The sequence below is a fragment of the Luteibacter yeojuensis genome (assembly GCF_000964085.1).
GTDB lineage: Bacteria > Pseudomonadota > Gammaproteobacteria > Xanthomonadales > Rhodanobacteraceae > Luteibacter > Luteibacter yeojuensis_A.
In genome coordinates, this window is the sequence record NZ_JZRB01000014.1 from 168719 (window position 1) to 226389 (window position 57671).

48 protein-coding genes and 3 pseudogenes (2 of these 51 running past the window's edge) are annotated in these 57671 nt (G+C 67.4%); 41 read left to right on the forward strand and 10 right to left on the reverse strand.

What is annotated here, in order from left to right:
• The 5 genes from VI08_RS07340 to lanKC all read left to right on the forward strand — a co-directional run.
• Window positions 1-100, forward strand: the end of a protein-coding gene (locus tag VI08_RS07340) for an ABC transporter permease (RefSeq protein WP_045828889.1). It extends 2225 nt beyond the left edge of the window; the window shows 100 of its 2325 coding nt (coding positions 2226-2325); its start codon lies beyond the left edge, outside the window; the stop codon is at window positions 98-100.
• A gap of 12 nt (window positions 101-112) precedes the next feature.
• Window positions 113-1480: a sigma-54-dependent transcriptional regulator gene (locus VI08_RS07345; protein WP_052697747.1), complete on the forward strand. Its 1368-nt coding sequence runs from the start codon at window positions 113-115 to the stop codon at window positions 1478-1480.
• A 5-nt stretch (window positions 1481-1485) separates the two neighbouring features.
• Window positions 1486-2796: a sensor histidine kinase gene (locus tag VI08_RS07350; RefSeq protein WP_052697748.1), complete on the forward strand. Its 1311-nt coding sequence runs from the start codon at window positions 1486-1488 to the stop codon at window positions 2794-2796.
• 209 nt (window positions 2797-3005) lie between these two features.
• Window positions 3006-3143, forward strand: coding sequence for a hypothetical protein (locus tag VI08_RS21680; RefSeq protein ID WP_157006436.1), 138 nt, complete (start codon window positions 3006-3008; stop codon window positions 3141-3143).
• Between the two features lie 83 nt (window positions 3144-3226).
• Window positions 3227-5905 carry a class III lanthionine synthetase LanKC gene (gene lanKC, locus VI08_RS07355; RefSeq protein ID WP_084621349.1) on the forward strand — a complete coding sequence of 893 codons (2679 nt, stop codon included), beginning with the start codon at window positions 3227-3229 and terminating at the stop codon, window positions 5903-5905.
• A 4-nt stretch (window positions 5906-5909) separates the two neighbouring features.
• Here lanKC and VI08_RS07360 read toward each other — a convergent pair whose 3' ends face one another.
• Both VI08_RS07360 and VI08_RS07365 read right to left on the reverse strand, forming a co-directional pair.
• Window positions 5910-8204: a TonB-dependent receptor gene (locus VI08_RS07360; protein ID WP_157006439.1), complete on the reverse strand. Its 2295-nt coding sequence runs from the start codon at window positions 8202-8204 to the stop codon at window positions 5910-5912.
• Window positions 8205-8250: 46 nt separating this feature from the next.
• A complete protein-coding gene (locus VI08_RS07365; RefSeq protein ID WP_052697749.1) occupies window positions 8251-8583 on the reverse strand; it encodes a DUF2946 family protein in 333 nt (110 codons plus the stop codon).
• A 196-nt stretch (window positions 8584-8779) separates the two neighbouring features.
• Between VI08_RS07365 and modA the strand changes: the two genes are divergently transcribed.
• The 6 genes from modA (at window position 8780) to VI08_RS07395 (ending at window position 13568) form a co-directional block, all read left to right on the forward strand.
• Window positions 8780-9526 (forward strand): molybdate ABC transporter substrate-binding protein, encoded by a 747-nt coding sequence (gene modA / locus VI08_RS07370; RefSeq protein ID WP_045828893.1) that lies wholly within the window; start codon window positions 8780-8782, stop codon window positions 9524-9526.
• A gap of 7 nt (window positions 9527-9533) precedes the next feature.
• Window positions 9534-10208, forward strand: coding sequence for a molybdate ABC transporter permease subunit (gene modB / locus VI08_RS07375; RefSeq protein ID WP_045828894.1), 675 nt, complete (start codon window positions 9534-9536; stop codon window positions 10206-10208).
• Window positions 10205-10870, forward strand: coding sequence for an ATP-binding cassette domain-containing protein (locus tag VI08_RS07380; RefSeq protein ID WP_045828895.1), 666 nt, complete (start codon window positions 10205-10207; stop codon window positions 10868-10870). The genes modB and VI08_RS07380 overlap by 4 nt, the downstream gene beginning before the upstream one ends.
• Before the next feature lie 123 nt (window positions 10871-10993).
• Window positions 10994-11875 carry a lysylphosphatidylglycerol synthase domain-containing protein gene (locus VI08_RS07385; RefSeq protein WP_052697750.1) on the forward strand — a complete coding sequence of 294 codons (882 nt, stop codon included), beginning with the start codon at window positions 10994-10996 and terminating at the stop codon, window positions 11873-11875.
• A complete protein-coding gene (locus VI08_RS07390; RefSeq protein WP_232309488.1) occupies window positions 11872-13062 on the forward strand; it encodes a serine hydrolase domain-containing protein in 1191 nt (396 codons plus the stop codon). Before VI08_RS07385 ends, VI08_RS07390 begins: the two co-directional genes overlap by 4 nt.
• Before the next feature lie 29 nt (window positions 13063-13091).
• Window positions 13092-13568: a T6SS immunity protein Tdi1 domain-containing protein gene (locus tag VI08_RS07395; RefSeq protein ID WP_045828897.1), complete on the forward strand. Its 477-nt coding sequence runs from the start codon at window positions 13092-13094 to the stop codon at window positions 13566-13568.
• Window positions 13569-13787: 219 nt separating this feature from the next.
• Here VI08_RS07395 and VI08_RS07400 read toward each other — a convergent pair whose 3' ends face one another.
• The 5 genes from VI08_RS07400 to VI08_RS07420 form a co-directional block, all read right to left on the reverse strand.
• Window positions 13788-15053: an RNA polymerase sigma factor gene (locus VI08_RS07400; protein WP_084621363.1), complete on the reverse strand. Its 1266-nt coding sequence runs from the start codon at window positions 15051-15053 to the stop codon at window positions 13788-13790.
• Between the two features lie 51 nt (window positions 15054-15104).
• Window positions 15105-15875 carry a YciI family protein gene (locus VI08_RS07405; RefSeq protein WP_052697751.1) on the reverse strand — a complete coding sequence of 257 codons (771 nt, stop codon included), beginning with the start codon at window positions 15873-15875 and terminating at the stop codon, window positions 15105-15107.
• Window positions 15876-15890: 15 nt separating this feature from the next.
• Window positions 15891-16367, reverse strand: coding sequence for a VOC family protein (locus tag VI08_RS07410; protein ID WP_052697752.1), 477 nt, complete (start codon window positions 16365-16367; stop codon window positions 15891-15893).
• Window positions 16368-16406: 39 nt separating this feature from the next.
• On the reverse strand, window positions 16407-16832 hold the full coding sequence (locus VI08_RS07415) for a YciI family protein (protein WP_045828899.1): 426 nt from the start codon (window positions 16830-16832) through the stop codon (window positions 16407-16409).
• Window positions 16833-16926: 94 nt separating this feature from the next.
• The gene (locus tag VI08_RS07420; protein ID WP_045828900.1) at window positions 16927-17961 is read right to left on the reverse strand and encodes an HWE histidine kinase domain-containing protein; all 1035 of its coding nucleotides are present in this window, start codon (window positions 17959-17961) and stop codon (window positions 16927-16929) included.
• Window positions 17962-18250: 289 nt separating this feature from the next.
• Between VI08_RS07420 and VI08_RS07425 the strand changes: the two genes are divergently transcribed.
• From VI08_RS07425 to VI08_RS07440, 5 genes and pseudogenes are all read left to right on the forward strand, one after another.
• The gene (locus VI08_RS07425; protein WP_045828901.1) at window positions 18251-24289 is read left to right on the forward strand and encodes an alpha-2-macroglobulin family protein; all 6039 of its coding nucleotides are present in this window, start codon (window positions 18251-18253) and stop codon (window positions 24287-24289) included.
• 1 nt (window position 24290) lies between these two features.
• A complete protein-coding gene (pbpC, locus tag VI08_RS07430) occupies window positions 24291-26660 on the forward strand; it encodes a penicillin-binding protein 1C (protein ID WP_045828902.1) in 2370 nt (789 codons plus the stop codon).
• 134 nt (window positions 26661-26794) lie between these two features.
• Window positions 26795-27523 (forward strand): annotated as a pseudogene (locus tag VI08_RS22495) (PAS domain-containing protein); the annotation flags it as partial.
• A 102-nt stretch (window positions 27524-27625) separates the two neighbouring features.
• A pseudogene (locus tag VI08_RS22500) lies at window positions 27626-28075 on the forward strand (methyl-accepting chemotaxis protein); the annotation flags it as partial.
• 46 nt (window positions 28076-28121) lie between these two features.
• A complete protein-coding gene (locus tag VI08_RS07440; RefSeq protein WP_045828904.1) occupies window positions 28122-28544 on the forward strand; it encodes a VOC family protein in 423 nt (140 codons plus the stop codon).
• Here VI08_RS07440 and VI08_RS07445 read toward each other — a convergent pair.
• On the reverse strand, window positions 28541-29302 hold the full coding sequence (locus tag VI08_RS07445) for a helix-turn-helix domain-containing protein (protein ID WP_045828905.1): 762 nt from the start codon (window positions 29300-29302) through the stop codon (window positions 28541-28543). The genes VI08_RS07440 and VI08_RS07445 overlap by 4 nt on opposite strands.
• A gap of 205 nt (window positions 29303-29507) precedes the next feature.
• Here VI08_RS07445 and VI08_RS07450 point away from each other — a divergent pair, with 205 nt between their 5' ends.
• The 20 genes and pseudogenes from VI08_RS07450 to VI08_RS07545 all read left to right on the forward strand — a co-directional run bounded on the left by VI08_RS07450 (window position 29508) and on the right by VI08_RS07545 (window position 50921).
• Window positions 29508-30272 (forward strand): SDR family NAD(P)-dependent oxidoreductase, encoded by a 765-nt coding sequence (locus VI08_RS07450; protein WP_045828906.1) that lies wholly within the window; start codon window positions 29508-29510, stop codon window positions 30270-30272.
• A 103-nt stretch (window positions 30273-30375) separates the two neighbouring features.
• Window positions 30376-31770 (forward strand): sugar porter family MFS transporter, encoded by a 1395-nt coding sequence (locus VI08_RS07455; protein ID WP_045828907.1) that lies wholly within the window; start codon window positions 30376-30378, stop codon window positions 31768-31770.
• Window positions 31771-31897: 127 nt separating this feature from the next.
• On the forward strand, window positions 31898-32533 hold the full coding sequence (locus VI08_RS20790; RefSeq protein WP_052697753.1) for a TMEM175 family protein: 636 nt from the start codon (window positions 31898-31900) through the stop codon (window positions 32531-32533).
• A 225-nt stretch (window positions 32534-32758) separates the two neighbouring features.
• On the forward strand, window positions 32759-33301 hold the full coding sequence (locus VI08_RS07465) for a fimbrial protein (protein ID WP_052697754.1): 543 nt from the start codon (window positions 32759-32761) through the stop codon (window positions 33299-33301).
• Between the two features lie 54 nt (window positions 33302-33355).
• The gene (locus tag VI08_RS07470) at window positions 33356-34078 is read left to right on the forward strand and encodes a fimbrial biogenesis chaperone (RefSeq protein ID WP_052697755.1); all 723 of its coding nucleotides are present in this window, start codon (window positions 33356-33358) and stop codon (window positions 34076-34078) included.
• Window positions 34079-34102: 24 nt separating this feature from the next.
• Entirely contained in the window at window positions 34103-36739 is a 2637-nt protein-coding gene (locus VI08_RS07475; RefSeq protein ID WP_084621354.1) for a fimbria/pilus outer membrane usher protein, read from the forward strand.
• A gap of 115 nt (window positions 36740-36854) precedes the next feature.
• Window positions 36855-37823 (forward strand): P-type conjugative transfer ATPase TrbB, encoded by a 969-nt coding sequence (trbB, locus tag VI08_RS07480; RefSeq protein ID WP_045828909.1) that lies wholly within the window; start codon window positions 36855-36857, stop codon window positions 37821-37823.
• Between the two features lie 21 nt (window positions 37824-37844).
• Window positions 37845-38222 carry a TrbC/VirB2 family protein gene (locus VI08_RS07485; RefSeq protein ID WP_045828910.1) on the forward strand — a complete coding sequence of 126 codons (378 nt, stop codon included), beginning with the start codon at window positions 37845-37847 and terminating at the stop codon, window positions 38220-38222.
• A complete protein-coding gene (locus VI08_RS07490) occupies window positions 38222-38533 on the forward strand; it encodes a conjugal transfer protein TrbD (protein ID WP_045828911.1) in 312 nt (103 codons plus the stop codon). Before VI08_RS07485 ends, VI08_RS07490 begins: the two co-directional genes overlap by 1 nt.
• Window positions 38530-41067 (forward strand): VirB4 family type IV secretion/conjugal transfer ATPase, encoded by a 2538-nt coding sequence (locus VI08_RS07495; protein WP_045828912.1) that lies wholly within the window; start codon window positions 38530-38532, stop codon window positions 41065-41067. The genes VI08_RS07490 and VI08_RS07495 overlap by 4 nt, the downstream gene beginning before the upstream one ends.
• Window positions 41064-41780 (forward strand): VirB8/TrbF family protein, encoded by a 717-nt coding sequence (locus tag VI08_RS07500; protein ID WP_045828913.1) that lies wholly within the window; start codon window positions 41064-41066, stop codon window positions 41778-41780. The genes VI08_RS07495 and VI08_RS07500 overlap by 4 nt, the downstream gene beginning before the upstream one ends.
• 5 nt (window positions 41781-41785) lie before the next feature.
• Entirely contained in the window at window positions 41786-42691 is a 906-nt protein-coding gene (trbG, locus tag VI08_RS07505) for a P-type conjugative transfer protein TrbG (protein ID WP_198148871.1), read from the forward strand.
• A 2-nt stretch (window positions 42692-42693) separates the two neighbouring features.
• On the forward strand, window positions 42694-43095 hold the full coding sequence (locus VI08_RS07510) for a hypothetical protein (RefSeq protein WP_198148872.1): 402 nt from the start codon (window positions 42694-42696) through the stop codon (window positions 43093-43095).
• Between the two features lie 5 nt (window positions 43096-43100).
• Window positions 43101-44327: a TrbI/VirB10 family protein gene (locus VI08_RS07515; protein WP_232309489.1), complete on the forward strand. Its 1227-nt coding sequence runs from the start codon at window positions 43101-43103 to the stop codon at window positions 44325-44327.
• Between the two features lie 85 nt (window positions 44328-44412).
• Complete coding sequence (locus VI08_RS07520; RefSeq protein WP_045828915.1) at window positions 44413-45207, forward strand: hypothetical protein; 795 nt, start codon at window positions 44413-44415, stop codon at window positions 45205-45207.
• 84 nt (window positions 45208-45291) lie between these two features.
• Entirely contained in the window at window positions 45292-47871 is a 2580-nt protein-coding gene (trbL, locus tag VI08_RS07525) for a P-type conjugative transfer protein TrbL (RefSeq protein WP_045828916.1), read from the forward strand.
• 5 nt (window positions 47872-47876) lie between these two features.
• A pseudogene (locus tag VI08_RS07530) lies at window positions 47877-48329 on the forward strand (conjugal transfer protein TrbN); the annotation flags it as partial.
• A 16-nt stretch (window positions 48330-48345) separates the two neighbouring features.
• Entirely contained in the window at window positions 48346-49326 is a 981-nt protein-coding gene (locus VI08_RS07535; protein WP_157006448.1) for a fimbrial protein, read from the forward strand.
• Between the two features lie 52 nt (window positions 49327-49378).
• Window positions 49379-49924 (forward strand): DUF2058 domain-containing protein, encoded by a 546-nt coding sequence (locus tag VI08_RS07540; RefSeq protein WP_045828918.1) that lies wholly within the window; start codon window positions 49379-49381, stop codon window positions 49922-49924.
• A gap of 10 nt (window positions 49925-49934) precedes the next feature.
• On the forward strand, window positions 49935-50921 hold the full coding sequence (locus tag VI08_RS07545; RefSeq protein ID WP_045828919.1) for an NAD-dependent epimerase/dehydratase family protein: 987 nt from the start codon (window positions 49935-49937) through the stop codon (window positions 50919-50921).
• Here the strand turns inward: VI08_RS07545 and VI08_RS07550 are convergent.
• On the reverse strand, window positions 50911-51537 hold the full coding sequence (locus VI08_RS07550) for a methylated-DNA--[protein]-cysteine S-methyltransferase (protein WP_052697758.1): 627 nt from the start codon (window positions 51535-51537) through the stop codon (window positions 50911-50913). The two genes, VI08_RS07545 and VI08_RS07550, sit on opposite strands and share 11 nt — an antisense overlap.
• A gap of 51 nt (window positions 51538-51588) precedes the next feature.
• A complete protein-coding gene (locus VI08_RS07555) occupies window positions 51589-52941 on the reverse strand; it encodes an MFS transporter (protein ID WP_045828920.1) in 1353 nt (450 codons plus the stop codon).
• A gap of 151 nt (window positions 52942-53092) precedes the next feature.
• Here VI08_RS07555 and cyoA point away from each other — a divergent pair, with 151 nt between their 5' ends.
• The 5 genes from cyoA to VI08_RS07580 all read left to right on the forward strand — a co-directional run.
• Entirely contained in the window at window positions 53093-54157 is a 1065-nt protein-coding gene (gene cyoA, locus VI08_RS07560) for a ubiquinol oxidase subunit II (protein ID WP_198148873.1), read from the forward strand.
• Window positions 54158-54223: 66 nt separating this feature from the next.
• On the forward strand, window positions 54224-56197 hold the full coding sequence (cyoB, locus tag VI08_RS07565; protein WP_198148878.1) for a cytochrome o ubiquinol oxidase subunit I: 1974 nt from the start codon (window positions 54224-54226) through the stop codon (window positions 56195-56197).
• A gap of 55 nt (window positions 56198-56252) precedes the next feature.
• Window positions 56253-56828: a cytochrome o ubiquinol oxidase subunit III gene (cyoC, locus tag VI08_RS07570; protein ID WP_428992135.1), complete on the forward strand. Its 576-nt coding sequence runs from the start codon at window positions 56253-56255 to the stop codon at window positions 56826-56828.
• Window positions 56825-57229, forward strand: a complete 405-nt coding sequence (gene cyoD, locus VI08_RS07575) for a cytochrome o ubiquinol oxidase subunit IV (protein ID WP_045828924.1) — start codon at window positions 56825-56827, stop codon at window positions 57227-57229. Before cyoC ends, cyoD begins: the two co-directional genes overlap by 4 nt.
• Window positions 57226-57671 carry the 5' portion of an SURF1 family protein gene (locus VI08_RS07580; RefSeq protein ID WP_084621357.1) on the forward strand. The gene runs 328 nt beyond the window's last position, so the window shows 446 of its 774 coding nt (coding positions 1-446); it begins with the start codon at window positions 57226-57228; its stop codon lies off the right edge, out of view. The genes cyoD and VI08_RS07580 overlap by 4 nt, the downstream gene beginning before the upstream one ends.

The following is a 57671-nucleotide window of genomic DNA, read 5'->3' on the forward strand; positions in this document are numbered from 1 at the left end:
GGCAGGGGCGGGCATGCTCGTGCTGTGCATCCTCGCGGCGCTGCCCGCGCTCCACCGCGCGGCGGCGGCCGAACCCTGGCGCGTCGTGCGCGAGGCCTGACGGAACATGCCCATGGCCTTGCCCGACACCACGCGCCCGCCGGTACTCATCGTCGACGACGATCCCGACGTGCGCCTGTCGCTTGGCATGCTGCTACGGGGCGAAGGCGTTGCCTCGATCGAGGCGGCGTCGCCTGGCCAGGCCTGCGAGATCGCCGCGCGCGAGCCCCTGTCATGCGTGCTGGTCGACATGAATTTCGCCGCGGACACCACATCGGGGCACGAGGGCCTCGAACTCGTTGGCCGCCTTGGCGAACTCGCGCCTGGCGTGCCGTTGGTGGTGATGACGGCATGGGCGAGCATCGACCTCGCCGTGCAGGCCATGCAGCGCGGCGCCGCGGATTTCGTCGAGAAACCCTGGGCACGGCCGCGCCTGTTGCGAAGCGTTTGGACGCAGTTGCAGATGTACGACATGCGCGAGGAAAACCGCCGCCTGCGCGCGGAGAACGCGCTCGCCCGCGGGCAGCCCGCCGCGTTGTGCGTTGCCGTGTCACCCGCGATGCGCCGCGTGCACGCGCTTGTCGAGCGCCTGGCGCATGGTAGTGCCCATGTGCTGCTGGTGGGCGAGAACGGCACGGGCAAGTCACTGCTGGCCCGGGAACTCCATGCACGCTCGGCGCGCGCGGACGGGCCGCTGATCCGCGTCGACATGGGCAGCTTGCCGGAGGCACGCTTCGACGCCACGTTGTTCGGCGGCGAGGGCGGCACGTTGCCGGGCAGTTTCGAGCTGGCCCACCAGGGCAGCCTGGTGCTGGAGGAGGTGTCGACCATACCGCTGCACCAGCAGGCCAAGCTGCTGCGCGTGCTCGAGGAAGGCGAGCTTGAACGCGGTGGCACGGGCCAGCTCCGGCGCGTGGACGTGCGCGTGCTTTCCACCACCAATGCCGATCTTGGCGCCATCGCGCGCACGGGGCGTTTCCGGCTCGACTTGCTGTACAGGCTCGACGCGATGCAGGTGCGCCTGCCACCGCTGCGCGAACGGCGCGATGACATCGCACCGCTCGCGCAGCACTTCCTGCTGGGCCACTGCCGTCGGCTGGGCCGTGACCCCACGCGCTTCACGCCGTCGGCGGTGGCCGCGCTGCGGGCGCATCACTGGCCAGGCAACATCCGCGAGCTCGAGCACGTGGTGGAGCATGCCGTCCTCACCGCGACGGGCAACGACATCGATGCCGATGCGCTTGCCGTGCGGCGTACCGACGCCGCGCTGGTGCTCGACCACCTCACGCTACCCGAGGCGGAGCAGCTACTGGTGCAGCAGGCGATGGAGCGGCACGGCAACCTGCAGCAGGCGGCCGAGGCCCTGGGTATTTCCCGCCAGGCGCTGTACCGCCGGCTTGGCAAGCAGCGGGGCAAAAGCTCCGCGGGTGGCGCGGAGTAGCCGGCATGGCCTACCGTCGGCAGCGCACCGCGTTGGCGCTCTGGCTGGCGGCAGTCATCCTGCCCATGCTCGTGGCAGGCGCGACGCTGGCCGTGGTGCCATCCGGCGGGCGCGCGGCCCGCGCGGCGCTGTTCGCCACGGCGTGCCTTGGCTCGCTCCTGGCCGCCTGGGCCGGGTCACGCCTTGTCATGGCGTCGATCGTTACCGTGGCCGACCTCCTCAGCGCGCTGCGCGAAGGCGACTTCGGCATGCGTGGCCATGCCAGCCGTGGGCGGGATGTGTTCGGGCTCATCGCCGCCGCCAACCACCTCTCGGAAGACCTGCGCGAAAGCCGGCGGCGGCGCGTGGAAGCGGCACGCCTCCTCGGCAAGACGCTGGTGGCGCTGCATAGCCCCATCCTTGTCATCGACGACCAGGGCCTCGTGCGCCTGATCAACCCGGCGGCACGCGCCCTTGCCGGCATCGACCGGGCACCGGCCGTGGGCAGGCCACCGGCGGCGATCGGCCTGGCGCCGCTGGTGGAGGCGAGCGACGGTGTCATCCTCGCGCATGCGTTCCCCGGCGCCAGCGGCCGCTGGGCCGTTCGCCGCGCGTCATGGCATAGCGGCGGCCGTGGGCACACCCTGGTGATGCTGCACGACCTGCACGCCGCCCTGAACGACGAGGAGCACCGTGCCTGGCAGCGGCTCATCCGCGTGCTCAGCCATGAACTGAACAACTCACTGGCCCCCATCGAATCACTCGCCGATACCTTGTCGGTGATGCTTGCGCGGCATGGCATGCGGATGCCCGAAGACGACCTGCGCATCGGCCTCGATGCGATCGCGCGGCGCTCGGCGGCGCTGGCGCGTTTTGTTGGTGGCTATGGCCGGCTGGCCCGCCTGCCCCCCATCGATCCCCACCCGTTCCGGCTCGATGGCCTGCTTACGCGCATCGTGCCGCTCGAGCAGCGCGTGCCGGTGGTGCTCGAACCGGGCCACCCCGTGGTCGTCGATGGCGACGAAGGCCAGCTCGAGCTGGCCTTCACCAACCTGCTGCGTAACGCCGCCGACGCGGTGCTGAGGGCGGCGGGCGGCGTGCGGGTCGCCTGGGTCGTCGAAGGTGGGCAGGTGGTCGTGCACATCGTCGACGACGGCATCGGCCTGCCAAAGACGGATTCGCTGTTCGTGCCGTTCTTCACCACCAAGCCCGAGGGATCAGGCATCGGCCTCAGCCTGGTCCGGCTCGTGGTCGAGGCGCACGGCGGGTCGGTCACGCTCGTCGACCGCACGGACCGCACGGGTGCCATCGCCAGCGTGCGGCTCGCCACGGCCTGATCCCGGCTGCCCGGTATCGATGCAACCGTGTCCGGAAACGGACAGTCGCGGCGACCGGAAACGGGCGGCCCGGCGCGAACGGCACGCCGGCATGCACGTAACGCGCGTTTCGTGGCCCGGCGCCATTGAGCGGCGGGGGCCGCGCGGCCTAGTGTCGCGCCGCGCCCCGGACTTCCCGCGTGGCGCCCGCATCGCCAGGGAGTACAGCCATGCATCCGATCCTCGCCCTACAGTCACTGGAACCCGAGCTGCAGCATGGGGCCATCACCATTGAAACCGAGACCACGCTCAGCACGGCCAGCTACACGGCGTGCATCGAACGGCTCGCCGATCCCGGCGACGCGTAAGGAGCGTAGGGAAGCGAAGGTGGCCACGCCGGCGTCCGGGCCGGCGTGGCCACCGGGTGGGCCAATGACGATGGGGCAGGCGCATGGAGCGTTACAGGGAACTATTGCCTTACACGGCGGTGGATCGTGAGTTCTTCGAGCCGTATGCGCGCCACGTGGTGGTGCGCGACGACTTCGAGGCGGTGGTGCGGCGCCAGCTGCCCCCTGGGTGGACCTTGCAGCGTGCCGGCGTGTGGATGCACGCGCGGCCCCCCTCGGCACGGCTGCCCGTGCAGGGCTGGAAGATCCACGTCTCGTCCGTCGCCGCCACGGCGCGCATCGTGCTCGCGATCGCCACGGCGATCCTCGTGGCCAGCGGCACGGCGTTCAAGTTCGCCGCCGACCTGCAGTTGCTGGCGGCGATCAACGGCAAGCGCTGGCCCCGTGGTGGCTCGGGGAAATTCATCACCGTATACCCGGAGGACCTGCGCGCTTTCCGTCGCCTGCTCGACGACCTCGCGGCCGCGCTGACGGGCTACGCCGGGCCGCACGTGCTCACCGATCGCCGCCACCCTGATTGCCCGGTGGTGTCGTACCGCTACGGCGGCATCGCGGGGGAACACCACGTCGACGCCAGTGGGCGTCGCGAATACCTGCTACGCCGGCCCGACGGCGGCATGCAGCCCGACGACCGCGCGCCGCGCTACACCGTTCCCGAGTGGCTCACCGATCCGTTGGGCGCGGAAGGCGCGGCGGCCGGTGATGCGATGCCGCTGCTGGGTGCCGGCCGTTTCCGGCCGCTGAAAGCCCTGGCGTTCTCGGCGGCGGGCGGCGTCTACATCGCCGACGACCTGTTCGAGGGGCGCCGTGTCGTGATCAAGGAGGCGCGGCCGCATATCGGTGCCGCGGAGCCGGCGACGGCTAGCCTGCGCAAGGAGTTCCGGCTGCTCCGCCGGCTGGCGCCGCTGGACGTGGCGCCACGCCCCATCGCGCATTTCCGCGAATGGGAGCACAGCTTCCTCGCCGAGGAACTACTCGAAGGCGAGACGCTGCGCGGCTGGCTGGCGCGGCGCTACCCGTGGCTGCGTGCCGGGGCCACTCGGATGGACGTGGCCCGGTACTTCGACGAGGTGGGTGGCGTCTTCGCCAGCTTCGCCGCGACCCTCGCACGCGTGCACGCCGCGGGTGTCTCCATCGGCGACCTTTCGTTCCACAACTGCATCGTCGAGGCGTCGGGCCGCGTCCGGCTGATCGACCTCGAGACCGCGGTGGAAGATGGCCTGGACAAGGTGGCCGACGCGTGGACCCCGGGCTTCGCACCCAAGGGCGCGCAACGCGGCACCCATGCCGAAGCCATGGCGGCGGACCGCTATGCGTTCGGCGCGAACCTGTTCGCGGCCTGCCTGCCCGCCAATGCGCTGCAGCCCCTCGATGCCAGCGCCATCCCACGTTTCCTTCGCCAGTACGTCGATGACCTCGGTTACCCGCAGGCGTACGCGGATACGGTATCGGCACTCATGCACGACCGGCCCGAGCGCCGCCCCGACCCGGTCGCGGCCATGGCGGCCTTGCGCGACGCCATCGGCCGCATGCCGCGCGATGGCTGGCCCACGCCGCATCGCGTCGCGCCGCCCGCTGGCGTCGATGGCATGGCAGACCGGCTGTTCGCCTATATCGACACACAAGCACGCTCACCCAGGAAGGACCGCTTCGTGCCTGCCGGTCCCCAGGTCTTTGAAACGCACCCGCATGGCGTGGCCCATGGCGCCGCTGGCATCCTTCATGCGTACCTGCGGGCGGGGCGCACCGTGCCGGCGAACCTGCTGGCATGGCTCACCGCGGGCGTGCAAGCGGGCGGTGGCCGCGGCGCCGGGCTGATGGGTGGTGACGCCGGCATCGCATGGGTATTGCTCGAGGCGGGGGAAACATCGCTGGCCAACGCGTTGCTGGCGGCGGCACCGCTCGATGGTGCGGTCGCGCAGCACGCGGGCCTGCACGATGGCACGGCGGGGTGGGGCCTGGCACGGCTGAAAGCGTGGCATGCGCTGGGTGCCGCGGCCGCGCTGGCCGACGCCACGCTCGCCGGGGACAGCTTGCTGGCGTGCGCCGTGCATGTCGACGGTGCGCTGTGCTGGCCCGATGGCGCACGCCAGCCACTGGGCCTGGCGGCGGGCGCCAGTGGCATCGCGCTTTTCCTCTTGCACCTGCACCTGGCCACCGACGACGAACGCTATCTTGCAGCGGCGCGGGCCGCCCTGGACTTCGACCTGGGCCAGGGCATGCCCAACGCGCATGGCACGCTATCGTGGCCGGCCTGGGTGGGCGGCCCCACGTTGCTGCCGTACCTGCGCCAGGGCACGGCCGGCGTGCTGGCCGTCGCGGCGCGCATGCATGCCTGCACGGGCGACGAGCGCTACCGCGATGCCGTGCTCGCCGCGGATGCCGACCTGTGCCGCAGGCATGCCATCAGCCCAGGCCTCTTCGATGGCCTGGCCGGCCTTGGCGAGACCTTGCTCGACCTCGCCACGTTCTTGCCGGGTGATGCGGCACGTTACCGCGACGAGGCGATGCGCGTGGCGTGCGGCATCGAACCCTTCCTGCTGCCGCGCGGCGAGGCGCTGGCGATGCCGGGCGCGGAGCTGGCCCGGATCAGTTGCGATTTCGCCACGGGCAACGCGGGCGCGGGCGCCTTCCTCGACCGCCTTGCCCACGGGGGGCATGCCTCGTTCATGCTGGACGAAGCGCTGCACGCCGCCGCGCAGGCGCGTTGCGAGGCGGCATGAGGGCTCAGAGGCGGAACTTCGCCTCCGCCAGCCACGTACGGGACGGGTAGGGGTAATACACGTAGTAGCGGCGGTTGGTGAGGTTGTCGACGCCGGCGCTGAGTTCCACGTGGGCATTGACCGCCCACGACAGCTTCGCATCGAACGTAAGGAAGTCGCTCGCGCCGCCAAACGTATCGGGGTTGATATCGCTGTGGTCGAGCGTGTTGTACTGGCGGCCCGAGTAGCGGCCCGCCAGTGTCAGCGCCAGCGCGTCGCTGGCGTGCAGCGTGGCCACCACGTTCGCCCGCCAGCGGGGGATGCGATAGAACTGCTTGCCTTCCGAGGCCGGGTTGCGATGGTTCCGCACGGTGGTGGCCTGCGTGTAGGCGGCATTGGCGGAGAGATCGAGCCACGGCACGAACACCCCGGCACCGTCGTAGCTTGCCTCCGCGCCGCGCGTGCGGACGAGGTCGACGTTCTGCACGTTGGTCACATTGGGGAACACCGTGGTATCGGTCTGGCTGAACAAGGTATCGCGCGTGTCGCTTCGGAACAGGCTGAAGCGGGCCACGCCATGGGGGCCGTACCATTCCGCCGAGAGCTCGCGCGAGAGGTCGTTTTCCGGCTTCAGGTTCGGGTCGTTGTTGACCAGGCTGATGCCGTTGAACGTGCCCTGGAAAAGCTCGTTCACGGTGGGGAAGCGATACGCGCGCGCACCGGAAAGCCTCAGCGTCAGCGCGTCGGTGGCCATGTAGGCGAGCGACAGCTTGGGCGAGGTGTGTGTTTCCTTGCGCTCGGGGTAACCGGTGACGGCGGTTGCCGTAGCGCGCGTGCCGTTGAAGGCGCGCCACTGTTCGTAGCGCGCGCCGGCGGTAAGCCGCCAGCGCTCGTCGAGCTGCCACGCATCCTGCAGGTACACGGCCTGTGTCTGCGTGCTGCCCCCGTTCGCCGCGGTGAGCGCGCCCGCGTCGCCGCGCCGCCACTGGGCGAGCGCATACGACGCATTGTCGAGGCGGTAGCCGTCGATGTGGTAGCCGAAGCTCACCGTATGCGTGTTGGGGCCGGCGTTGTCGGGCGTGTAGCTGGCACGCAGGTCGAGCGTGCGCCAGCGGCTGCCGTCACCCGCCGCCAGCATGCCGGGGCCATCGTAGGTCACGGCGCTGGCCGTGCGGTCGCGGTTCTGGTCCATGTCGAAATACGAGGCATCGCCGGCGATGTTCCAGCCGGTGTCGCGGTGCGTGCCCAGCGACAGCCCGTAGAGGTAGTTGCGGCTTTGCCGGGTGCCGGGAGCGAAGTAGTTGGCGGGGAGCGTGTAGCGCCGGCCGTCGATCGTGACCGGGCCCGACCACACCGGGTTGCCCGCGGCATCGCGCAGGAAGGTCTCGGTACGGTGCGACATGTCCTGCTTCCAGTAGCCCACGGTGGCGGCGCCGGTGAGGTCGGGCGTGACGTCATACGTGAGGCGGACATGGGCTTCGTCCTGGCTTGTCGCCTCCTGGCCTTCCGAATTGATGCCGAGCACTTCGCGCGGCAGGCCATTGGCGCCCGTGTCGCCGATGGCACCGGTGACGGGGCGCGCCGTGCCCGGCGTGGCCGAGCGGTTCTGCACCGCGTAGACCAGCGGCTGCCCGTTCGATTGCAGGTGCGAGACACCGACGAGGAAGGCGAACTTGCCGCTGCGGTCACCGATGGTCGCGGTCTGCTTGCTGCCACCGTAATCGCGGTCGACGCCGTAGGTGTGCACGTGCTGGGTGAAGGCCTGGACATCGCCGGTGACTTCCAGCGTATCGGGCATGCGCGTGGTCATCACCACGGTGGCGCCGATGCTGTTGCCGGGGTACAGGGCCGAGTAGGCGCCGTAGATGACATCGATGCGCGCCAGGTTATCGGGGAACGCCATGGACCAGCGCGGTGGGTTCGCCCAGTTGTTGCCCAGCAGGTTGGAAAGCAGCAGGCCGTCGAGGTAGACGAGGCCGCGCGCGCTTTGCTGGTTGCTGGTGCCGCGCACCGAGAACGTCGCGTTCTCGTCGCCGGCGAAGCGCTTGCGGATGCCGAACGCGGGCAGGTACTTCAGCGCATCCTCGGTGTTCACGAGGTTGATGCGCCTGAGCTTCGCCGGCGTGATGGTTTCCACGGCGGCGGGCATGTCGGGGTCCACGGGCGTGCCGTGGCTCATGGAGGAAACGCGCACTTCCTGCAGGTTCACAGGCGGCGGCAGGGCGGGGGTGTCGCTGGCGTGCGCGGTGCACGCGCCGGCGCCGAGGGCGCAGGCGATGGCACGCGCAAGCACGCGTCCCTCGTTGGCAAGGAAAGGCATGGCGGCAGGGTCCGTGGTCGGTGGCGTACGGCGGGATCGATGGCGATCAGGCGTGCGCGGCGACCGGCGGACCTCGGGGGCGGGTGTGGAAAAACGCGGGTGGCGCGAAGGCATGTGCCGGGGCCGCGCGGGCACCGCCTTCGATGGCCAGGCGCGGCACCTCGCCCACGTGGACGCCGCCGGCCATGCCGGGGCTGTGGGTGAAGAGCGTGCAGTACCCGCAGGCGGCGTCGCCGTCGTCGTGGCCGGCGTGGCCGCCGTCGTGGTGGTGGGGCGTGGCCGCCGGTTCGCACCAGGCGCCCAGGTCGGGGAAGGTGAAGGCGCTGACGCGCGATACCGTGGGGGCGAACGCGGTGAGCCAGACAGCGACGAGCGCCATCCATCCCAACCAACGCTGGCTAGCCGCTCCACGACGCACCTGGCGCCCCCTTCATGGCAAAACCCCGGACCCGGGTCCAGACATAGTGTCACGGACGGCGATGAAAGGAATGCGACACGGTGTCGCCCCCGCGCGCGCCCGGCCTGGACCAGGGTTGTTATAGTCCGCCGCATGCCACCGCACGAAGGGGACCCCCATGCGCTTTCGCCCGCTTGTCGCATTGCTGCTCCTGGCCGGCACGGGGGGCGCACAGGCCGCCGACCTCGTGGTTTCCGCCGCCGCCAGCCTTACCGATGCCTTCCAGGCGGTGGGCAAGGCGTACGAGGCGAAGCACCCCGGCACCCATGTCGTGCTGAATTTCGCCGCGTCGGATGTCCTGCTGCGCCAGATCGCCAGCGGCGCGCCGGCCGACGTCTTCGCCTCCGCCGATGAAACCGCGATGGACAAGGCCGTGGCAGCCAAAGCCATCGACCCCGCCACGCGGCAGGATTTCGCGGCCAACCGCCTCGTGCTCATCGTGCCCCACGACAGCACGGCCGCCATCAACGGCCCGGCCGACCTCAAGGCCGCCACGGTGAAGCGCGTGGCCTACGGCGACCCGGCATCCGTGCCGGTCGGCCGCTACACCAGGGCCGCGCTGGAGCAGCAAGGCCTGTGGGATGCCGTCGAGGCGAAGGGCGTGCTTGCCCAGAACGTGCGGCAAAGCCTCGACTACGTGGCCCGCGGCGAAGTGGATGCCGGCTTCGTCTTCGCCACGGATGCCACGATCATGAAGGACAAGGTGCGGGTGGCCGCCACGGTGCCGACACCGAAGCCGATCACGTACCCCATCGCCGTCGTCGCCGGTTCGAAGCAGCCGAAGGATGCGGCCGCGTTCCAGGCCTTCGTCCAGTCGGCCGAGGGCCGCGGCATCCTCGCCGGGTTCGGCTTCGAGGCGCCCTGAGCCACGCGTGGCGTCGCTCTGGGTTCCGCTGGCGTTGACCCTTAAGGTCGCCCTGTGGGCGACCGCCATCAACCTCGTGCTCGGCGTGGCGGTGGCGTTCGCGCTGTCACGCTGGCGCTCGCATGCGCGCGAGGTGGTGGATTCCATCCTCACGTTGCCGCTGGTGCTGCCGCCGACCGTGCTGGGTTACTACCTCCTGGTAGTGCTCGGGCGTCGCGGCGTGCTGGGCGGGTGGCTTGATCGCCTCGGCATCGAACTCGTGTTCACGTGGCAAGGTGCCGTCATCGCGTCCACGCTCGTGGCGTTTCCCCTGGTGCAGAAGGCCGCGCGCGCCGCGTTCGAGGCCGTTGACCCACAGCTCGAGGGCGCCGCGCGCGTGCTGGGCCTGCGCGAAGCGGCGGTGTTCTTCCGCGTCTCGTTGCCGCTGGCCGCGCGCGGCATCACCGCGGGCGCCTTGCTTGCCTTCGCCCGTGCCATGGGTGAGTTCGGCGCCACGCTGATGATCGCGGGCAACCTCCCCGGCCGCACCCAGACCCTTTCCGTCGCCATTTACGCGGCCGTGCAGGCGGGCGACGACCATGCGGCCACGGTGATGGTCCTCGTGGTGTCGGCCACCTGTGTCGCCGCGCTTTTGCTGGCGGGCTGGCTGGCGCCGGACCACACGCGGCGGAGCCGGCCGTGAGCATCGATGTCGCCATCCGCCAGTCGCTGCGCGACGACGCGCGGCGTTTCGAGCTTGATATCGCGTTCGAAACGGCAGCGCGCCGCGTCGTCGTGTTCGGGCCGTCCGGCGCGGGCAAGAGCCTCACGCTGCGTGCCATGGCAGGCCTTGGCCGGCCGGACGCGGGCCATGTGCGCGTGGACGGGCACGTGCTTTACGACGCGGCGGCGCACATCGACGTGCCCGCCCGCGACCGTGGCGTGGCGTACGTGTTCCAGGATTACGCGCTGTTCCCGCACCTCACCGTCGCGCAGAACATTGGCTTCGCGCTGCGTGGTGGCTGGCTGAACCCCCGCCGCCGCGAACGCGACCCGCGCGTGGTGCAGATGCTGGCACTGTTTGAACTCGCTGGCGTCGCGGATAGCCACCCTTCGCGCATCTCCGGGGGCCAGCGCCAGCGCGTGGCGCTGGCGCGCGCCCTCGTGGCCGAACCACGCCTGCTGCTGCTGGACGAACCGTTCGCGGCCCTGGACCCCGCGTTGCGTGGGCGCATGCGCATGGAGCTGCTGGCCCTGCAGCAACGGCTCGACCTGCAGCTACTGGTCATCACCCACGACGCCGCCGACGTCGAGGCACTGCAGGGCCACACCGTCGAGATCCGCGACGGCCGCGTCGTGCGCTGAGCGCCCCGCACGGGGGCGGTCGGCTATCATCGGCAACTCCGACCCCACGGCCCCCTGACGTTGAGCGAGCCCCGCCACGCCCCGAAAGCCCGGCCCCTCGTAGCGCGCGCCCTGAAATACGGCGTGACGCTGGCGATCGTCGGCGCAGCCGTGTTCCTGCTGCACCGCTATATCGCGAAGATGTCGTGGCACGACGTGCGCGATGCGCTCACGCGCATCCCGCGCTGGCATGTCATCGGCGCCATCGGCGCCACGCTGGCCAGCTGGGCCAGCCTCACGGCCTACGATGTCTTCGCCGTCGAGACCGTCGTGCCGCGCAAGGTGCCCATGGCGATGAAGATCTTCTCCGGCGCCACCACGCATGCCATCTGCAATGCCCTCGGCTTCCATGCCATCACCGGCACGGCCTTGCGCTACCGCATGCTCTCCACGCAGGGCGTGGGTGCGGCGGACGTGGCGCGCATCGTCGGCCTGGTCGGTTTCGCCGTGGGCATGGGCTTCGCGGCCGTCACGTGCGTGGCGTTGTTGCTCGAGCCCTCGCTGGCCGGTGGCTGGGGGCGCTGGCTCGGCGTGGGGCTCGTCGTGGCGTTCGCGTTGTTGTTGCGCTGGCTGGCGGGCAAGCACGATGAACTGAAGGTGTGGAAGTTCACGACACCCGTGCCGTCCGCGGGTTCCGCCGCGGCGCAGATCGGCATCGGCATCGTCGAGATGCTGGGCGCCATCCTCACCATGTACCTTCTGCTGCCCCCGGAGATCGCGGGCGGCTTCATGACCTTCGCGCCCATCTACGTGGGCGCGATCCTCGCGGGCATCCTCAGCAATACGCCGGGCGGCATCGGCGCGTTCGAGGCACTGATGCTCGCCGCGTTCCCGCAGGAACAGCGGGCCCAGGTGCTCGCCGCGTTGCTCGCCTACCGGGTCATCTACGGCTTCGGCCCCTTCCTGCTGGCGTCGGCCGCGTTGGGCATCTACGAAGTGCGCCACCGGGTGGAGAAGGCCCGATGATGCGCGGCCTCTTCGCCGCGGGCGCCTTGCTGCTGGCGGGCTGCGCCACGGTGCCGCATGCACGCCGCACCGACGTGCTGTTCTGGAACCAGCCCCAGCGCGAGGCCAACTTCCGCGCGATGCAAGCGCAGTACGCCAGCAACAGCGTGCGGCACGGCACGGCCCATCCGCTGCCTGCCGGCGTGCCGCTCACGCCGGCCTTCGACGACGGCACCACGCTCGACGCGTACATGGCCGAACACCATGTCGCCGGCGTCATGGTGCTGCAGGATGGCAAGGTCCGCCTCGAGCGCTACGGCCTGGGCGCCGATCCGAACACGCGCTGGACATCGTTCTCGGTGGCGAAGTCGTTCACGTCGACCCTGGTGGGCGCCGCGCTGCGCGATGGCGCCATCCACTCGCTCGACGACAAGGTCACGCGCTACATCCCCGAACTGGGCGCGGGTGCGTATCGCGATGTCACCGTACGGCAGCTGCTGACGATGACCTCGGGCGTGCGCTGGAACGAGGATTACGCCGATCCACGGTCCGACGTGGCGCAGATGTACGAAGGCCACCGCATCGCGGGCCAGCCGCTGCTGGTCACGTACATGGCGCCGTTGCCGCGCGAGTACGCGCCCGGCGCGACGTGGGTCTACAAGACCGGCGAAACCGATCTCATCGGCATCCTCGTCACCCGCGCCACGGGCAAGTCACTCGCGGCTTACCTGTCGGAGAAGATCTGGCGGCCGTATGGCATGGCGAACGATGCGCTGTGGCTGAAGGACGACGTGGATGGCACCGAAGCCGGCGGCAGTGGCGTATCCGCCACGTTGGGCGACTACGCCCGGCTGGGCCAGTTCCTGCTAGACGGCGGCGTCGCCGCTGGCCACGCCGTCCTGGCGGAAGGCTGGCTTGCCGACGCGACGAAAAAGCATGCGGATATCGGCGTGCCTGGCCGTGGCTATGGCTACCAGTGGTGGACGTGGGATAACGGGGCGTTCGCCGGCATCGGCATCTTCGGCCAGTTGCTGTACGTGGACCCCGCGCGGCGCCTTGTCATCGTCCAGCTGGCGGCATGGCCCGTCGCCACCGACGATGCCCAGGCCAAAGCCCGCGCGGCGTTCGTCCAGGCCATCACCACCGCCGCCGACCACCCGCACCCCCCTGTGGGAGCGCGCCCGCGCGCGATGCGGCCGCTACAATGACCCCACCCTCCCCACACCCAGGCACCCCCATGCCCCTCTCCTGGAACGACCTGACCTGCACGCCCGACAAGGAGGCCATCGACGCGCTCGCGGCCTCCTGGCAGTGGCGCATCGGCGATGCCTTCACCCCGCTGCTGTTCACCGCGCTGGGCGACATGTTCTACGAAGCCGACGAAGGCGGCGTGTTCTGGCTCAACACGGGCACGGGTGAAGTCGAGCGCGTGGCGGATAACGTCGAGGGCTTCAACCAGCAGTTGCGCGAAGAGATCGCCGACGAGTGGTTGCTGCCACCGCTGGTCGAGGCACTGATCGACGCCGGCAAGGTCTGCGGTGAAGGCGAGTGCTACACGTACGTGACGCTACCGGTCTTCGCCGAAGGCGAGTACGTGGTCGAGAACTTCAACCCGGTGCCGGCCCGCGAGCATTTCGAACTCACCGGCTCGGTGCTGCAGCAACTCGACGACCTGCCCGACGGCACGAACGTCAACATCGATATCACGCATTAAGGCCAAGCCGACGCGCGAGTTCTGCGTGTACCTCCTCAGCGGAGTAGTACGCATGGCAGCGTTCTGCGTGGGCCAGGGACTCCAAGCCGCGAGCGATAAAGGCGGATTGGGTCTCGTCGGTATCGATTTGAACGAGTGAGTGATTGCTGGGGTTCATGTGATGACACGCGTGGGCGTGCCATGGTGCCATGCATGCATCGATGATGGGCGGGTTGTGTGCTATCGGCCATCAAGGCATGCAGCCGCCCGAGTTTCCAGAAGCGCTTTCTCACGCTCATTCCGCGTCATGGACGCCGCAAGCAGGAACGCTTCGCGCGCTGCCTCCAGCTCGCCCAGCCGGAACAAAAGGTCGCCCCGCACGCTGGGCAGCAGGTGGTAGTCCTTGAGTGTCGGCTCATCGGCGAGTGCGTCGACGATGGCCAGCGCCGGCGCGGGGCCATCGGCCATCGATACCGCCACGGCGCGGTTGAGCTCCACCACGGGTGATGGCATCACGTCGATCAGCTCGCCGTACAACGATGCGATGCGCTGCCAGTCGGTGTCCTCGCCCCGCGGTGCACGCGCGTGGCACGCCGCGATCGCGGCCTGCAGCGCGTAAGGGCCCTGGGAACCGCCCAGCTTTTCGGCGCGGGCCAGCGCCTTCAGGCCGCGCGTGATCAGCAAGCGATCCCAGCGCGCGCGGTCCTGGTCCATCAGCAGGATCGGCTCGCCGTCGGCACGCGTACGCGCATTGGCGCGCGACGCCTGGATTTCCATGAGCGCGACCAGCCCATGCACTTCTGCCTCGCGCGGCGTCAGCTCCGCCAGCACGCGCCCCAGCCGCAGGGCCTCGTCGCACAACGCCGGCCGCATCCAGTCTTCCCCCGCGGTGGCCGCGTAGCCCTCGTTGAACACGAGGTAGACCACGCGCAGCACCGCCGCGAGGCGATCCTTCAGTTCATCGCCGCGTGGCACCTCGTACACCACGGCCTCGCCGGCCAGCGTCCGCTTCGCGCGCACGATGCGCTGCGCCACCGTGGCTTCGGCCACGAGGAACGCGCGGGCGATCTCGTCGGTGGTGAGGCCGCCGAGCAGGCGCAGGGTGAGCGCCACCTGCGCCTCGACGGTGAGCGCCGGGTGGCAGGCGGTGAAGATGAGCCGCAGCATGTCGTCGCCGATATCGTCGTCGAGCGCGTCGATCAGCTTGTCGTCATGCGATTCGAGCAGGCCCTCCATGTCCTGGCCCAGGGCCTCGAGCTTGCGGCCGGCCATGCGCTCGCGGCGGATGCGGTCCACCGCGCGGTGCTTGGCGGCCTGCGTGAGCCAGGCCCCGGGGTTGCGTGGCACGCCCTCGCGCGGCCATTGCTCCAGCGCCGACACCAGGGCGTCCTGGGCCAGTTCTTCGGCAAGGTCGAGGTCGCGCACCATGCGGGCGATGGTGGCGATGAGGCGGGGCGACTCAATCTTCCAGATCGCATCGATGGCGCGGTGGGCTTGGTCGGTCATGGCGACGGATGACAGCATCCGTCGCCATGGCAGGCAAGCCGCGCTGCGGCATCAGGCCAGCGGGGCGAGCAATTCTTCCATGCTGTACAGCGGGCGGATCTCGAGCCGGGCCTCGTCCCCGTCAGGGAAGGGGTAGGTACGGGCCCAGGCGATGACGTCGTCGATGCTGTCGACGCGGAGCACCCAGAAGCCCGCCACCATTTCCTTGATCTCGGCGAAGGGGCCGTCGAACACCTGCGGGTGGCCCTTGCTGAAACGCACCCGCCGGGCGTGCCGGCTGGATGAGAGCCCATTGCCCGCGATGAGGTAGCCGGCCTCCGCGCCGGCGCGGTTGGCCTCGGCCATGCGCCCGAGGATCTCCGGGCCCGGGTTCCAGTCCGTCTCGCTGCGCGGGTTGGCCTTCAGCATCACCATGAAGCGCGGGCGACGGGAATCGTCCTCGGCGGGGTCGCCGAAGTTGCTGAGCCCGCCGGGGCAGCCGAGGGGCCGCACTTCGATCTCGGCCTGGCCCGCGGCGTCCTCGGCGGGCCACTGCTTCACCCAGGCCACGGCATCGTCCATCGATGCGGCCTCGATGATGCTGAAGCCGGCGACCAGCTCCCTGGCTTCGGCGAACGGGCCGTCGACCACCACGGGCTCCCGGCCCTGGTTGAAGTGGACGCGGTAGCCCTCGCGGCTGGGCTTCAGGCCCTCGCCGGAGATGAACCGGCCCTCCGCGGCCAGGCGGTCGCAGTGTTCCGCCATGGCATCGACCAGCGCCTGGGTGACAGGTCCACCGGCTTCGGTCTCGGCATCCGCCTTGCGGACGATCAGGAAACGCATGCTGTTCTCCCCGGGTTACGGCGCGAGCTTCTCACCGCCATTGACCATCCACGACACGCCGAACTCGTCGTCGAGCATGCCGAAGCCCTTGGCCCAGAAGGTCTCGCCGTAGGGCATGGTGATGGTGGTGGCACGCTCGGACAACGCCTTGAACACTTTCTCGCCCTCTTCGGCGCTCTCGAAACCCAGCGCGATGGAGCAACCCTCGATCTTGCCGCTGTGCTGGAACATCGGCGGGGTATCCGAGCCCATGATGTAGGCGTTACCCGCCTGCAGGCGGATATGCATGATCTTCTCGCCCATGGCGCTCATGTCCACGCTCGTCGAGGGGTCGCCGCAGCCCTCGTTGCCAGCGGCGCCCGGGGGCGGCGGCGGGGCTTCCTTGAAGCGGTTGACCATCAGGATTTTTCCACCGAGCGCCTTCTCGTAGAACTTGAAAGCCTCTTCGCAGTTGTCCTTGAAATGCAGGTAGGGGGTGATCGTCATCGACATGGCGGTGTCCTTTTCATGGCTGGGGTTGGCGCAAAAGCGTTACTGGCGGGCGGCGACGGCGGCGCGCATGCGTTCTTCCTGCGCGCGGGCCTCCGGGGTGAACTCGGCGCCGAAGTCGTCGGCTTCGAAGACCTGGCGGATCTCGATGTAGCACTCGCCGGGGCAGGGGTTGGGGGCGCGCTTCACCCATTCGATGGCCTCGTCGAGGGAGCGCACCTGGAAGAGCCAGAACCCGGCGATCAGCTCGCGGGCCTCGGCGAACGGGCCGTCGATGACATCGCGGCGCTCGCCGTCGAAGCGGACGCGGGCACCCCGGGCGCTGGGTTGCAGGCCTTCCGCCGCCAGCAGCACGCCGGCGCGCACCAGCTCCTCGTTGTAATTGCCCATCGCCGTGATGAGTTCTTCGCTGGGCATGGCGCCCGCCTCGGTGTCGTCCGTCGCACGGACCATGACCAGGAATCGCATCTGCCTACTCCTTGCACGTAGCCAGGGTGATTCCCGGCTTTCATGGGTACGTCGAACGGCGATGGGGTGGATCGACACGGCCGGTGAAAAAAATTCAGCCGGCGGAGTGGCGAGCATGCGGCAAGGGATTCTCACAGGGTGAGCGACGGGCATCGGCCTCGAACACGCAATGGACCCCCCCGGGGGCGAACGTCACCTTCGCCACGCCGCCGGCCTGCGGGGCCAGCACGCGTTCGATGAAGCGGGTGCCGAAGCCGCGGGTCGCCGGCGGCGCCACGGCGGGGCCCCCGGACTCCTGCCATTCCAGGCGCAGGGCATGGCGGTCGGCCACGTAGCTCCAGGCCATGGCCACGCGGCCCGCCGGAACGGACAAGGCCCCGTACTTGATCGCGTTGGTGAGCAGTTCGTGCAGCGCCATCGCGACCGAGACGGCGACCTCGGACTGGAGCATCAGCGGGGGCCCGTCGAAGGTGACCCGGGTGCCGTCGGGGTCGTGCGGGGCCACGGTGGCCTCCACGACGCCGCGCAGGGCCACGTCCTCCCAGGCCCGGGCTACCAGCAGGTCGTGCGCGCCCGCCAGGGCACGCAGGCGGCTTTCGAACAGGGCCAGCGACGTGGCCACCGGGCGTTCGTCGCGGAAGCTCTGGATCGCCATGGCCTGCACCACGGCCAGGGTGTTCTTCACGCGGTGGTTGAGTTCGTTGATCAGCACGCGCTGCGAGCGCTGGGCCATGCGGTGGGCGGTGACATCCACGCAACTGCCCCAGTAGCCCATGAAATGGCCATCGCGGTAGAACGGCGCGCCGTGGTCCATCAGCCAGCAGTATTCGCCGTCGCGGCGGCGGAGCCGGTACTCCATGGCGAACGGCTCGCGGGCGTCGAACGCCCCGGTGTAGGTGGCGAGGCACCCGGGCAGGTCCTCGGGGTGCACGCCATCGGCCCAGCCGCTGCCCACTTCCTCGTCCAGGCGGCGGCCCGTGTAATCGAGCCATGGCTTGTTGAACCAGTCACAGAGCATGTCGGTGCCGGCGCGCCAGATCATCACCGGCGCGAAGTCGGCCAGTTCACGGAATTCGCGGTCCGAGGTGGCAAGGGCCCGCTCGAAAGGACTCGTGGGGTTTGCGCTCATGGCGGGGACGATAGCGCGAATGTGTACGCGGCGTGCATGCCTTTCCGTCATGCCGTGAGGGCGGTCACGCGCCGCCGGATACGTAAGCGTTTTCAGACTATTCGTATTGCTTTCGGGGTGCGCCCCGCATCGGCCCTCGGCCTGCCGGTGTTATGTCAGAATCTCGCCGCCGGCACGTCAGGGGTTTCGTGCAGGCTATCTCCGGGGCCAACCGCCAAGAACCGCCTCCGCCTCCGGGTGGGGGCCGGCGCGCGTGCCCACCCCACACGTCAAAGGATCGGAACGGAACATGGATCTCCTGCGCTTCCTCGCGATGCTCCCGGTGCGCCTCGTGCGCGGCCTGGGCTGGCTGCTCGCCTTCCTGCTGCGGCCCATCTTCGGCAACGTGGCCTGGTCGGCCCCGGCCTGGGTACCGGCCACGGGCCGGGCCGCCCGCCAGCACCCCCTGAAGTTCACCGGCACCGTCGCCGGGGTGCTCGCGCTGGCGGCCGCCGGCTGGTTCGGCTGGCATTGGTGGGAGAACCGGCCCAGGGCGGTCGAACCGAACCGCGTCACCTTCGAGGTGCGCGCACCGGCGGTCACCGATTACTCGGGCACCACCGCGGAGATCCACCCGCTGGTCATCCAGTTCTCGGCATCGGCCGCGCGCATCGAGGCCCTGGGCAAGCCAGTCACCGACGGCATCGCCATGGACCCGCGCCTGGGCGGCCAGTGGAAGTGGACCGACGACCGCACGCTGGTCTTCACCCCCGCCGCCGACTGGCCGGTGGGCCGCAAGGTCGATATCCGCTTCGACAAGGCCAGGGTGTTCGCGCCGCAGATCCTGCTGGCCGACGACCACGCCACGTTCGAGACCGCCCCCTTCACCGCCCGCGTGGTCAACGGCGAGTTCTACCAGGATCCACAAGACCCCACCCGCAAGAAGACCATCATCCAGCTGGCCTTCAACTACCCGGTCGATGCCGCCGAACTCGAGAAGCGGATCGCGCTCGACCTGCGCGACCACGACCAGAAGCACGGCAGCGAGCTCAAGTTCAGCGTCACGTACGACGAGCACCGCCTCAACGCGTTCGTCCATTCCATGCCGCTGCAGCTGCCGCGTGACGATGGCTCGGTGGGCATGAAGCTGGCCGATGGCGTCCGCAGCAGCCGCGGGGGCGACGGCACGGAAAAGGCGATGGAAACCTCGGTGCGCGTGCCGGGCCTCTACAGCCTGAAGATCGACGACATGCAGGCCACGCTGGTGGATAACGCCCGCTTCGAACCGGAGCAGGTGGTCACCATGACGTTCGGCGGCGCCGTCAGCGACACCGAACTGGGCAAGCGCATCCACGCCTGGGTCGTGCCCAAGGATGCGAAGCACTACGGCGCCAGCGATATCAGCGAAGCCGACCTGCGCACGTTCAACGCCATCAAGCCCGAGGTGGTCCCCACCGAGAACGACTGGTCGGAAACGCAGAGCTTCCGCTTCCATGCCCAGCCGGGCGACCGCTTGTACGTACGCATCGACAAGGGCATGACATCGTTCGGCGGCTACGTGATGCCGAAGGCCTACACCGAGATGCTCACGGTGCCGGATTACCCGCGCCTGCTGCGCTTCATGTCGGAGGGCTCGCTGCTGTCGCTCTCGGGCGACCGCCGCGTCTCCATCGTGTCGCGCAACATGCCGGGCCTGCGCGTCCAGGTGGGCCGCGTGCTGCCCGACCAGCTCCAGCACCTGGTCTCGCTCAACAACGGTACGTTCGCCAAGCCGGAGATGTACGGCGTCAGCATGGACGACATCGCCGAGCGTTTCACCAAGACGATCCCCATCAACGACGAGGGCCCGGGCAAGGCACATTACGAGGGCTTCGACCTGGGCCAGTACCTGGCCGCCGGCAAGCGCGGCGTGTTCCTGCTCAAGCTCACCGGCTACGACCCGGCGCGCGAGAAGGAGATGCGCGAGAACGCGACGAAGGCGGCACGCGAAGCCGCGCAACGCGAGGCCGGCGAAGACGCCGACGCCGCGGCGGAAGAGGCCGGCAAGCGCTTCGATCAGGGCAATGGCTACACCCCGTACGACTGGCCGAAGGATGAGCGCCTCGTGGTCATCACCGACCTCGGCGTCATCGCCAAGAAATCGGCCGACGGCAGCCAGGACGTCTTCGTGCAGGGCATCCACGGCGGCCAGCCGGCGGCGGGTGCCTCGGTATCGGTCATCGCCAAGAACGGCACCACGCTGCTCACGCAGGCCACGGGTGCCGATGGCCGCGCGCACTTCGCCAGCCTGGCCGGCTTCACGCAGGACAAGGAACCGGCGATGTTCGTGGTGCGCCTGGGCGACGACCTGTCGTTCCTGCCCGTGCGCGCGTACGATCGCCAGCTCGATTTCTCGCGCTTCGACGTGGGCGGCGACGTGAACCCGCGCAGCCAGGGCCGCCTCGCCGGCTACCTGTTCTCCGACCGCGGCATCTACCGCCCGGGCGACCAGTTCCACATCGGCCTTATCGTCCGCGCCAGCAGCTGGACGCGCAGCGTCACCGGCATCCCCCTGGTGGCGCAGATCGTCGACCCGCGCGGCACCACGGTGCGCCAGCAGCCCGTGTCGATGGACCAGGCCGGTTTCGCCGAACTCGACTACACCACGGCGGAAACCTCGCCCACCGGCAACTGGACGGTGAACCTGTATATCGCCAAGGACGGCAAGCCGTATTCGCAGATCGGCGACACCACGGTGCAAGTGAAGGAGTTCCAGCCCGATCGCATGAAGGTATCGGCGAAGCTGTCGTCGGCGGTCACCGAGGGCTGGGTCAAGCCGACGCAGCTGAAGGCCCTGGTCGATGTGCAAAACCTGTTCGGCACGCCGGCGGAAGGCCGTCGCGTCGAGGGCTCGCTGACGCTGCGCCCGGCGTTCCCCTCGTTCCCCAGCTTCAAGGATTACCACTTCTACGATATCCGCCGTGCCAAGGACGGGTTCGAGGAAAAGCTGGCCGACCAGAAGTCGGACGCGAAGGGCCATGCGGAATTCGCGCTGGACCTGTCGCGCTACGCCGACGCCACCTACCAGCTCTACTTCCTGGCCAAGGCCTACGAGGCGGAAGGGGGCCGCAGCGTCGCCGCCGCCACGCAGGGCATGGTGTCGTCGAACGACTGGCTGGTGGGCTACCGCGCGCCGGATAACCTCGACTACGTGAGCCGCGACGCCGAGCGCAAGGTCAACCTCGTCGCCATCAACCCCGGGGCGAAGCGCATCGACCTGGCCGGCCTCAAGCAGGCCATCGTCGAGACGCGCTACGTGTCGGTGCTGACCAAGCAGGATTCGGGTGTCTACAAATACGAATCCAAGGCGCGCGAGACCACGCTCTCCGAAACCCCGTTGACCATCCCTGCGGCGGGCCTCGACGTGGCGCTGCCCACGAACAAGCCGGGCAACTTCGCCCTCGTGGTGAAGAACGGCGAGGGCAAGGAAGTGAACCGCGTGGCATGGTCGGTGGCAGGCGAGGGCAATGTATCGCGCTCGCTCGAGCGCAACGCCGAGCTGCAGCTTTCGTTGTCGAAGAAGGACTACGCCCCGGGCGAGGCGGTGGATATCGCCATCCGCGCGCCGTACGCCGGTAGCGGCCTCATCACCATCGAGCGCGACAAGGTGTACGCGCACGCGTGGTTCCACGCCGACACCACCAGTTCGGTACAGCACATCACCGTGCCGGCGGATTTCGAAGGCAACGGCTACATCAACGTGCAGTACGTGCGTGATCCGTCCTCCGACGAGATCTTCATGAGCCCGCTGTCGTTCGGCGTGGTGCCGTTCTCGGTGAACATGGATGCACGCCGCGCGGGCATCACCGTGCAGACGCCGGCACTGGTGAAACCGGGCGACGACCTCACCTTCCACGTCACCTCGGGCGCGCCGACGCGGGCGGTGGTGTTCGCCGTGGACGAGGGCATCCTGCAGGTGGCGCGCTACAAGCTGGGCGACCCCCTGGAATACTTCTTCCGCAAGCGCATGCTCGAGGTCTCCACGTCGCAGATCCTCGACCTCATCATCCCCGACTTCAAGAAGCTCACCGCGCTGGCGGCCCCGGGCGGCGACGCGGAAGGGGCCATCGGGCGCCAGCTCAATCCGTTCCGCCGCAAGCAGGATAAACCGGTGGCGTTCTGGTCGGGCATCGTCGACGTGGATGGCGCGAAGGACATCACCTGGAAGGTGCCCGACTACTTCAACGGCAAGCTGCGCGTCATGGCCGTTGCCGTCTCGCCCGAGCGCGTGGGCACGTTCGAAGGCGCCACCACGGTGCGCGGCGATTTCGTGCTTTCGCCCAACGTACCGACGACCCTGGCGCCGGGTGACGAGGCCGAAGTGAGCGTGGGCGTCGCCAACAACCTCACGGGACTCGGCGGCAAGACCGTGCCGGTGTCGGTGGCACTGAAGGTCGGCCCGCAGCTACAGGTGGTCGGCGATGCCACCAAGACCCTGGAGTTGGGCGAGATGCGCGAAGGCGCGGCCATCTTCCGCGTCCGCGCCACCGACAAGCTTGGTTCGGGCCACCTCGCGTTCAGCGCGGGCGCCAACGGCAAGACGGCGAAGCAGGGCGTGGATCTGTCGGTGCGCCCGGCATCGGCCATGCGCACCGAACTGGCCTTTGGCCATGTCGATGCGCACACCCGCGCGGACGTGGCGAACCTGCGCGACATGCACGATGAGTACGCACGTCGCGACGCGTCGTTCTCCACCGTGCCGGTGGTGCTGGCGCGTGGCCTCGCCGCGTACCTCGTGGACTTTCCGCACTACTGCACCGAGCAGGTGATTAGCGCGGCCATGCCTGCGCTCATCCTTGGCAAGCGGCCGGAGTTTGGCGACGTGAAGCCCGCCCGCATGCAGGGCGATGCGCCGGCACCCGCCGACCCGGTGGCCGCGCTGTTCGATACGCTGCGTGCCCGCCAGAACGGGCAGGGCGGTTTCGGCCTGTGGACGGCGACGCCGGATACCCACGTGTTCGCCACCGACTACGCCGTGCACTACCTCATCGAGGCGAGCGACCGCGGCGTGGCCGTGCCGCGCGACATGCTCGATGCGGCGAACAAGGCGCTGCGCCAGCTGGCGCAGGACGATAGCGGCGATAGCCTCACCGAGATGCGCCAGCGGGCGTATGCGATCTACCTGCTGACGCGCCAGGGCGTGGTCACCACCAACGACCTCGCCTCGGTGCAGCGCCGCCTGCAGGAGGCGTACGCCACGACCTGGAAGAACGACCTGGCCGCGGCCTGGGTGGCTGCCTCGTACAAGTTGCTGCACCAGGACAAGGTGGCGAACGAGCTCATGGCGGGCCCGCGCAAGCTGCTGACCCGCAAGCCGGCGGACGAGGCGTACACGTACGCGGACTACTACGACACGCCCATCCGCGACGCCACCACGCTGTACCTGCTGGCGAAGCACTTCCCCGAGCTGGCGAAGGACCTGCCGCCGACGATCGTGGAGACGCTCGTGCGGCCGCTGGGCAAGGGCCACTACAACACCCTGTCGTCGGGCATGGTGATCCTTGCCCTCGATGCCTGGGCGAAGGAGGGCGGCGCGGTCGTCGACAAGTTGCAGATCGGTTCGGTGGCGAAGGATGGCACGGTGACCCAGGTGGGCCAGCCGCAGGGCGTTGTGCTGGGCGCCCGCTACCCCGCCGCCGCGCAGCGCCTGCGCTTCGTCAACGACGCCGACCTGACGGCGTGGTACGCGGTGAGCCAGGCCGGCTTCGATCGCGTGCCGTCGACGCAGACACGCAAGGATGGCCTCGAGATCACCCGCAGCTATACCGATACCAAGGGCAACGCCATCACCAAGGTGGCCGTGGGCGACGAGGTGGACGTGCACGTGCGCATCCGAGCGACCCGCGCCGATGGCGTCGACAACATCGCCATCACCGATCTCTTGCCCGGCGGTTTCGAGCCGGTGCTCGATACCGCGCCGCCGACGTCACCGGATGACCAGGCCGCCGCGCCGTCGTCGGATGAATCCACGACCGACGCGGACGGTGATGGCACCGAGGCGATGGACGGCAGCGAGGACAGCGAGGGCGGCGACGGCGGCGAGAGCGGCGACGATGCGACGCCGGCCTGGCGTTCGCCCATCGGCGACCCGGCATCCACGTGGAAGCCGGAATACGCCGACGTGCGCGAGGACCGCGTGGTGGTGTACGGCTACGCCTCCACCGACGTGCAGGAGTTCATCTACCGCATCAAGGCCACCAACGCCGGCACCTTCGTGATCCCGCCGGCCCAGGTCGAGTCGCTGTACGACCGTGGCACGCAGGCCACCGCGCCGGGCAACGGCAAGCTGGTGGTGGAGTCCAGGCCCTGACGTGAAGCGGTGGTTCGCCCGCGTCCGCTGGCCGCGCTGGCACAACGCCCTGGTGGCGTTGTTGCTGGTCGCGGCCGTGCCGGTGGCCGTGCGCCTTTGGCCGCACGAGCCGCTGCGCGCGTGGCTGCCCTCGTCCACGGCTGTGTATGACGACCACGGCCAGCTGTTGCGGCTTACGCTGGCCAGCGACGACCGCTACCGCCTGTGGGTGCCGCTGGAAGACATCTCCCCCGCGCTGGTCGATGGCGTGCTGCTGCACGAGGACCGCTGGTTCCGCTGGCACCCCGGCGTCTCGGCCTGGGGCCTGCTACGTGGCGCGTGGGTCACCTATGTACGCCACGGCAACCCGCAGGGTGGGTCGACGATCACCATGCAGCTGGCCCGCCTGCTGTGGCACCTCGATACCCGCAGCCCGGGGGGCAAGCTCATCCAGGCGGCCCGCGCGGTGCAGCTCGAGCTGCAGTACTCCAAGCACGACATCCTCGAGGCCTACCTCAACGCGGCGCCCTATGGCCGCAACGTGGAAGGCGTGGGCGCGGCCAGCCTCGCGTACTTCGGCAAGCCGCCATCGCGCCTGAGCCTGCCGGAAGCACTGACACTGGCGGTGATACCGCAGGAGCCCGCGCGCGGCGTGCCCGGCAACGCCAACGGCACCGGGGTCATCGACACGGCCCTGAAAGCCTCGCGCGGCCGCCTCTACGCGCGCTGGGTGGGCAGGCACCCGGGCGACGCGGCGCAACGGCCGCTGTTCGACTTGCCGTTGCGGCTGCGCCCGCTCTCGCGCCTGCCCTTCGAGGCGCCGCATTTCGTCGAACAGGTGCTGGCCGCGCGCCGCCTCGATGGCGACGACGAGATGCGCGTGAAAACCACGCTCGACCTGGGCCTGCAGCACAGCCTCGAGCGCCAGGTGAAGCAATACATCGCGCATGCCGGCGAGCGTGGCATCCGCAACGCCGCCGCCCTGCTCATCGATACGCGCGACATGGGGGTCAAGGCGATGGTGGGCTCGGCCGATTACTTCGACCCGTCGATCTTCGGCCAGGTGAACGGCACGCAGGCGAAGCGCTCGCCGGGTTCCACGCTGAAGCCCTTCATCTACGCGCTGGGCTTCGACCAGGGCATCCTGCACCCCGAGACCGTGCTGCGCGACGTGCCCTCGGCCTTTGGCCCGTACACGCCGGAGAACTTCGACGGCCGGTTCCTCGGGCCCGTGACGGCGACGCAGGCGCTGGTACGCAGCCGCAACATCCCCGCGGTGCAAGTGGCGGCGAAACTCGGCAACCCCAACCTTTACCAGTTCCTGCGCGACGCGGGCGTCTCGCGCATGCAGACCGAGCAGCACTACGGCCTTGCGCTGGTGCTCGGTGGTGGCGAAGTGACGATGCAGGAGCTGGGCGGCCTCTACGCGATGCTCGCCAACCGCGGCGAACTCCGCCCCCTGCGCATGCTCGCGGCGCAACCCCAGGCAAAGGGCACGCGCCTGCTCAGCGACGAAGCCAGCTTCATGGTCATGGATATGCTGCGGCAGAACCCGCGGCCCGACGATGCCGTGGCGGCGCAGCCGTCGCGCCTGCCCATCTACTGGAAGACCGGCACGTCGTGGGGGTTCCGCGACGCGTGGACGGCAGGTGCCTTCGGGCCGTACGTGCTGGTGGTGTGGATCGGCAACTTCGACAGCACCGGCAACCCCGCCTTCATCGGCGTGGATGCGGCCGCGCCGCTGTTCTTCCGCATCGCCGACGCGCTGAAGGCCGAGCGCCCCGGCCTTGCCGAGCCTATCCGGCGCAACCCGGCCAACCTGCGCCGCGTGCCGATCTGCCTGGCCAGCGGCGACCTGCCCAACGCGTGGTGCCCGCAGGTGGGCAGCACCTGGTTCATCCCCGGCAAGTCGCCGATCAGGGTCAGCACGGTGCACCGCCCTGTCGTCGTCGACAACCGCAGCGGCAAGCCCGCGTGCCCGCCCTATGACCCGGAAGCGACGCACACCGAGGTCTACGAGTACTGGCCCTCGGACCTGGCCCGCGTCTTCGCCCAGGCCGGCATGCCACGGCGCACGCCGCCCCCGCTTCCCGATTGCCAGGGGGGCGGCCAGCCGCCGGGCGACCCACCGCGCATCACGTCGCCACTGAAGGGCAGCACCTACCAGCTGCGCGTATCGCGCATCGGCTCGGAAAAAATCGGCTTCACCGCCACCACCGATGCCAGCGCCCGCAAGCTCTACTGGTTCGTCGACGATGCGTACATCGGCAGCGTGCCGGCGGGGCACATCCTCATGTGGGTGCCCGAACGCACCGGCCGTTTCCTCGTCCGCGTGGTGGACGACCGCGGCGCCACCGATAGCCGGGAACTGGGCATCGGCGCGGTGCAGTAAGAACCTGTGGGTAATTTCGGCACGCACCGTTCAGATGCACCGCCGCGTCGTCGATAAAGGGCGCGACAAGGCTACACACCGGAGCAGGCCCCATGCCTTCCAGGATCACCACCCGCCTCCGTGCCCTCCTGGGCATGGAGTGCTCGGATGTGCGCGGCAAGATGGACGCGCTCAATCGCACGCAGGCCGTCATCGAGTTCGCGCTCGACGGCACCATCCTTTCCGCCAACCAGAACTTCCTGGACACCACCGGCTACGCGTTGCGCGACATCGTCGGGAGGCACCACCGCCTGTTCATGGACCCGGCCGAAGCCGCCACGCCCGGCTACGCGGCATTCTGGCAGCGCCTCGGGGCCGGCGAGCCCGACGTGGGCCTGTACCGCCGGCTCGGCGCGGGTGGCCGCGAGATCTGGATCCAGGCCAGCTACAACCCCGTGCTCGATCGCCGCGGCCGCCCGGTGCGCGTGGTGAAGTTCGCCACCGATGTCACCGCGCAACGCCTGCGCGCCGCCGACATGGAGGGCCGCCTCGCCGCCATCGACAAGGCACAGGCCGTGATCAGCTTCACGCTCGATGGCCACGTGCTCGAGGCCAACGACAATTTCCTCGCCACCATGGGCTATGCGCGCAAGGAGGTGATCGGCCAGCACCACCGCATGTTCGTCGACCGCACCGAGCGCGAAGGCGCCGAGTACCACGCATTCTGGGAGAAACTGGGCCGTGGCGAGTACGACTCCGGCCTGTACCACCGCGTGGACCGCCATGGCCGCGAAGTGTGGATCCAGGGCAGCTACAACCCCATCTTCGACATGGCGGGCCGCCCCTTCAAGGTGGTGAAGTACGCCACCGACGTCACCTGCCAGACACGCGCCGCGCGCACGCTGCACGCCTCGCTGTCCGAGCTGGCCGATACCGTGCCGGCCATCGCCGAGCAAGCCCGTGCCACCAACGCGCTGGCCTGCCAGGCCAGCCGCTCGGCCGCCGATGGCGGCGCCATGGTCGATGCCGTCATCGCCACCATGGGCGCCATCCAGGATGGCGCGCGCGATATCGCCGAGATCGTCAGCCTCATCGACTCCATCGCCTTCCAGACCAACATCCTCGCGCTCAACGCCTCCATCGAGGCGGCACGCTCGGGCGTGCATGGCAAGGGCTTCGCGGTGGTGGCACAGGAGGTGCGCATGTTGTCGCAGCGCAGCGCGGATTCCGCGAAGGATATCCGCCACCTCATCGAGAACACGATGGAGCGCGTCCGCGAGGGCAGCGAGCGCAGCGGCGAAGCGGGCGAAGCCATGCGCACCATCCTCGGCTCGGTCACCACGCTGCTCGACCGGGTCTCCGACGTGGCCCAGGCCACCAACACACAGGCCGGCGGCATCGATTCCGTCCGCCGCGCGGTGGCCGAACTGGCGTAACGCGGCCGGTGTATCGTGGGCCCTCCTTGCCCGGAGGGTCCCGCCCATGCCCAGCACCATCATCCCTGGCCTGCGCTACCGCGACGCGCACGCGGCCATCCGCTTCCTTTGCGATGCCTTCGGCTTCAGCGAACACGCGGTGCATACCGACGAAACCAACCCCACCATCGTGCTGCACGCCCAGCTCACCTACGGCGGCGGCATGGTCATGCTCGGCTCCGTGCGCCAGGAGGCCGGCTTCGCCGACCACATCGTGCAGCCGGACCAGGTGGGCGGGCGCGAAACGCAATGCCCCTACGTGGTGGTGGACGACCTGAAGGCCCATTACGCCAACGCCAGGGCGCACGGCGCCACCATCATCGACGAGTACGAGGAAAAGCCTTATGGCGGCGCGGGGTACTCCGCGCGCGACCTGGAGGGGCGCCTGTGGTACTTCGGCAGTTACGACCCCTGGGCGAAAGCCGATTAGGCCCAGCGACGCCCGTGCTCGGCCATGTAGAGGCGGATCTCATCCTCGGCGATCGTGGCCAGGGCGCGCAGGCCCTCTTTCTGCGTGGCATCGAGCTGGCGCGGTTCGCTGTCGATGACGCACAACGTGCCGAGGGCGAGGCCATCGGGGCTGCGTAGCGGGCAGCCCGCGTAGAACACGATGTGGTCGTGGCCCGTCACCAGCGGGTTATCGCGGAAGCGATCGTCCTTGCGCGCATCCTCGACGAGGAGGATATCGTCGTCGAGGATGGCATGGCCGCAGAACGCCCACTCGCGCGGCGTCTCGGTCAGCCGCGTGCCGCGGTGCGATTTGAAGAACTGGCGGCGCGAGGTAAGCAGCGTGATCAGCGACACCGGCGTGCCCGCGATAAGCGCCGCCAGCCACGTGATGCGGTCGAACGTCGGCTCGGGCGGCGTATCGAGCAGGCCGGTGCGGCCCACGGCACGCAGGCGCGCTGGCTCGTCATCCGGCACCGGGTAGTTCGGCGAGCGTTCGGCGCGAAGTTCCGGCGACATGGCCGCGACCGGGTCGGCCGCCAGCGCCGTGCGCTCCTCCAGCAGGGCCAGGACCGCGCTGCGGCGCATGCGGCGGTGGCCACCGGGTGTTTTCCACGATGCCAGGGCGCCGCTTTCGATCCACTTCTGGGCCGTGCTGACAGAGATGCCCAGCAGGCGCGCGGCGTCGCGGGTCGTCAGGGTGGGGTCATCGATATGGCTGGTGGCGTTCGGCTGGGTCAAGGCGGTGTACAAGCTGATTGGAAAGTAAACGCAAGCAAATAGCAGTTCGACGCTACCACAGCAGAGGTCGCGATTTCCTTGGCCGTCCTTATGCTTTTCGGTGCCCAGCCACCAATCTTTATAGGCCATCGGTCACGGTAACGCGCCGCGGGCACCGGCTCTGGTATATGGACGGCTGTTCATCCAAAGCCTTTGGAGCCTGCCCATGACCTCATTCGCCACCTATCCCAGCCTTGTCGACCGCACGGTGATCGTCACTGGCGGCGCCAGTGGTATTGGGGAAGCGTTCGTCACCCATTTCGCCGAACAGGGCGCGAAAGTGGGGTTTTTCGACATCAACCAGGACGCGGGGCAGGCGCTGGTCGCCCGGCTGGACGCCGCACGGCACCGCCCGGTGTTCGTCCCCTGCGACCTCACCGACATCGATGCCCTGCGCGGTGCCATCGACCAGGTGCGCGGCGCGCTGGGCCCGGTGGGGGTGCTGGTGAACAATGCCGCCAACGATGCCCGGCACGCGTTCGAGGAGACCACGCCCGAGGCATTCAACCAGAGCCTGGCCACCAATTTGCGCCACCAGTACTTCGCGACCCAAGCCATTTTGCCGGATATGCGCAGCTTGGGCGGCGGCTCCGTCATCTGCATGGGGTCCACGGGCTGGATGATCCGCAACGCTGGCTACCCGATGTACGCCACCGCGAAGGCCGCCATCCAGGGCTTCGTCTATGGCATGGCCCGGGAACTGGGCCGCGACCGCATCCGCATCAACTGCCTCGTCCCCGGCTGGGTCATCACCGAAAAGCAGCGCGAACTGTGGCTCGACGAGGAGGGCGAGGCCGAGATCGAACGCGTGCAGTGCATGCCGGGCCACCTCATGCCGGAGGATCTTGCGCGCGCCGCCCTGTTCCTTGCGGCGGATGACAGCCGCATGTGCACGGGCCAGAACTGGCTCGTCGACGGCGGCTGGGCCTGAATCGCAGCCGCGCGCATCACGGGCAAGGCACGCGGCATGGACAACTTGAATACATAACGCGGCATCCAATGCCGGGGTCCCTCTGCTTTGCAGGAATACCCCCATGGATGTAAGCGTCAAGAAACAGGTCGAAGCCGCCCACCCCAAGGCGGCCATCGTCACCACGTGTATCCTCGCCGCGCTGGCCGGCCTCATGTTCGGGCTCGATATCGGCGTCATCTCGGGTGCGCAGCAGTTCATCCAGAAGGATTTCGGCGCCACCGACAGCATGATCGAGTGGGTGGTGAGCGTCATGACGATCGGCGCCGCCATCGGTGCGCTGGCCGCCGGCTGGACCTCGGCCGCGCTGGGCCGCAAGCGCTCGCTGCTGATCGGCGCCGTGCTGTTCATCGGTGGCTCGCTGTTCTGCGCCATGGCCTGGAACGCCGAGAGCCTGATCGCCGCCCGCCTGGTGCTCGGCCTTGCCATCGGCATCGCGACCTTCACCGCGCCGCTGTACCTCGCCGAAGTGGCCCCGGAGCGTATCCGTGGCGCCATGATCTCGACCTACCAGCTGATGATCACCATCGGCATCCTGCTCGCCTTCCTGTCCGATACGGCATTCAGCAGCACGGGCAACTGGCGCTGGATGCTCGGCATCATCGCGGTGCCAGGCGCGCTGTTCATGGTCGGCCTGTTCTTCCTGCCCGATAGCCCGCGCTGGTTGCTGCTGCGCGGCCGCCGCGAAGATGCGCAGATCGTGCTGGCCAAGCTTCGTGGCGACGAGCAGGTGGTGGCCAAGGAAATCGCCGACATCGAGGATTCGCTGAAAACCAAGCAGCACGGCTGGAGCATGTTCCGCGAGAACCCCAACTTCCGCCGCTCGGTGGGCCTGGGCATGCTGCTGCAGGCCATGCAGCAGTTCACCGGCATGAACGTGGTGATGTATTACGCGCCGCGCATCTTCCAGGAAATGGGCTACGACACGAAGGCACAGATGTGGTTCACCGCCGCCGTGGGCCTCACCAACGTGCTGGCCACGCTGATCGCGTTCGCCCTGGTCGATCGCCTTGGCCGCAAGCCCATCCTGTATGCCGGCTTCACCATGATGGCCGTGGGCCTGGGCGTCGTGGGCACGATGATGGGCATGGGCATCCACAGCCACGGCGAGCAGATCTTCACCGTGGGCATGCTGCTGTTCTTCATCGTCGGCTTCGCCATGTCGGCCGGCCCGTTGATCTGGACCCTGTGCTCGGAGGTGCAGCCGCTGAAAGGCCGTGACTTCGGTATCGCTGCGTCCACCTGCATGAACTGGGCTACCAACTTCGTGGTGGCCGTGACCTTCCTGAGCCTGCTCTCGGGCATTGGCAATGCGCAGACGTTCTGGCTCTACGCGGTGCTCAATGCCGTCTTCATCGTCCTCACCGCCTGGCTGGTGCCGGAGACCAAGGGCGTGACGCTGGAGCAGATCGAGCGGAACCTGATGAGCGGCAAGCCGCTGCGGAAGATCGGCAGCTGAGCCGCCGCATCGCGGTAGTGCGGAAGGCCCGGGCATCGTCCCGGGCCTTTTTTTCGCCCGGCAGTTGCCTCGGCAGGGCCGCCAAGGCGATGATCGGCGGCACGCCACGGTGGGGGAGCCGACGAGCATGTCAAACGCGCAGGAAACGCAACTGGAACGGCTGACGTTCTTCTCGGACGCCGTGTTCGCCATCGCCATCACGCTGCTGGTCATCGAGATCCACGTACCCCACCCCGAGGGCGCCGGTGACATGGCCTGGCTGCAGGCGCTCGCCGACCTGCTGCCCCACTTCCTGGGGTACATCCTCAGCTTCATCGTCGTGGGTGCGCTATGGGCCGCCCACCATCGCGTCTTTGGCGCGCTGAGCGGCTACGCGCCGTCACTGGTATGGCGCAACCTGGTGCTGCTGATGTCGGTCGCGTTCATGCCGTTCTCGTCGGCGCTGATGAGCACGCATGCAACGGAGCGCGTGCCCGAGATGTTCTATTCCATGAACCTGTTCGTGGCCGGGCTGCTGCAATGGCGGCTGTTTCGCGGTGCCCTGCGCGCGCCTTACCTGCGCGAGGGCGTGACCGACGACGAAGTGGCCATGCTGCGCCGGCGCACGCTGGCCCTGCCGCTGATGTCGGTGTGCTCGTTCGTGCTCGCGTTCTGGATCCCCGGGCCGAGCAACCTGCCCCTTGTATTGATGCCGCTGGTGGTGGCGTGGTTCGCCAAGGGCGGCTTCCGTCGGCGTAGCACGATTCCGCCTGCCGAGGCGTGAGAAAACAGGACACAAATCAGTTTCTCCGTCCCGCCGTTTCCCGGCACAAAAAGTCAGATTTTTGAGGAAACTTCCATATCCCTCTGTAGGGGTAATCCGACACACTTTCTCCAGCGCTCGCGTAGTCGGGCCCGGCACGTGCCGCGCGGGGTGACCCGTGTCACCCCAATTGCCGGCGGCCCAATAGTGGGCCGTTGAACTACGACCTAGAGAAAGGTTAACTGGATGAACCTCAAGCTTATGACCACCGCCCTGCTCGTCGCAGGCCTTGCCGCCCCGGCTGTTTTCGCGGAAACCGGCACCATCACCTTCACCGGCAAGATCACCAACGTGACCTGCTCGGTCGACGGCAACGATACCGGTGGCCCGAACTTCACCGTGAACCTGGGCCAGGTCAGCGCCGGCGACTTCAAAGACGTCGGCGATACCGTCGGCCAGACAGGCTTCAAGCTCACGATCGGCGGTGAGCCGAGCTGCACCAATGGCACGAAGGTGTGGGCCGCGTTCGACGCGGACGGCGCCACGGTCAACCCCGACACCGGCCTGGTGCGCGTGACCGAGGGCACCGCGAAGGGTGTTGATATCCGTCTGTTCACCGAGGACGGCAAGAAGATCAACGCGTGGCTCAACGACAACATCGTGAAGAAGACCGTGGAGAACAACGTCGCCACGATCTATCACGCCGCGGCATTCGAACGTACCGCCAACATCACCGCGGGTGATGCGACGGGCCGCGTGAAGTACACGGTGAACTTCGAAGCACCGTAATCGAGCAAGGAGTCGACCGCCGGCGCGCCGGCGGTCGATCCGCAAAGGACGCCCATGATTCGCCCCTTCATCCTGTGCGCGGCAATTGCCGCCGCCATCGTCGTGCCCATGGCAACGGCAAGCGCAAGCGTGGTCATGAACGCCACGCGTTACGTCTATCCCGCTGCGGCGAGTGAGATCACGGTAAAGGTCTCCAATGTCGGCAAGGTGCCTGCGCTCATGCAGGCATGGATCGACGACGGCGACGCAAAGGCAACGCCTGAAACGGTCAACGTGCCCTTCAACCTTACGCCGCCCATCGCGCGCATCGAGGCGGGCAAGGCGCAGACGCTGCGCATCAGCTTCACGGGCGGCGACTTGCCCACGGACCGCGAGAGCGTGTTCTGGCTGAATGTGCTCGAGGTGCCGCCGAAGCCCGCGGAAGGGACGGCCAACAGCCACCTGCAGCTGGCACTGCGCTACCGCATGAAGCTGTTCTACCGCCCGTCCACGTTGAAGGGGGCGGCAGAGTCGGCGCCAGCCAACCTGGCGTGGTCGCGGGATGGCACCGGCCTTGTGGTGCGAAATGACAGCGATTTCCACGTCGCGGTGAATGCGCTGACGGTGAAGGCCGCCCGCGCCGACGTGGAACTCGAGCCCTTCTCAATCGATGCCCACGCATCGCGTTCCGTACCGGCAGGCGATACCGCACTGCCATCGGATGCCACCACGATCCACTTCCAGACGATCAATGACTACGGCGGTTTCGTCGAGCACGACGCAAAGCTGGTTCCCTGACCGTTCCGTACCCGATCTAAGCCCATGCCAAACTCCCTCTCGCTTCGTCGACGCGACCGCGTCGGCCCGCCCGTGCGCCAGCCCCTGGCCTTCGCTTTCGCGATGGCATCGGGCGCCAGTGCTCACGCGGCAGTCGACCCCGTGGATCCGCTCGGCCCGCAGGCCGCCTTCAGCAGCGATTTCCTGCACGTGGCCGCGCCGGTCGACCTATCCCGCTTTGAACGCGGCAACATCGTCCTGGCCGGCACCTACCATCCGCAGGTGCGCGTCAACCAGCAGCCGGTACCCGGCATGGGCGAGGTGGTGTTTCGGCAGGTGGCGAACAGCGAAAGCGCAGCGCCCTGTTTTACCCAGGACATGCTCGTGCGGTTCGGCGTGGATATCGCCAAGGTCGCCACGCTGGCGGCGACGGACGCGGCCATACGCCCGTTTGGCAGCGAGGCCATCTGCGGTGGCCTCCAGGCCTACCTGCCCGGCGCCGTCGTGGATTTCGATGACGGCGAGCAGTTGCTGAATGTCTCGATACCGCAGGCCTTCATGCGTGCGCATGCGCGTGGCTATGTGGCGCCCGAGCTGTGGGACGAAGGCGAGCAGGCCTTCATGCTCAACTACAACGCCAGCAGCTACCAGGTACGCCGCGATGGCGAGCGGAGCAACGCGGCGTACCTGAACTTGCGGGCCGGCCTGAATGCGGGTGGCTGGCGCGTGCGCCACGCTGGCACGTGGAGCATCGCCAACCACCGCCAGCGTTGGGTGAATACCCAGACCTACGCGCAGCACGACATCACCGATGCCCGCGCACAGCTGACGTTGGGTGATGCGTATACCAGCGGCGATATCCTCGATAGCGTGCGGCTGCGCGGTGTGACACTCGCCAGCGATCCACGCATGCTGCCCGCATCGCAGCGTGGCTACGCACCCGTGGTACGGGGCGTGGCCGAGACAAACGCGCAGGTGACGATCCGGCAGAATGGCTACGTCATCCACAGCACCACGGTCGCGCCCGGCGCGTTCGAGATTGCCGACCTCTACCCCACGGGCTATGGCAGCGATCTTGTCGTGACTATCACGGAGGCCGACGGACGGGAGCGGACGCTGTCCGTGCCGTTCACCGCCGTGCCGCAGATGCTGCGCGAAGGCGCCAGCCAGTTCACCATCAGCGCGGGCCAGGTCGCGGAGCAGAGTGTCCGCGAAACCCCGTTCGTGTTCCAGGCATCGCTGCAGCGGGGCATCAACACCCATACCACGCTTTACGCGGGCACGACGGCCTCGAACAGCTACTGGTCGGGCCTCGCAGGCGGTGCCGTGAACTTTCCGTTCGGCGCGCTGGCACTCGACATCACCGCGTCGCGGGCGGCCTTCCGCAACGACAGGTTGCGCCGTGGCGTGAGCACTCGCCTGCGCTACAACCGAACCCTCGCGGGCCCCGGCACAAACCTCGCCGTGGCGGCCTATCGGTTCTCCACGCGCGACTACCTTGGGGTGGTTGACGCGGCGCGGTGGCGCGCCGACCTCAACCACCAGGCGGCCAACCCGCGGCCTGGCGGCGAACGTAGCCGCTTCGACGCCACGGTGTCGCAGCGCGTGGGGGAGGGCCAGCTCAGCGTCACGGGTTCCCTGGTCAACTACTGGGAGCGCCGCGCGCGCGGTGTGAACTATTCGGTCGGCTACGGCAGCACGTGGCGCACGCTCAGCTACAACGTCTCCATGCAGCGCTCGCGGCTGGGCGACGTGCTTGGCGGCGCCAACGAACATCGCCAGCAAGGCGCCACGGACACGACGCTCTACGTATCGCTCTCTGTTCCGCTAGGGCGCACACCCACCTCGCCGACGCTATCGTCGACCTACAACCGGGCTACGCACGGCGGCAGCGCGCTGGCCGCATCGCTCGGTGGCGTGCTCGACGCCGAGGCGAACCTGTCATACAACCTCACCGCGAATCGGTCGGAAGACGACGGCCGCGGCGCGGCGAACGGTGGCGCCAGCCTGGCGTGGCGCGCGCCGGCGGGGCAGTTCCGTGGCAGCGTTGGCCATGCAAGCAACGGCACCTCCCAATATGCCCTCTCGGCAGCGGGCGCCGTCGTCGGTCATCGCCACGGCATCACGTTTGCCCAGGAGCTGGGCGAGACGAACGCGATCCTGCACGCACCCGGTGCGGCGGGGGCGCGCGTCGAGTCGGCGGGCGGCGTAAGCCTGGACCGCCATGGGAATGCCGTAGTGCGCGGGCTCATGCCGTATCAACTGAACCAGGTCGGTATCGACCCGCGCGGTGCGTCGCACGATGTCCAGCTGGCGACCACCTCACACGCCGTGGCCCCCCGTGCGGGTGCCTTCGTGGGTATCGAATACGCCACCACCGTGGCCCGGGCGCTCCTTATCCAGGCCGCGCGACCCGACGGGCAGCCGTTGCCCTTCGGCGCCACGGTCACTGACAGCCGCGGCCAGGCCGTGGGTGTGGTGGGCCAGGGCGGCAAGATCTTCACACGTGGCGTCGAGGGCGGCGAACGCATTCAGGTGAGCTGGGGCGATGGCAGTGACGCGCAATGCCATATCGCCATCCCGGCAGACCTGGGTGCCTTGCCGTTGCACGGCCTGCACCACGCCACCCACGCAACGTGCGTGGACGGCACCCCGCTTGCCTCGCTACACGAGGTGCACTGACCGCAACACCCCACGGGCACGACGTACGGGACGCGGAGACGACCGTTTTTCTTTAGAGCACTAGCGGGCGGCGGTCATGAGGGCCGTCGCCGGCACGGGTACGACACCAGTCAACATGGAACAGGGACACTTCGGCGGCCCCGCGGCCGTCATCCGGGAGCGCGCACGCGAGAAATTGCTGCGCGACCTCGGCGACGTATTCCTTGAGGCGTTCAACGACCCCAAGACCGTCGAAATCATGCTCAACGCCGACAGCCGCCTCTGGCAGGAGCGGTTGGGCGAGGGCATGCGTTGCATCGGCACCATGCGGCCCAGCCAGTCCGAGGCCATCATCAAGACCACGGCGGGCTACTACGGCAAGGAGATCACCCGCGCCAACCCGGTGCTGGAGTCGGAGTTCCCCCTGGATGGCTCGCGCTTCGCCGCGCAGCTGCCGCCGGTCGTCAGCGGGCCCACTTTTGCGCTCCGCAAGAAGGCCATCGCCATCTTCAGCCTGGCCGACTATGTTTCGGGCGGGATGATGACCCCTGCGCAACGCGACGTGCTCATGGATGCCATCCGCCGGCACAGGAACATCCTGGTCATCGGCGGCACGGGCTCGGGCAAGACGACGCTGATCAACGCGATCATCCGCGAGATGGTGGAACTCGACGAGCGCGAGCGCGTCTTCATCATCGAGGACACCGGCGAGATCCAGTGCGCCGCGCAGAACTTCGTCCAGTACCGCACCTCGTTCGAGGTGGGCATGACCCAGCTGCTGCGCACCACGCTGCGCATGCGCCCCGATCGCATCCTCGTCGGCGAAGTACGCGGCCCGGAAGCGCTCGACCTGCTCATGGCCTGGAACACCGGCCACGAAGGTGGCGCCGCCACCCTCCACGCCAACGATGCACGCGCCGGGCTCTCGCGCCTGGCGATGCTCATCAGCATGCACCGCGATGCGCCGCGGCCCATCGAGCCGTTGATCGGGGAATCCGTTCACCTGCTCGTCCACATCTCGCGCACCCCCAGCGGCCGTCGCGTCCAGGAAATCGTAGCCGTCGAGGGTTATGAGGATGGGCGTTATGTGTTGCGGGATCTTTGAACCAGACCCAGGAAGCTATCCATGTCCGTTGTGCCAAAGCGTCACGTTGCCATTTCCGTTGTTCGACTCCTGGTATTGCTGTGCGCTCTCCTTCCCGTGCTCGCCTTCGCTGCTGAAGGCGGCCCGAAAGACACCCTTCCGTACGAAGATGGTCTGCAGGTCTTATATACGTCACTTACCGGCCCGGTACCGTTTGCAATCTCCCTTGTAGGCATCGTCGCTTGTGGCGCAATGCTCATCTTTGGTGGAGAGATATCCGGCTTCATGCGGACGCTTGTGTTCATCGTCCTCGTGGTGGCTGTCATCGTTCAGGCGGCAAGCGTCGTTACCTTGCTTGGCGGTACGAACAAGTTCTCAAGCGTACTTGAGGTTCAAAACGACTCCCCGCAGGTCGCGTGATGAGCCTGCGAACGATTCCAATCCGCCGTGCGGGCAACCGAACCAATCTCGTCCTCGGTGGGGATCGCGAACTGGTGATGATGTCTGGCCTCCTTGCGGGTGCTCTCATTTTTTCTGCGCAGGAGGTTAAAGCAGCAGTATTCGGGACCTGCATGTGGTTCGGCGGGTTGTATGTGCTTCGACTCATGGCTAAGTCCGACGCGAAGATGCGTTTCGTCTACCTACGCCAGCGTCGATACAAGAAGTACTACGCCCCACGCTCAACGCCCTTCCGCGAAAACGGCCAACTAGAAGAGAAGCAGTACCGATGATGGCCTGGATCATGGCGGGGATGGCGACGCTTGTCGCCATCCTCGTTACCCTGTTGTTCCTCAAGATCCGCCGTCTCGACGCGGAGCCCAAGCTCAACTTCCGCAGGCCCCATGGGCAGGCGGTGGCTGACTTGCTCAACTACGCCGCCGTCGTCGACGATGGCGTGGTGGTGTGCAAGAACGGCGCCTTCATGGCGGCGTGGGTGTTCGAGGGCGACGACGCGGCGAGCAGTACCGACGAGCAGCGTGAAAACGCCTCCGCCCGTGTGAACCAGGCGCTCGCGCGCCTGGGCAACGGCTGGATGGTGCACGTGGATGCCGTGCGGCGTCCGGCGAGCGAGTACGCGGATGCCGGCCGTTCGCACTTTGGCGATCCCGTCTCGCGGGCCATCGATGAAGAGCGGCGGCGGCTGTTCCAGAGCCTGGGCGCGACGTACGAGGGCTACCTCGTCATCACGCTCACCTGGTTCCCGCCGCAGATCGCGCAGCGCAAGTTCGTGGAACTGATGTTCGACGACGATACCGAGGTGGCTGGCAAGACCGAGCGCACCACGGCGCTCATCGGCGACTTCCAGCGGGAATGCCGTGCCTTCGAGGGGCGCCTTTCCTCCGTGTTCCGCATGACCCGCCTGCGTGGCCAGCGTGTGATCACGGAAGAAGGGCGCAGGCAGACCCATGACGACCTGCTGCGCTGGCTGCAGTTCTGCGTCACGGGCCTGGACCACCCCATCGTGCTGCCGGATAACCCGGTGTACATCGATGCGCTGGTGGGTGGCCAGGAGATATGGGCGGGTATCGCACCGCGCATTGGCCGGCGCTTCGTGCAGGTGGTGGCGATCGAGGGTTTCCCGCTGGAGTCGTACCCGGGGATCCTGGCCTCGCTGGCCGAGCTGCCGAGTGAGTATCGCTGGAGCAACCGCTTCATCTTCATGGATCCCCATGAAGCCCTGCGGGAGATGGAAAAGTTCCGCAAGAAGTGGCGGCAGAAGGTGCGTGGCTTCTTCGACCAGATCTTCCAGACCAACACCGGGTCGGTGAACTACGACGCCCTGTCGATGATGCAGGACGCGGAAGCGGCCATCGCGGAGATCAACAGTGGCCTCGTGGCGCAGGGCTACTACACCAGCGTGGTCGTCGTCTCGGATGACGACCGCGCCCGGCTGGATCGTTCGGTACGCCAGATCGAAAAGGCGATCAATGCGCGCGGGTTCGCCGCGCGCATCGAGACGGTCAACACGATGGACGCGCTGCTGGGCAGCTTCCCCGGGCACGGCGTGGAGAACGTGCGGCGGCCGCAGATGAACACGCTGAACCTGGCCGACCTGCTGCCCAGCTCCACGATCTGGACGGGGCAGCCGGAAGCACCGTGCCCGATGTACCCGCCGCATTCCCCGCCGCTGATGCAGTGCGTGACCCAGGGTGCAACCCCGTTCCGGTTGAACCTGCACGTGAACGACCTGGGGCACACCTTCATCTTTGGCCCCACGGGTGCGGGCAAGTCGACCCACCTGGGTTTGCTGGCGGCGCAGATGCGGCGTTACCCGGGCATGTCGCTGTACTGCTTCGACAAGGGCCGGTCGCTTTATCCCCTGGTGAAGGCGTGTGGCGGCCTGCATTTCGATGTCGGTGGTGACGACGACACGCTGGCCTTCTGCCCCCTGCAGTTCCTGGAGGGCAAGTCGGACCGGGCATGGGCACTGGAGTGGATCGATGCCATGCTCGCCCTTAACGGCGTGCAGACCACCCCGGCACAGCGCAATGAGATCGCCAACGCCATTCTCTCGATGCATGCATCGGGGGCGACGACGTTGTCGGAGTTCGTGCTGATGATCCAGGACGAGCCGATCCGCGAGGCGCTGAAGGTGTACACCGCGGACGGCGCCATGGGCCACCTGCTCGATGCCAACGTCGATGGCCTGCGGCTATCCGACTTCGCGGTGTTCGAGATCGAGGACCTGCTGAACCTTGGTGACCGCTTTGTGCTGCCGGTGCTGTTGTACCTGTTCCGGCGCATCGAGACCTCGCTGAAGGGCCAGCCGGCCGCGATCATCCTGGACGAGGCGTGGCTGATGCTGGGCCACCCTGTGTTCCGGGCCAAGATCCGCGAGTGGCTGAAGGTGCTGCGCAAGGCCAACTGCCTTGTGGTCATGGCCACGCAGAGCCTTTCGGACGCGGCGAACAGCGGCATCCTCGACGTGATCGTGGAATCCACGGCCACGAAGATCTTCCTGCCCAACCCGTTCGCCCGGGACGACGACGCGGCGGCCCTTTACCGGCGCATGGGGCTGAACACGCGGCAGATCGAGATACTGGCCACAGCGGTGCAGAAGCGCCACTACTACTACGTCTCGGACAAGGGCCGCCGCCTCTACGACCTGGCCCTCGGGCCGCTCGCGCTCGCCTTCATCGGCAGCACCGACAAGGAATCGATCGGAACCATCCGCACGCTCGAGCAGCGCCACGGCGAGGGCTGGGTGCATGAGTGGCTGCAGGTGAAAGGCCTGCGGCTGGCGGATTACGGAGTCACAGCATGATGAAAAAGAAAAAGCGCGCCGGCGCCCCGCTGGCGCCCGCATCCGGGCTGGGCCACCCCTACCTCAATGCCCGGCGCACCTGGAACTCGCACGTCGGCACGCTGGTCGCGTCGCGCACGCTCTGGCAGGCCATGGCACTGACCAGCCTGCTGGTGGCGCTCGCGGCCGTGGGCGGCGTGGTGTACATCGGCAGCCAGTCGAAGTTCGTTCCCTATGTGGTGGAAGTGAACAAGCTGGGTGAGGCCATGGCCGTGGCGCCGGCGTCGCAGGCGGCCAAGCTCGACCAGCGCGTCGTCCGTGCTTCCGTGGCGGAGTTCATTACCAATGCCCGCATCGTCTCGCCTGACATCGCGATGCAGCGTCGCGCCATCTTCAAGCTGTATGCGCTGATGCAGTCCAATAGCGCCGCCACGCGGAAGATGACGGCCTACCTCAATGGAAACCCCGAAACCAATCCGTTCAAGCGCGCCGAGAAGATGACCGCGAACGTGGAGATCGTCTCCGCGATCCCGCAGACAGCCGCCACCTGGCAGGTCGACTGGGTCGAGACCTTGCGCACCCGCAAGGGCGAGACGCTCGGCAAGCCCTATCGCATGCGCGCCCTGCTTAACGTCGACGCCCGCGGCCTGCCGCCCGACACCGACGAAGAGCAGCTGCGCCTCAACCCCCTCGGCATCTACATCACCGACTACTCCTGGTCGAAGCAGTTCTAAGCACCATGACCCCCATCAAAACTATCCCCGCACTCGCGTTCGCGCTGGCACTCCCCGGCCTCGCCTTCGCACAAACCGATACCGACCTTGCCAACCAGTACTTCTCGGGCACCCAGAACCCGACGCTCACCAAACAGGAGAAAGCTGGCCTCGACATCTCGCGCCAGTGGATCGCCAGCACCTCGGATTCCGTGAAGCCGGTTCCCGGCCCGGACGGCACCATCCGCTTCCTCTTCGGCCAGTCCCAGCCGAGCATCGTCTGCGCCGTGATGCAGGTGTGTGACGTGGAGTTGCAGCCCGGCGAGCAGGTCAGCTCCGTGAACCTCGGTGACGCCGTGCGCTGGCTGGTCGAGCCGGCGCTTTCCGGCGCCGGCGAACAGGCCATCCAGCATCTTGTGATCAAGCCGCTCGACGTTGGCCTCGAGACCTCGCTCATGGTCACGACCGACCGTCGCACGTACCACCTTCGCCTGCGTTCCCACCGGACGGAGTACATGCCCCGCGTGGCCTTCTCGTATCCCGACTCGGTGGATGCGAAGTGGGCCGCGGTAAAGAAGAAGACCGCCGTGGAGCACGCCCGCAAGCCCGAGGCCGCGCGCTCCAATGAATACCTCGGCAACCTCGATTTTGCTTACCGCGTTCGCGGGAACGCGCCGTTCAAACCCTCGCGTGTCTACAACGACGGCACCAAGACCATCATTGAGATGCCCGACACCTTCCACCAGGGCGAGGCGCCTACGCTGCTCGTGATCCGCGAAAGTGGCAGCGTGTTCAAGAAGGATGACGAGGTGATGGTGAACTACCGGCTGCAGGATGGGCGGTACGTTGTCGACACGCTGTTCGAGAAAGCCGTACTGGTCGCGGGCGTGGGTGTTGGCCAGCGCAAGGTGACCATCGAGAGGAAGCGATGAGCGTGAGGTGGCTTGCGCTTGCCACGACGCTGGGGGTGGCCGCCTGCTCGCCGGTGAAGCAGCCGGCACGCTCCGTGGCTGATGGCGACCCGCTGCGGACGGCCGTGGTCACCGACATCGTCGAGACCATGATCGCCATGTATGCGCCCGGCGTCACGCCGCTAGCGCCGGCACGCGCCATGGGTGGGCCATTTGAGACGGCCCTTCTCGGAGCATTGCGCGGTCGCGGCTACGACGTGCTGATCACGCCTGGTCGCGGTGCGGCCTTCGACTGTCATGTCGACGTGCTGGAAGGCCCCGTGTACCGCGTCGTCGTTAGCGTAGGCGATAGCCGTCTTTCCCGCCTATGGGTGGTGAAGGGTGGCGAGGCCTACGCGGGTGGCGCCTGGGCATACAGGGAGTAGCGGGCATGGCTAAAGTCAACGAGCGCGACGACGACCTCGCCGCGGTGAACGCGACAGACAGCGCCCCACCTGCCGCTGGCGATGCCCCCATTGGTGTGCGTCGTGTCAACAACATGCCTCTGCTTATCGTCGGGGCAGTCATAGTTGTTTTTGTCGTCCTGGTGGCGATGGTGGCCGCACAACGTGGCGCGGCCGGCGAAGAAAAGCTCGCACCACCGTCCCTCGGCGAGAGCAACCAGGCACTGGACCAGATGCTGGCCCAGGGCGCCCTGGCCGGCATCATCGAGGATCCGGACAGCAACAAGGCGCCCTCCTTTGCCGTTGCAAGGGCCGACGACCTCGATGCGCCGCCGGTACCCGAAGGCACGGTTCCTGCGAACGACGCGAGCCAAAGCGAGCGCATGAAGCTCTTTGAGACGGCGATGAAGGCCAAGACGGCGCTCGGGCAGACTACGGTCGTAGCGCCGCGCGCAGGGGAAGAAGCGGAAGAAGCGAAAGCCTCAGGCGCGCCCGACGCAACGGTGCCGGACATGCGCATACCCGTGCACGCCGACGGCGACTACGGCCAGTTCGCACGAAAGAAGACGAAGCGTGGCGCCGAAGATCGCTGGGCCCTCGACATGGAACTGGAGAACCCGCGTAGCCGGTATGAGCTAAGGGCGGGGTCGATCATTCCCGCGACGATGATCTCGGGCATCAACTCGGAACTGCCCGGCCAGATCATCGGCCAGGTCAGCCAGGATGTTTTCGACACGCCCACGGGAAAGTTTCGGCTCATCCCGCAGGGCGCGCGCCTGATAGGTCGCTATAGCAACCGGATCGTCGATGGCCAATCGCGCGTCCTTGTGGCCTGGCAACGCATCGTCTTCCCCGACGGTAAAGCCCTCGACATTGGATCGATGGAGGGTGTCGACAGTGCTGGCTATGCGGGCTTCAACGATCAGGTTGACCGCCACTATTGGCGGATCTTCGGCTCAGCCATCCTCATGTCGGGTATCGCGACAGGCCTGACATCGTCCGCTGTCAATCCGTCGAACGATCCTTTCGGCTCTTCGAGCCTCGCGCAGTTCAACTCGCAACTGGCCAACCAGATCGGCGAGGTGTCGACCAAGATGATCGAGAAGAACATGAACGTGGCACCGACGCTCATGATCCGCCCGGGATACCGGTTCAACGTGATGGCGGTAAAGGATTTGCCGTTCGATCACCCTTACCAGCCTTTCGATTACTGATCCCATGGCGACGCGGGCAGGCGTCGCCACCATTGCACCAACCAGAAAGGAGTCATCCACAGTGAAGCGAGTTTCCAGGACTGCCATGGCGTTTGCCCTTGCCGCGGCCGTCGCATCGCCCGCCTACGCGGGCATCCCTGTGTTCGATGCAATGAACTTTGCATCGAACGTCGTCCAGAACATCCAGCTGGCAAAGATCCATTACCAGCTGAAGGACCAAGGCCAGGGCACGGTCATCTACAACACAAACAACATCGATAATTCAACCAAGAAAATCGATCACTCGACGTCCATATCCGCCAAGTACGACCAGAGGAACTACGAGATCAACCAGAACTTCAAGTGGGTGATCAAGCTTGGAGAGGGTGGTGAAGAGATCATTCCGATTCCTCGCGATGTCGAAAACAAGCTGATCGCCATGTTCGGTGGCAGCGACGAGGCGGCTTACGATTCTTATGCGAAGAAGTTCCAGGACGCGGACCACTATATGAGCCCAGGCTTCTCGGGCAACCTTGGCGAGGCACCGAGCGAGTCGTCGCGTGCGCGCAAGGCCGCGAACGACCTGCTGGTGCGCTCGATCCATGCCGAGCAGGTAGCCCTGCAGGAAGAGGTCGAAGGCTTCGCGGCCCTCCAGGAGCTCGGAAAGACGGTAGAGGGGCAGGCCCAACAAATGCAGCTTGCTAACGCCCTGGCAGGATCCCAGATCAACCAGCTCGCAAAGATGCGCAATGCCATGCTTGTGTCCGATGCCCAGCGCGTCGCCGAGTCGCAGGCCGCCGCGGATCGCGAGGCCAGGGCTATCGCCGTTGGCCAGCGCATGCGGATGGGACTGGATAAAAAGGTCGCGGTGGGCCTCGTCCCGGCCGTCGCTGCCCCCTGACGAGATGGCGGCGGGGGCAGCCGTCGCCATGCTGAGCACGAACCCTACCTACGAACCGATATGCAACGACTCCCTAGACCATGCGTGGCCATCGCCATTGGCCTCGCGTGCTTTCTCACCGCGGGTGAAGCCCTCGCGCAACAGGCCGAGCCCGACTTCCGGACGATGGTCTCGTACATCCTGGAGCGCCTCGCCGGGTATCACTTCGTCGGCGATATGCTCGAGGCCGCCAAGAACCTTTTCTGGTCCCTTGCGGCGATCAGCCTGGTCTGGACGATGGCAGTGCATCTCGTGCGCCAGGACATCGGCGACATGATGATGGAGCTGATCAGGTTCATGGTGGTCACCGGATTCTTCTACTGGATGCTGATCAACGTCACCGAGTGGAATGAGGGTGGCCACGGGTTCGTGCAGCTCATCATCGAGTCGTTCATGGAAATGCCCCAGGGTGTTCCAAACGACTCGCTCAATGTCACGAACGCGAATTCGCTCCTGGCCAAGGGGTTCACGGTTTTCTTTGCCACGGTAGACGACGTGGCGGGAGGCGAGGTGCCCGACCAGTTGCTGGGTGTATCGCTGGCGACCATTGTTCTTATCCTGCTCGCTTGCCTCGCGGCACAGTTCCTCCTGCTCATCGTGATGGCGTGGGTTCTCGCCTTCGCGGGGGTCTTCCTGCTGGGGTTCGGCGGCTCACGCTGGACATCGCAGGTCGCCATCAATTACTACAAGCACGTTTTCGCGGTCGGTGCCGCACTCGTTTCACTGACCGCCATCGGGACCATTGGTGACCGCCTCCTGGGCGAACTCGGGCCGAGTAGCCAGGCGGGTATACGCAGCGTGGGGCAATACGGTTACCTCGGCCTCATGATCGGTGTTTCCGTGCTTATGCTGGTGCTTGGCGTTCGCGTGCCGCAGTTGGTCTATGCGCTTGTGACGCAGTCGCCGGTTGGCCTCTTCGTCGGTACGGCCGCCGCTGCGGGTACCGCCATTGCGTCTGGTGGCAACGCCATCGCGGCTAGCCTTCATCGTCCGCCGCAGGGCGGCGGCCCCGCAGATGCAGCCGGTGCGGTGATGTCCGCGGTTTCCCGTGGCGCGCCTGGTGGCGATGCCTTTCATGTCGGCTCGGGCACGGATCCGTTCGGCGTACCACGTCGCGCGGATCCTCTTCGCCACGGCACCGCCTTCGGGCGTGCAACGACGACAGCCACCCCGGTGGGCACGGACGAAGGCGGCCGGGCGGAGGGCTGGCGGGATATGTCGCGTGGCAGCGAGTTGGATGCCGCGAAGGGTGCTGGCGCCCGCCCGCCCGACTATTCCGCTGAGTTGGACCAGGCCGTTGCGTCGCGCGCGCAGCGCTACGAAGGTAAGCAGGGAGCTACAAGGCCCTCGATGGGTGGCGGCGATGCGGTGGACGTGCACCACGAACGTGAACTACCGCATGCAGCCGCAGCCGCCGGGGCGGCGACTGGCAATTCGGACGGAACGTTGGGTGGTCGACCGATGGCACACGCGCCGTACGCCGGGCATGGTCCGTCGACGATGGGCGGACCCATCGACCCGCACATGGAGAGCGCGGACCTTACGTCGACCTTGCAACCCGAGCATGCCGCCCGTCGAGCATCGACAGTGGCGGACGTTGCTTCGGTGCCAACATCTATCGACCCAGTGGCCACTGACATCAGGCATGAGTCGGTCCGGGATGATGCCGTTAGTGGGGCAACGCACGTCGATGCACAGCCCCGTGTGGGCGCGGGGGTATCCAGCGCTACGCCCGGCGTGCCGCTACCTGCAATAGCGGAAGGTGCGCCGACGGCCGTGGAGATCAGCCACGCCATGCCCACGACAGGTGCTGAAGCGCATGCCCCGTCGCCGTTCCTGCGTAAACCTGGGCACGCGTCGCCCATCGAGCCCGCGCTCACTTCGCACGCACCCGCCATGGTCACCGACACCAGAGCGACGACGCACGAAATGATCGGGTCGGGAGCCCTCACAGGCAATACGGCGCCTCAAAGCATCGCTACGGCAACGCATCCGGAGGCCGCGAACATCTCAACTGTCGAGACGGGCACAAGCCCGCCGCGCTCCGTTGCGGGGAGCGCGTCCACGGGCCACGAGAGCCATGAGGAAGCCTCGCACGGCCCGGGCGTCCATGGCGCGGTTCCAGTGGATTCTGCGCATACCCGTTCGCACGCAGGGCACGCGCCAGAGGCTGAGGCAAGCATCGCAGCAACGAGCACGGTTACATCGGCAGCACATTCCCATGGAGCCATCCCGCCGGGTACGACTCCCACGATAACCACGACGGATACACCCATCCAGCCAGCCGACGCGTCTGTAACAGCTGCAGCGGCCGCACATGGACGGCCACATACCAAGGGCGATCCAGAAAAGAACGATCTCGCGACCAGCATGGCGGAGCCCGTGCTCGGCACGGCTTCGCCGTCCGCTGCAACGGGCGAAGCCGTGCACGATGCACCGCCCGTCAGTGACCCAGCGACGCAAGCCGACGAAGATGCCGTGAAACCGCGCCGGAAACGCCGTCACCGTCGAGGCGCAGCGAGTGCCACGGAATCCCTGGCGCCCGAGGCCGCGGCCATCCAGCCAGTACCCGTCGAGGCGCCGCCGGAAGACGACGGGCACACCAACGAGGGTGGCCCTGCCTGATGGACATGCTCCCCGACATCCCGCCAGCAAAGCAGGAGATGGTTTCCTGCGCACTCGGGGCCGCCCTGGCTTACGAGATCCCGGCCAATATCCTTCTTGGCGTCGCCGAGAAGGAAGCGGGCAAGCCAGGGCAGTGGGTGCGCAACGACAACGGGACGTATGACGTCGGCCCGTTGCAGTTCAACACGGCCTACCTGCGCGATCTCGCCAGGTTCGGTATTTCCGCACGCCACGTGGCGGCGCCCGGCTGCTTTGCCTACCGGCTCGCCGCGTGGCGCCTCCGGGGCCACATCCTGCGCGACCGCGGCGATATCTGGACGCGCGCAGCGAACTATCACTCGCGAACACCCCACTTGAACGCCCGCTACCGCGCGGACCTGATCCGTCGCGCGGCCCGCTGGACCACGTGGCTGGACAGCCACTTCCCCACCCACGACGCCGTTGTGGGTGCGACACCTTAGGAACGAGGAAACCATGGCACGAACGAACCAAACCCATCGACGCTTGCTTGGCTATGCGGCAGCCGTCGTCGCTGCCTCCACGGCACCCGCCGCGTGGGCGGGCTGTAGCAGGGTCAACCTGGCCACGTACCAGATTGGCCAGACGAGCTACGTCGACGTCAGCGCTGACGATGAACCGGGCAAGCTACTGCGCACGGGCCAGGCAAATGGCGAAGGCAAGCTGTTGCTCACCTGCGACGCAGGCCCCGTCATGTTCCGTGGCCGGTGGGAGAACGATAGCCAGGACAGGCAGATTCCCCTCACTGTGGGCGGCCTCGACGCCGGCGTGGGCATTCGCCTGAATATGCAGGAAGACGGCCGCGGCGAAGATCGCCCGTTTCCCCATGAGTTCACGCGCGGCATGGCGGCGGGCGAGGAGGTCCGAAGCGATGCCGACACTGTCCGCTACGAAATCTATCGCACGGCTGGCCCCGTGCGGTTCGGCAAGATCGACATCGGCCGCATCGCCCAGTCCACCGTCGATCAAAAGGGCGGCGGCCTCGTGGTGTTCCGGTCGATGGATATCTTCAATCTCATCCTGCGGCGCCCTACGTGCAGCATCGTGCCGGACGATCTTAACCAGACCGTCGTGCTGCCCGAGTACAACCTCAGCAATTTCGCAACACCAGAGCGAGCCACCCCGTGGGTGCCATTCGCCATGCGTGTAGGTGCCTGCAGCGATCCTCTTGGCCTCATTGCCACGTTCCGCTTCGGCCTCGAGGGTGATGCCGAGCCTGGCCACCCCGAATGGTTCACCTTGAAGGGGCCGGTCAACGTGGCCCTGGAACTCGGTACCAAGGACAAGCGGACGATGGCACCGGGCAGGGAGGTATCGATGAACGCACTCGGTACCGGCGAGCGCTACGATTTCAATGTCCGCCTTCGTGAGACGCGCCCGACCGTCCAGGGCGGCACGTTCCAGCGCCCCGTCCGTGTCGAAGTGGAGTACCTCTAACCCACGCCGCGCTATCATCGGGGGCCCGTAGCACCCAAGAACGTGGCACCCCATGCGCAATCCCCTCCAGGAACAGCTCCTCAAGGCCGGCCTCGTCAAGAAAGACAAGGTGGCCAAGGTCGTGCGCGAGCAGGCGAAGCAGCGCCAGGGCAAGGCGCCTGCCGCGCCGGCCGAGGAGAAAATCGATACCCGCCAGCTGCAGGCCGAGCGGGCCGAGCGCGACCGCGCGCTCGCCGCGGAGCGCAACGCCGGGGCGAAGGCGAAGGAAATCCGTGCGCAGGTGCGCCAGATCGTCGAGGCCATGAAGGTGAAGCGCGACGGCGACGTGGCGTACCGGTTCAACGATGGCGAGCGCATCACCAGTATCCTGGTGAGCGATGCGCAGCGCGCCCAGCTTGCCGCGGGCACGTTGGCCATCGCCCGCCATGGCGAGGGGTTTGAACTCATCCCGCGGCTGGCGGCGGACAAGATCCACGCGCGCGCGCCCGATCTCATCGCCCTCGACCATGGCCGCAAGGAAGGCGACCCGCCGCCGGCCGACGACGAGGACGACGATTTCTACAAGCAGTTCGTCGTCCCCGACGACCTCATGTGGTGATACCCGCGCCATGACGATCCTGGTCACCGGCAGCGCGGGGCACCTCGGCGAGGCCCTGGTGCGGCGCCTGCGCGCCGATGGCCGCGACGTGCGCGGCATCGACATCAAGCCCTCGCCGTTCACCGACCACGTCGGCTCCATCAGCGACGAAGCCTTCGTGCGCGAGGCGATGCAGGGCGCCACGGGTGTCATCCACAGCGCCACGCTGCACAAGCCGCACGTGGCGACGCACAGCAAGCGGCAGTTCGTGGATACCAACGTGGCGGGCACCGTGGCACTGCTCGAGGCCGCGGTGGCCCAGCGGGTCAGGGCGTTCGTGTTCACCAGCACCACCAGCGCGTTCGGTGCGGCGCTGTCGCCCGCACCGGGCCAGCCCGCGGCATGGATCGACGAACACGTGGTGCCGGTGCCGAAGAACATCTACGGCGCCACCAAGATCGCCGCCGAGGGCATGTGCGAGCTGGTGGCGCGCAAGGATGGCCTGCCCGTGCTGGTGCTGCGCACGTCGCGGTTCTTCCCCGAGGACGACGACAACGCCGGCGTCAGGGCCGAGTACGGCACCGCCAACATGCAGGCGAACGAGCTGCTCTATCGCCGCGCGGACATCGACGACATCGTCGAGGCCCACCTGTGCGCCTTGGCGAAGGCCCCGGCGCTAGGCTTCGGCCGTTACATCGTGTCGGCACCGCCACCATTCACGCGTGCCGACGTGGCGGCGCTGCGCACCGACGCCCCGGCCGTGGTCCGCAGGCTGTTCCCCGACGTGGATACCCTCTACGCGGCCCGCGGCTGGAAACTCCTGCCCTCGCTCGATCGGGTCTACGACAGCCACCGGGCGGTCCGCGACCTGGGCTGGCAACCGAAGCGCGATTTCGCCCACGTGCTCGATTGCCTCCGCCGCGGGGAAGAATTCCGCAGCCCCATGGCACTGGCGATCGGCAAGAAGGGGTACCACGACGAGGTGTTCGCCGACGGCCCGTACCCGGTCACGCCTTGAGGGCAGCAGCCATCTTCCGCTCGTGGCGCAGCAGCCAGTCCTTCCGCCACAGCCCGCCGCCGTAGCCCGTGAGTGAGCCGTCCGCCCCGATCACCCGGTGGCAGGGGATGACGATGGCCAGCTGGTTGGCGCCGTTGGCCCGGGCCACGGCGCGGACCGCGGTGTGGCGGCCTGCCTGGGCGGCGATTTCGGCGTAGCTGCGCGTCGTTCCCGGCACGATGGTAACCAGTTCGTCCCACACGGCCTTGGTGAACACCGAGCCGTGGAAGGCCAGCGGGGTCTCGAACACGGCGCGGCGCCCGGCGAAATACTCGCCCAGCTCTGCCTCGATCCGGTCGATGACGGGCGTGCGGCCGAAGGTGATGGCCGAGCGGGTGGCTTCGCGCAACTTTTTCAGTTCGTTGGGCAGGGCCGCGCGGTCGAAGAACTCGAGGAGATGCAGGGCGTGGTCGTCGGCTACGGCCAGCATTTCGCCGATGGGCGAGGCGAGCCAGGCGGCCTTGAGCAGCTGGCGGTCGCGCAGGTGGGCGGGGCTGTCGCCCAGCAGGCGCACCACGGCCTCGCGCGCGAGCAGGGCGCGGTAAAGGGTGTCGTGGTCGGGCAGGTCAAAAAGCATGGGGGCTAGGTTACCCCGGCCCCCATGCCCATGCCGCCGGGTTTCGGGCGCTTATTGCGCCGGCTTGGCCCGGGGGGCCTCCAGCGAGCGGTTGATGCGCAGGGCCAGCAGCGTGCAGACGACGCCCGAGAGCAGGTAGGCGCTGACCGCCACCAGGCCGAACCGCTGGGACAGGCCCAGCGCCACCAGCGGGGCGAAGGCCGCGCCGACCAGCCAGGCGAAGTCGGTGGTGAGGGCGGCGCCGGTGTAGCGGAAGCGCTTCTCGAAGTTGGCGGTGACCGTGCCGGCCGCCTGGCCGTACGAAAGGCCGAGCAGGGCGAAGCCCAGCACCAGGAAGGCATCCTGGGCGAAGCGGCCGCCGTTGAGCAGGAACGGGGTGGCGATGGCGAACAGGCCGATGAGGACGGCCATGGTGCCCAGCGTGTTGCGGCGGCCGATGCGGTCGGCGATGACGCCGGAGGCCACTGTGGCCAGGATGGCCACCAGGGCGCCAATAATCTGCACGATCAAGACGTTGTTGATGTCCTGCGAGCGCGAGATGGCGATCCAGCTGAGCGGGAACACCGTAACCAGGTGGAACAGGGCGTAGCTGGCCAGGGCCGCGAAGGCGCCGATAAAGAGGTTGTAACCCTGGGCGTGCACCATCTCGAGCGTGCCGATGGGCTCGAGCAGGGATTCCTCCAGGGCCTGGGTGTATTCCTCGGTGACGACCAGGCGCAGGCGGGCGAACAGCGCCACCACGTTGATGGCAAATGCCACGAAGAACGGGTAGCGCCAGCCCCAGTCGAGGAAATCCTCGCGGGAGAGCTGGGTGTTGAGGAACAGGAACAGCGAGCCGGCGATGAGGAAGCCAATGGGCGCGCCCAGCTGGCCCAGCATGGCGAACCAGCCGCGGCGGTTCTTCGGGGCGTTGAGGGCGAGCAGGGAGGGCAGGCCATCCCACGAGCCGCCCAGCGCAATGCCCTGCAAGAACCGCAGCAGGCCCAGGATCACGATGACCCCGTACCCACCGGATTTATTCACCGGCAGGAAGGCGATGCACACCGTGGCCGTGCCCAGCAGGAACAGCGAGGCCGTCAGCTTGGTGCTGCGGCCGAAATTCCGCTGAATGGCCATGAAGATGGTGGTGCCGAACGGGCGGGCGATGAAGGCGAACGAGAAGATGGTGAAGGCCAGCAGGATGCCGTCGAGCTGGTTCAGGAACGGGAAGAACACCGACGGGAAAACGAGGACGGAGGCGATGCCGTACGTGAAAAAGTCGAAGTATTCCGAGGCCCTGCCGATGACCACGCCCACGGCGATCTCATTGGGGGCCACGGGGGCGTGGCTGGCCTGGTGCTGCCGGCGGGCATCGTGTTCGGCGACGTCGGCGGCAGTGTGAGGGGCGTGTGAAATGCTCGACATCAACCAACTCCCTTCCTGTGCTTTGGGTACAGCATACGCCCGGCGCGGGCGTCTGGCTTGGATCCCATGGGACAAAGTGTCCTATGGTCTCAGCGTGAATTTCAGCGTATTTTTTCGAGTCCCCACGGTTGCTCCCACCATGCGAATGTCCATGAAGATGTTGCGCGGATTGCTGATCCCCGCCCTGGCCCTGCTTTTGTCAGGCTGCGACGCCGTCCTGTTCTCGCCATCCGGCGATATCGCCCGCCAGCAGCGGGACCTCATCTTCATCTCCGTGGTGCTGATGCTGATCATCATCGTCCCGGTCATCTTCCTCATCCTGCTGTTCGCATGGAAGTACCGGGCGGGCAGCAAGGCCGCGGAGCAGGATTACGACCCGGACTGGAACCACTCCACGGTGCTGGAGCTCATCGTCTGGTCGGCGCCCCTGCTGATCATCATCGCCCTGGGCGCCATCACCTGGACCAGCACCCACAAGCTGGACCCGTACCGCCCGCTCGACCAGGTCGCCCAGAACCGGCCGGTGGCCGAGGGCGTGAAGCCCCTGGTGGTCGAGGTCGTGGCGCTGGACTGGAAATGGCTGTTCCTCTATCCGGAGCAGGGCATTGCCACGGTCAACGAGATGGCCGCCCCGGTCGACCGCCCCATCGAGTTCCGCATCACCGCCTCGAACGTCATGAACGCGTTCTTCGTCCCCAGCCTGGCCGGCATGATCTACGCCATGCCGGGCATGGAGACCAAGCTCAACGCCGTGATGAACAAAACCGGCGATTTCGAGGGCATTAGCGCCAACTACAGCGGCGCGGGCTTCTCCGATATGCGCTTCCGCTTCCACAGCCTCAGCGAGGGTGATTTCGACGCGTGGGTGGCCAAGGCCAAGGCCGAAGGCACGGCCCTCAGCCGCGAGGATTACCTCAAGCTCGAGCAGCCCAGCGAGCGCGAGCCGGTGCACTACTACGGCAACGTGGCCGCGGGCCTGTATAACGCCATCCTCAACCGTTGCGTCGAGTCCAACCGCATGTGCGCCAACGACATGATGGCGCTGGACAAGGCGGGCGGGCAGGGCATCGTGGGCACCTACAACGTGACCTCGCTCGATGCCCCCACCCGTTCGCGCCTCGGCATCGCCGACGACGGCCGCCGCTACGTGGGTGCCCTGTGCGCCGCCCGCGGCGCCACCGGCGAAGCCATGACGCCCGCCGGCCGCCCGCTCTAAGCGGCCGCCCCCACCGATCCAAGCTTGCCGAGCCCGGTAATGAATACGCCCGATCTAGCCAAACTGATCTTCGGACGCCTCTCCCTCGAGGCCATCCCGTACCACGAGCCGATCCTCCTCGCGACCTTCGCGGGCGTGGCCATCGGTGGCATCGCCCTGCTGGCGATCATCACTAAGTACAAGCTGTGGGGCTACCTCTGGAAAGAGTGGTTCACCAGCATCGACCACAAGAAGATCGGCATCATGTACATGGTGCTCGGCATCGTCATGCTGCTGCGTGGCTTTGCCGACGCGCTCATGATGCGCGCCCAGCAGGCCATCGCCTTCAACGGCAACCCCGGCTTCCTGCCACCGCACCACTACGACCAGATCTTCACCGCCCACGGCGTGATCATGATCTTCTTCGTGGCCATGCCGCTGGTCACGGGCCTGATGAACTACGTGGTGCCGCTGCAGATCGGCGCGCGCGACGTGGCGTTCCCGTTCCTCAACAACTTCAGCTTCTGGATGACCGTGGCCGGTGGCCTGCTGGTCATGGCCTCGCTGTTCGTGGGTGAGTTCGCCCGTACCGGCTGGCTGGCGTACCCGCCGCTCTCGGGCCTGGCGCAGAGCCCCGACGTGGGTGTCGACTACTACATATGGTCGCTACAGGTGGCCGGCGTAGGCACCACCCTATCCGGCATCAACCTCATCGCCACCATCGTGAAGATGCGCGCGCCGGGCATGACCATGATGAAGATGCCCGTCTTCACCTGGACCTCGCTCTGCACCAACGTGCTCATCGTCGCCGCGTTCCCGGTGCTCACGGCCGTGCTGGTGCTGCTGGCGCTCGACCGTTACGCCGGCACCAACTTCTTCACGAACGACTTTGGCGGCAACGCCATGATGTACGTGAACCTGATCTGGATCTGGGGCCACCCCGAGGTGTACATCCTCGTGCTGCCGGTGTTCGGCGTCTTCTCCGAGGTCGTCTCCACCTTCAGCCAGAAGCGCCTGTTCGGCTACGCCTCCATGGTCTACGCCACGGTCGTCATCACCGTGCTGTCGTACCTGGTGTGGCTGCACCACTTCTTCACCATGGGCTCGGGTGCCAGCGTCAACTCGTTCTTCGGCATCACCACGATGATCATCTCGATCCCGACGGGTGCGAAGATCTTCAACTGGCTGTTCACCATGTACCGTGGCCGCATCCAGTTCGACGTGCCCATGCTGTGGACCGTGGGCTTCATGGTCACCTTCGTCATCGGTGGCATGACCGGCGTGATGCTCGCCGTGCCGCCGGCCGACTTCCTGCTGCACAACAGCCTGTTCCTCATCGCGCACTTCCATAACGTGATCATCGGCGGCGTGGTGTTTGGCCTGTTCGCCGGCATCAACTACTGGTTCCCGAAGGCCTTCGGCTTCCGCCTCGACCCGTTCTGGGGCAAGTGCAGCTTCTGGTTCTGGCTGGTGGGCTTCTATGTCGCCTTCATGCCGCTCTACGTGCTGGGCTTCATGGGCGTTACCCGCCGCATGAACCACTTCGAGGATCCGTCGCTGCAGATCTGGTTCCAGATCGCCGCGGTGGGCGCTGGCCTTATCGCCCTGGGCATCGGCTCGTTCCTGGTGCAGATCTACGTCAGCATCAAGAACAAGGACAAGCTGCGCGACGTCACGGGCGACCCGTGGCACGGCCGCACGCTCGAGTGGGCCACCTCGTCGCCCCCGCCGGAATACAACTTCGCGTTCACCCCGGTCATCCACGAAGCGGATGCCTGGTGGGACATGAAGGAGCGCAACGCCACCCGCCGCACCGAGGGCTACCTGCCGATCCACATGCCGAAGAACACGGCCGCCGGCGTCATCATCGCCGGGTTCGCCTTCGTGTTCGGCTTCGCGATGATCTGGCACATGTTCCTGGTCGCCGGCCTGGCCTTCCTGGGCCTGCTGGTCAGCGCCATCACGCACACCTTCAACTACAAGCGCGATTACTACATCCCCGCCGACGTGGTCGAACGTACCGAGACCGCCCGCACGGAAGAGCTTGCCGCCCATGTCTGATATGCATGCCAACCCGTCCGCGGCCATCGCGGAGAATGAAACGCCGCAGTTCTGGATGACGAAAGACCACCATCCGGAAAACGGAACCCTGCTGGGGTTCTGGATCTACCTGATGAGCGACTGCCTCATCTTCGCCTGCCTGTTCGCCTGCTATGGCGTGCTGGGGCGTAACTACGCGGGCGGCCCCTCGGGTGCCGACCTGTTCGAACTGCCGCTGGTGGCGCTCAACACCGCCATGCTGCTGCTGTCTTCCATCACCTATGGCTTCGCCGTGCTGGAGATGCAGAAGAACCGCCGCGGCACCATGATGGCGTGGCTCATCATCACCGGCATGTTCGGCGCCGCGTTCCTTGGCATCGAGCTGTACGAGTTCGCCCACCTCATCCACGAGGGCGCGGGCCCGCAGCGCAGCGCGTTCCTGTCGTCGTTCTTCACCCTGGTCGGCACCCACGGCCTGCACGTCACCTTCGGTATCGTGTGGCTCATCACGCTGCTGTTCCAGGTGGGCAAGCATGGCCTCACCGGTGCCAACAAGCGCCGCATCATGTGCCTGTCGATGTTCTGGCACTTCCTCGACGTGGTCTGGATCGGCGTCTTTACCTTCGTTTACCTGATGGGAGTGCTGCCGTGAGCGCGCACGCTGAATCGCACGATCACCACCACGACGACCACCACGACGACGAGGTGGTCAGCCACAGCACCATGGGTGGCTACCTGCTGGGCTTCTTCCTGGCCGTGGTGCTTACCGCCATTCCGTTCTGGCTGGTGATGGACAAGGTCATCCCCGATACGCGCACGCTGTCGGTGGTGCTGCTGGCCTTCGCCGCCATCCAGATCGTGGTCCACATGATCTACTTCCTGCACATGGATACGAAATCGCAGGGTGGCTGGAACATGCTGGCGCTGATCTTCACGCTGGTGCTTGTCGTCATTACGCTGTCGGGTTCCATCTGGGTCATGTTCCACATGAACGCCAACATGATGCCGGGCATGTCGCACGACATGAGCCAGCAGGTGAAGAACCTGCCTTGAGCACCGGGCAGGCCGATACCCACGAGACGCCGCGCCCTCCGCGCGGCGTCTTCGTTCTGGGGGTGCTCGCCGTGCTTGGCGCGGCCGTGTTCGCGGCCTTCGTGGCGCTGGGCACCTGGCAGGTGCACCGCCGCGCGTGGAAGCACGACCTCATCGCCCGCGTCGATGCACGGGTGCACGCGCCGCCGGTGGACGCGCCGGGCCGCGGCCAGTGGCCGCAGGTCACCCTCGAAAGCGACGAATACCGCAGCGTGAAGTTGGCGGGCGCCTTCCTGCCCGACAAGAGCGTGCGCGTGCGGGCCAGCACCGAGCTGGGCCTGGGTGCCTGGCTGATGACCCCGTTCCGTCGTGACAATGGCGAGGTGGTGCTCGTGAACCGCGGCTTCGTCACCCCCTCGTGGTGTGGCGGCAAGGCCACGTGCCCCACCGGGCCCACGGGCCA

What these genes read in the sequence shown, in the direction of transcription:
- VI08_RS07345 (WP_052697747.1), top strand. Translation starts at nt 113, where the DNA reads ATGGCCTTGCCCGACACCACGCGCCCGCCGGTACTCATCGTCGACGAC.
- VI08_RS07350 (WP_052697748.1), top strand. Translation starts at nt 1,486, where the DNA reads ATGGCCTACCGTCGGCAGCGCACCGCGTTGGCGCTCTGGCTGGCGGCA.
- VI08_RS21680 (WP_157006436.1), top strand. Translation starts at nt 3,006, where the DNA reads ATGCATCCGATCCTCGCCCTACAGTCACTGGAACCCGAGCTGCAGCAT.
- lanKC (WP_084621349.1), top strand. Translation starts at nt 3,227, where the DNA reads ATGGAGCGTTACAGGGAACTATTGCCTTACACGGCGGTGGATCGTGAG.
- VI08_RS07360 (WP_157006439.1), bottom strand. Translation starts at nt 8,204, where the DNA reads ATGCCTTTCCTTGCCAACGAGGGACGCGTGCTTGCGCGTGCCATCGCC.
- VI08_RS07365 (WP_052697749.1), bottom strand. Translation starts at nt 8,583, where the DNA reads ATGGCGCTCGTCGCTGTCTGGCTCACCGCGTTCGCCCCCACGGTATCG.
- modA (WP_045828893.1), top strand. Translation starts at nt 8,780, where the DNA reads ATGCGCTTTCGCCCGCTTGTCGCATTGCTGCTCCTGGCCGGCACGGGG.
- VI08_RS07390 (WP_232309488.1), top strand. Translation starts at nt 11,872, where the DNA reads ATGATGCGCGGCCTCTTCGCCGCGGGCGCCTTGCTGCTGGCGGGCTGC.
- VI08_RS07395 (WP_045828897.1), top strand. Translation starts at nt 13,092, where the DNA reads ATGCCCCTCTCCTGGAACGACCTGACCTGCACGCCCGACAAGGAGGCC.
- VI08_RS07400 (WP_084621363.1), bottom strand. Translation starts at nt 15,053, where the DNA reads ATGACCGACCAAGCCCACCGCGCCATCGATGCGATCTGGAAGATTGAG.
- VI08_RS07405 (WP_052697751.1), bottom strand. Translation starts at nt 15,875, where the DNA reads ATGCGTTTCCTGATCGTCCGCAAGGCGGATGCCGAGACCGAAGCCGGT.
- VI08_RS07410 (WP_052697752.1), bottom strand. Translation starts at nt 16,367, where the DNA reads ATGTCGATGACGATCACCCCCTACCTGCATTTCAAGGACAACTGCGAA.
- VI08_RS07415 (WP_045828899.1), bottom strand. Translation starts at nt 16,832, where the DNA reads ATGCGATTCCTGGTCATGGTCCGTGCGACGGACGACACCGAGGCGGGC.
- VI08_RS07420 (WP_045828900.1), bottom strand. Translation starts at nt 17,961, where the DNA reads ATGAGCGCAAACCCCACGAGTCCTTTCGAGCGGGCCCTTGCCACCTCG.
- VI08_RS07425 (WP_045828901.1), top strand. Translation starts at nt 18,251, where the DNA reads ATGGATCTCCTGCGCTTCCTCGCGATGCTCCCGGTGCGCCTCGTGCGC.
- VI08_RS07440 (WP_045828904.1), top strand. Translation starts at nt 28,122, where the DNA reads ATGCCCAGCACCATCATCCCTGGCCTGCGCTACCGCGACGCGCACGCG.
- VI08_RS07450 (WP_045828906.1), top strand. Translation starts at nt 29,508, where the DNA reads ATGACCTCATTCGCCACCTATCCCAGCCTTGTCGACCGCACGGTGATC.
- VI08_RS07455 (WP_045828907.1), top strand. Translation starts at nt 30,376, where the DNA reads ATGGATGTAAGCGTCAAGAAACAGGTCGAAGCCGCCCACCCCAAGGCG.
- VI08_RS20790 (WP_052697753.1), top strand. Translation starts at nt 31,898, where the DNA reads ATGTCAAACGCGCAGGAAACGCAACTGGAACGGCTGACGTTCTTCTCG.
- VI08_RS07465 (WP_052697754.1), top strand. Translation starts at nt 32,759, where the DNA reads ATGAACCTCAAGCTTATGACCACCGCCCTGCTCGTCGCAGGCCTTGCC.
- VI08_RS07470 (WP_052697755.1), top strand. Translation starts at nt 33,356, where the DNA reads ATGATTCGCCCCTTCATCCTGTGCGCGGCAATTGCCGCCGCCATCGTC.
- VI08_RS07475 (WP_084621354.1), top strand. Translation starts at nt 34,103, where the DNA reads ATGCCAAACTCCCTCTCGCTTCGTCGACGCGACCGCGTCGGCCCGCCC.
- trbB (WP_045828909.1), top strand. Translation starts at nt 36,855, where the DNA reads ATGGAACAGGGACACTTCGGCGGCCCCGCGGCCGTCATCCGGGAGCGC.
- VI08_RS07485 (WP_045828910.1), top strand. Translation starts at nt 37,845, where the DNA reads ATGTCCGTTGTGCCAAAGCGTCACGTTGCCATTTCCGTTGTTCGACTC.
- VI08_RS07490 (WP_045828911.1), top strand. Translation starts at nt 38,222, where the DNA reads ATGAGCCTGCGAACGATTCCAATCCGCCGTGCGGGCAACCGAACCAAT.
- VI08_RS07495 (WP_045828912.1), top strand. Translation starts at nt 38,530, where the DNA reads ATGATGGCCTGGATCATGGCGGGGATGGCGACGCTTGTCGCCATCCTC.
- VI08_RS07500 (WP_045828913.1), top strand. Translation starts at nt 41,064, where the DNA reads ATGATGAAAAAGAAAAAGCGCGCCGGCGCCCCGCTGGCGCCCGCATCC.
- trbG (WP_198148871.1), top strand. Translation starts at nt 41,786, where the DNA reads ATGACCCCCATCAAAACTATCCCCGCACTCGCGTTCGCGCTGGCACTC.
- VI08_RS07515 (WP_232309489.1), top strand. Translation starts at nt 43,101, where the DNA reads ATGGCTAAAGTCAACGAGCGCGACGACGACCTCGCCGCGGTGAACGCG.
- VI08_RS07520 (WP_045828915.1), top strand. Translation starts at nt 44,413, where the DNA reads ATGGCGTTTGCCCTTGCCGCGGCCGTCGCATCGCCCGCCTACGCGGGC.
- VI08_RS07535 (WP_157006448.1), top strand. Translation starts at nt 48,346, where the DNA reads ATGGCACGAACGAACCAAACCCATCGACGCTTGCTTGGCTATGCGGCA.
- VI08_RS07540 (WP_045828918.1), top strand. Translation starts at nt 49,379, where the DNA reads ATGCGCAATCCCCTCCAGGAACAGCTCCTCAAGGCCGGCCTCGTCAAG.
- VI08_RS07545 (WP_045828919.1), top strand. Translation starts at nt 49,935, where the DNA reads ATGACGATCCTGGTCACCGGCAGCGCGGGGCACCTCGGCGAGGCCCTG.
- VI08_RS07550 (WP_052697758.1), bottom strand. Translation starts at nt 51,537, where the DNA reads ATGCTTTTTGACCTGCCCGACCACGACACCCTTTACCGCGCCCTGCTC.
- VI08_RS07555 (WP_045828920.1), bottom strand. Translation starts at nt 52,941, where the DNA reads ATGTCGAGCATTTCACACGCCCCTCACACTGCCGCCGACGTCGCCGAA.
- cyoA (WP_198148873.1), top strand. Translation starts at nt 53,093, where the DNA reads ATGAAGATGTTGCGCGGATTGCTGATCCCCGCCCTGGCCCTGCTTTTG.
- cyoC (WP_428992135.1), top strand. Translation starts at nt 56,253, where the DNA reads ATGACGAAAGACCACCATCCGGAAAACGGAACCCTGCTGGGGTTCTGG.